Annotated in this window: 54 protein-coding genes, 3 tRNA genes and 1 riboswitch (1 of these 58 running past the window's edge); of the genes, 29 read left to right on the forward strand and 28 right to left on the reverse strand. The window is 57.0% G+C overall.

Going from position 1 to position 54,793, the window contains the following annotated elements:
- The 6 genes from BM395_RS20100 to BM395_RS20125 form a co-directional block, all read left to right on the forward strand.
- Positions 1 to 127, forward strand: partial view of a putative antibiotic biosynthesis monooxygenase gene (locus BM395_RS20100; protein ID WP_090515158.1) — the end only. 452 nt of this gene lie to the left of the window's left edge; the window shows 127 of its 579 coding nt (coding positions 453-579); its start codon lies off the left edge, out of view; its stop codon occupies positions 125 to 127.
- A gap of 504 nt (positions 128 to 631) precedes the next feature.
- Entirely contained in the window at positions 632 to 1,342 is a 711-nt protein-coding gene (gene folM / locus BM395_RS20105; RefSeq protein ID WP_090515229.1) for a dihydromonapterin reductase, read from the forward strand.
- Between the two features lie 23 nt (positions 1,343 to 1,365).
- Entirely contained in the window at positions 1,366 to 1,926 is a 561-nt protein-coding gene (gene folE / locus BM395_RS20110; RefSeq protein WP_069902094.1) for a GTP cyclohydrolase I FolE, read from the forward strand.
- A 2-nt stretch (positions 1,927 to 1,928) separates the two neighbouring features.
- A complete protein-coding gene (gene folX / locus BM395_RS20115; RefSeq protein ID WP_069902093.1) occupies positions 1,929 to 2,300 on the forward strand; it encodes a dihydroneopterin triphosphate 2'-epimerase in 372 nt (123 codons plus the stop codon).
- Between the two features lie 749 nt (positions 2,301 to 3,049).
- Complete coding sequence (locus BM395_RS20120; protein WP_069902092.1) at positions 3,050 to 3,349, forward strand: DUF1244 domain-containing protein; 300 nt, start codon at positions 3,050 to 3,052, stop codon at positions 3,347 to 3,349.
- Between the two features lie 2 nt (positions 3,350 to 3,351).
- The gene (locus BM395_RS20125) at positions 3,352 to 3,693 is read left to right on the forward strand and encodes a HopJ type III effector protein (protein ID WP_069902091.1); all 342 of its coding nucleotides are present in this window, start codon (positions 3,352 to 3,354) and stop codon (positions 3,691 to 3,693) included.
- Positions 3,694 to 3,743: 50 nt separating this feature from the next.
- Here BM395_RS20125 and trxB read toward each other — a convergent pair whose 3' ends face one another.
- A complete protein-coding gene (gene trxB, locus BM395_RS20130) occupies positions 3,744 to 4,691 on the reverse strand; it encodes a thioredoxin-disulfide reductase (RefSeq protein WP_090515160.1) in 948 nt (315 codons plus the stop codon).
- Positions 4,692 to 4,964: 273 nt separating this feature from the next.
- On the opposite strand from trxB, the gene cysZ reads away from it, so the two are divergent.
- Positions 4,965 to 5,720, forward strand: a complete 756-nt coding sequence (gene cysZ, locus BM395_RS20135; RefSeq protein WP_090515163.1) for a sulfate transporter CysZ — start codon at positions 4,965 to 4,967, stop codon at positions 5,718 to 5,720.
- A 15-nt stretch (positions 5,721 to 5,735) separates the two neighbouring features.
- Positions 5,736 to 6,938, forward strand: a complete 1,203-nt coding sequence (locus tag BM395_RS20140) for a glycosyltransferase family 4 protein (RefSeq protein ID WP_090515165.1) — start codon at positions 5,736 to 5,738, stop codon at positions 6,936 to 6,938.
- Positions 6,939 to 6,990: 52 nt separating this feature from the next.
- Here BM395_RS20140 and BM395_RS20145 read toward each other — a convergent pair whose 3' ends face one another.
- The 5 genes from BM395_RS20145 to BM395_RS20165 form a co-directional block, all read right to left on the reverse strand.
- Positions 6,991 to 8,100 (reverse strand): NADH:flavin oxidoreductase, encoded by a 1,110-nt coding sequence (locus tag BM395_RS20145; RefSeq protein WP_090515167.1) that lies wholly within the window; start codon positions 8,098 to 8,100, stop codon positions 6,991 to 6,993.
- A 43-nt stretch (positions 8,101 to 8,143) separates the two neighbouring features.
- Positions 8,144 to 8,737 (reverse strand): TetR/AcrR family transcriptional regulator, encoded by a 594-nt coding sequence (locus BM395_RS20150; protein WP_090515169.1) that lies wholly within the window; start codon positions 8,735 to 8,737, stop codon positions 8,144 to 8,146.
- 115 nt (positions 8,738 to 8,852) lie between these two features.
- A complete protein-coding gene (locus BM395_RS20155) occupies positions 8,853 to 9,578 on the reverse strand; it encodes a nitroreductase family protein (protein ID WP_090515171.1) in 726 nt (241 codons plus the stop codon).
- A 198-nt stretch (positions 9,579 to 9,776) separates the two neighbouring features.
- Complete coding sequence (locus BM395_RS20160) at positions 9,777 to 10,259, reverse strand: glutathione peroxidase (protein WP_069902085.1); 483 nt, start codon at positions 10,257 to 10,259, stop codon at positions 9,777 to 9,779.
- 210 nt (positions 10,260 to 10,469) lie between these two features.
- Entirely contained in the window at positions 10,470 to 10,955 is a 486-nt protein-coding gene (locus tag BM395_RS20165) for an FKBP-type peptidyl-prolyl cis-trans isomerase (protein ID WP_069902084.1), read from the reverse strand.
- Here BM395_RS20165 and BM395_RS20170 point away from each other — a divergent pair.
- The 4 genes from BM395_RS20170 (at position 10,924) to BM395_RS20185 (ending at position 15,733) form a co-directional block, all read left to right on the forward strand.
- Entirely contained in the window at positions 10,924 to 11,256 is a 333-nt protein-coding gene (locus BM395_RS20170) for a DUF3565 domain-containing protein (RefSeq protein WP_075723387.1), read from the forward strand. The two genes, BM395_RS20165 and BM395_RS20170, sit on opposite strands and share 32 nt — an antisense overlap.
- Positions 11,257 to 11,292: 36 nt before the next feature.
- Positions 11,293 to 12,477: an acetate kinase gene (locus BM395_RS20175; protein ID WP_090515173.1), complete on the forward strand. Its 1,185-nt coding sequence runs from the start codon at positions 11,293 to 11,295 to the stop codon at positions 12,475 to 12,477.
- A 61-nt stretch (positions 12,478 to 12,538) separates the two neighbouring features.
- Entirely contained in the window at positions 12,539 to 14,632 is a 2,094-nt protein-coding gene (gene pta, locus BM395_RS20180; protein ID WP_090515175.1) for a phosphate acetyltransferase, read from the forward strand.
- Positions 14,633 to 14,824: 192 nt separating this feature from the next.
- Positions 14,825 to 15,733, forward strand: coding sequence for an acyltransferase (locus BM395_RS20185; protein WP_079235646.1), 909 nt, complete (start codon positions 14,825 to 14,827; stop codon positions 15,731 to 15,733).
- 56 nt (positions 15,734 to 15,789) lie between these two features.
- Here BM395_RS20185 and BM395_RS20190 read toward each other — a convergent pair whose 3' ends face one another.
- From BM395_RS20190 to BM395_RS20225, 8 genes are all read right to left on the reverse strand, one after another.
- A complete protein-coding gene (locus tag BM395_RS20190) occupies positions 15,790 to 17,199 on the reverse strand; it encodes a GGDEF domain-containing response regulator (RefSeq protein WP_170860632.1) in 1,410 nt (469 codons plus the stop codon).
- 195 nt (positions 17,200 to 17,394) lie between these two features.
- Complete coding sequence (locus tag BM395_RS20195; RefSeq protein ID WP_090515181.1) at positions 17,395 to 18,063, reverse strand: YiaD family glycine zipper/OmpA-like lipoprotein; 669 nt, start codon at positions 18,061 to 18,063, stop codon at positions 17,395 to 17,397.
- Positions 18,064 to 18,188: 125 nt separating this feature from the next.
- A complete protein-coding gene (locus BM395_RS20200; RefSeq protein WP_069902079.1) occupies positions 18,189 to 18,833 on the reverse strand; it encodes an MBL fold metallo-hydrolase in 645 nt (214 codons plus the stop codon).
- A gap of 350 nt (positions 18,834 to 19,183) precedes the next feature.
- On the reverse strand, positions 19,184 to 20,125 hold the full coding sequence (locus BM395_RS20205; RefSeq protein WP_090515183.1) for an alpha/beta fold hydrolase: 942 nt from the start codon (positions 20,123 to 20,125) through the stop codon (positions 19,184 to 19,186).
- A gap of 206 nt (positions 20,126 to 20,331) precedes the next feature.
- Positions 20,332 to 23,067 carry a winged helix-turn-helix domain-containing protein gene (locus tag BM395_RS20210; RefSeq protein WP_090515185.1) on the reverse strand — a complete coding sequence of 912 codons (2,736 nt, stop codon included), beginning with the start codon at positions 23,065 to 23,067 and terminating at the stop codon, positions 20,332 to 20,334.
- 331 nt (positions 23,068 to 23,398) lie between these two features.
- A complete protein-coding gene (locus BM395_RS20215) occupies positions 23,399 to 24,772 on the reverse strand; it encodes a DUF1329 domain-containing protein (RefSeq protein WP_090515187.1) in 1,374 nt (457 codons plus the stop codon).
- 29 nt (positions 24,773 to 24,801) lie between these two features.
- Complete coding sequence (locus tag BM395_RS20220) at positions 24,802 to 26,766, reverse strand: DUF1302 domain-containing protein (RefSeq protein ID WP_090515189.1); 1,965 nt, start codon at positions 26,764 to 26,766, stop codon at positions 24,802 to 24,804.
- 232 nt (positions 26,767 to 26,998) lie between these two features.
- Positions 26,999 to 28,681: a fatty acid--CoA ligase gene (locus BM395_RS20225; RefSeq protein ID WP_090515192.1), complete on the reverse strand. Its 1,683-nt coding sequence runs from the start codon at positions 28,679 to 28,681 to the stop codon at positions 26,999 to 27,001.
- A 184-nt stretch (positions 28,682 to 28,865) separates the two neighbouring features.
- Here BM395_RS20225 and BM395_RS20230 point away from each other — a divergent pair, with 184 nt between their 5' ends.
- Entirely contained in the window at positions 28,866 to 30,041 is a 1,176-nt protein-coding gene (locus BM395_RS20230; protein WP_069902073.1) for an acetyl-CoA C-acyltransferase, read from the forward strand.
- Between the two features lie 87 nt (positions 30,042 to 30,128).
- Here BM395_RS20230 and BM395_RS20235 read toward each other — a convergent pair whose 3' ends face one another.
- The gene (locus BM395_RS20235; RefSeq protein WP_069902072.1) at positions 30,129 to 30,758 is read right to left on the reverse strand and encodes a LysE family translocator; all 630 of its coding nucleotides are present in this window, start codon (positions 30,756 to 30,758) and stop codon (positions 30,129 to 30,131) included.
- Between the two features lie 250 nt (positions 30,759 to 31,008).
- Between BM395_RS20235 and BM395_RS20240 the strand changes: the two genes are divergently transcribed.
- The 3 genes from BM395_RS20240 to BM395_RS20250 all read left to right on the forward strand — a co-directional run bounded on the left by BM395_RS20240 (position 31,009) and on the right by BM395_RS20250 (position 33,875).
- Positions 31,009 to 31,974, forward strand: coding sequence for a 2-hydroxyacid dehydrogenase (locus tag BM395_RS20240; RefSeq protein WP_090515194.1), 966 nt, complete (start codon positions 31,009 to 31,011; stop codon positions 31,972 to 31,974).
- Positions 31,975 to 32,001: 27 nt separating this feature from the next.
- Positions 32,002 to 33,000 carry a methyltransferase gene (locus tag BM395_RS20245; RefSeq protein ID WP_090515196.1) on the forward strand — a complete coding sequence of 333 codons (999 nt, stop codon included), beginning with the start codon at positions 32,002 to 32,004 and terminating at the stop codon, positions 32,998 to 33,000.
- 58 nt (positions 33,001 to 33,058) lie between these two features.
- A riboswitch (yybP-ykoY riboswitch) is annotated at positions 33,059 to 33,178 on the forward strand.
- A gap of 112 nt (positions 33,179 to 33,290) precedes the next feature.
- Positions 33,291 to 33,875 (forward strand): TMEM165/GDT1 family protein, encoded by a 585-nt coding sequence (locus tag BM395_RS20250; protein WP_069902069.1) that lies wholly within the window; start codon positions 33,291 to 33,293, stop codon positions 33,873 to 33,875.
- Between the two features lie 66 nt (positions 33,876 to 33,941).
- Here the strand turns inward: BM395_RS20250 and BM395_RS20255 are convergent, their stop codons facing one another.
- The 5 genes from BM395_RS20255 to BM395_RS20275 form a co-directional block, all read right to left on the reverse strand.
- Positions 33,942 to 34,928: an NAD-dependent epimerase/dehydratase family protein gene (locus BM395_RS20255; RefSeq protein WP_069902068.1), complete on the reverse strand. Its 987-nt coding sequence runs from the start codon at positions 34,926 to 34,928 to the stop codon at positions 33,942 to 33,944.
- A gap of 74 nt (positions 34,929 to 35,002) precedes the next feature.
- A complete protein-coding gene (locus tag BM395_RS20260; RefSeq protein WP_069902067.1) occupies positions 35,003 to 35,824 on the reverse strand; it encodes a M48 family metallopeptidase in 822 nt (273 codons plus the stop codon).
- 117 nt (positions 35,825 to 35,941) lie between these two features.
- The gene (locus BM395_RS20265; protein ID WP_090515231.1) at positions 35,942 to 36,559 is read right to left on the reverse strand and encodes an SOS response-associated peptidase; all 618 of its coding nucleotides are present in this window, start codon (positions 36,557 to 36,559) and stop codon (positions 35,942 to 35,944) included.
- A gap of 137 nt (positions 36,560 to 36,696) precedes the next feature.
- Positions 36,697 to 36,957, reverse strand: a complete 261-nt coding sequence (locus tag BM395_RS20270; RefSeq protein ID WP_069902154.1) for a putative signal transducing protein — start codon at positions 36,955 to 36,957, stop codon at positions 36,697 to 36,699.
- A complete protein-coding gene (locus tag BM395_RS20275) occupies positions 36,957 to 37,139 on the reverse strand; it encodes a CPXCG motif-containing cysteine-rich protein (RefSeq protein ID WP_069902065.1) in 183 nt (60 codons plus the stop codon). Before BM395_RS20275 ends, BM395_RS20270 begins: the two co-directional genes overlap by 1 nt.
- Positions 37,140 to 37,254: 115 nt before the next feature.
- On the opposite strand from BM395_RS20275, the gene BM395_RS20280 reads away from it, so the two are divergent.
- Entirely contained in the window at positions 37,255 to 38,418 is a 1,164-nt protein-coding gene (locus BM395_RS20280) for a 1-acyl-sn-glycerol-3-phosphate acyltransferase (RefSeq protein ID WP_090515198.1), read from the forward strand.
- A 126-nt stretch (positions 38,419 to 38,544) separates the two neighbouring features.
- Here BM395_RS20280 and BM395_RS20285 read toward each other — a convergent pair whose 3' ends face one another.
- Positions 38,545 to 38,832 (reverse strand): hypothetical protein, encoded by a 288-nt coding sequence (locus BM395_RS20285; protein ID WP_090515201.1) that lies wholly within the window; start codon positions 38,830 to 38,832, stop codon positions 38,545 to 38,547.
- Between the two features lie 379 nt (positions 38,833 to 39,211).
- On the opposite strand from BM395_RS20285, the gene BM395_RS20290 reads away from it, so the two are divergent.
- Entirely contained in the window at positions 39,212 to 39,418 is a 207-nt protein-coding gene (locus tag BM395_RS20290) for a hypothetical protein (protein ID WP_069902062.1), read from the forward strand.
- A gap of 191 nt (positions 39,419 to 39,609) precedes the next feature.
- Here BM395_RS20290 and BM395_RS20295 read toward each other — a convergent pair whose 3' ends face one another.
- The 6 genes from BM395_RS20295 to hemA all read right to left on the reverse strand — a co-directional run bounded on the left by BM395_RS20295 (position 39,610) and on the right by hemA (position 45,064).
- Complete coding sequence (locus BM395_RS20295) at positions 39,610 to 40,122, reverse strand: acyloxyacyl hydrolase (RefSeq protein ID WP_090515203.1); 513 nt, start codon at positions 40,120 to 40,122, stop codon at positions 39,610 to 39,612.
- Between the two features lie 119 nt (positions 40,123 to 40,241).
- Positions 40,242 to 41,030: a glutamate racemase gene (gene murI / locus BM395_RS20300; protein ID WP_090515205.1), complete on the reverse strand. Its 789-nt coding sequence runs from the start codon at positions 41,028 to 41,030 to the stop codon at positions 40,242 to 40,244.
- Positions 41,023 to 41,778, reverse strand: coding sequence for a molybdopterin-synthase adenylyltransferase MoeB (locus BM395_RS20305; protein WP_090515233.1), 756 nt, complete (start codon positions 41,776 to 41,778; stop codon positions 41,023 to 41,025). Before BM395_RS20305 ends, murI begins: the two co-directional genes overlap by 8 nt.
- A gap of 7 nt (positions 41,779 to 41,785) precedes the next feature.
- The gene (gene prmC / locus BM395_RS20310; protein WP_090515206.1) at positions 41,786 to 42,619 is read right to left on the reverse strand and encodes a peptide chain release factor N(5)-glutamine methyltransferase; all 834 of its coding nucleotides are present in this window, start codon (positions 42,617 to 42,619) and stop codon (positions 41,786 to 41,788) included.
- A gap of 85 nt (positions 42,620 to 42,704) precedes the next feature.
- The gene (gene prfA / locus BM395_RS20315; protein ID WP_090515208.1) at positions 42,705 to 43,787 is read right to left on the reverse strand and encodes a peptide chain release factor 1; all 1,083 of its coding nucleotides are present in this window, start codon (positions 43,785 to 43,787) and stop codon (positions 42,705 to 42,707) included.
- Positions 43,787 to 45,064, reverse strand: coding sequence for a glutamyl-tRNA reductase (gene hemA / locus BM395_RS20320; protein WP_069902057.1), 1,278 nt, complete (start codon positions 45,062 to 45,064; stop codon positions 43,787 to 43,789). The genes prfA and hemA overlap by 1 nt, the downstream gene beginning before the upstream one ends.
- 348 nt (positions 45,065 to 45,412) lie before the next feature.
- Here hemA and BM395_RS20325 point away from each other — a divergent pair, with 348 nt between their 5' ends.
- From BM395_RS20325 to ychF, 9 genes are all read left to right on the forward strand, one after another.
- Positions 45,413 to 47,143 carry a tetratricopeptide repeat protein gene (locus BM395_RS20325; RefSeq protein WP_090515211.1) on the forward strand — a complete coding sequence of 577 codons (1,731 nt, stop codon included), beginning with the start codon at positions 45,413 to 45,415 and terminating at the stop codon, positions 47,141 to 47,143.
- A complete protein-coding gene (lolB, locus tag BM395_RS20330; protein WP_090515213.1) occupies positions 47,143 to 47,763 on the forward strand; it encodes a lipoprotein insertase outer membrane protein LolB in 621 nt (206 codons plus the stop codon). Before BM395_RS20325 ends, lolB begins: the two co-directional genes overlap by 1 nt.
- Positions 47,760 to 48,617, forward strand: a complete 858-nt coding sequence (gene ispE / locus BM395_RS20335; RefSeq protein WP_090515215.1) for a 4-(cytidine 5'-diphospho)-2-C-methyl-D-erythritol kinase — start codon at positions 47,760 to 47,762, stop codon at positions 48,615 to 48,617. The genes lolB and ispE overlap by 4 nt, the downstream gene beginning before the upstream one ends.
- A gap of 26 nt (positions 48,618 to 48,643) precedes the next feature.
- A tRNA-Gln gene (locus BM395_RS20340) sits at positions 48,644 to 48,718 on the forward strand.
- Between the two features lie 56 nt (positions 48,719 to 48,774).
- Positions 48,775 to 48,849: transfer RNA gene (locus BM395_RS20345), tRNA-Gln, on the forward strand.
- 46 nt (positions 48,850 to 48,895) lie between these two features.
- Positions 48,896 to 49,837 carry a ribose-phosphate pyrophosphokinase gene (locus BM395_RS20350; RefSeq protein ID WP_069902053.1) on the forward strand — a complete coding sequence of 314 codons (942 nt, stop codon included), beginning with the start codon at positions 48,896 to 48,898 and terminating at the stop codon, positions 49,835 to 49,837.
- Between the two features lie 167 nt (positions 49,838 to 50,004).
- Positions 50,005 to 50,631, forward strand: a complete 627-nt coding sequence (locus BM395_RS20355) for a 50S ribosomal protein L25/general stress protein Ctc (RefSeq protein WP_069902052.1) — start codon at positions 50,005 to 50,007, stop codon at positions 50,629 to 50,631.
- Positions 50,632 to 50,841: 210 nt separating this feature from the next.
- Complete coding sequence (pth, locus tag BM395_RS20360; protein ID WP_090515217.1) at positions 50,842 to 51,438, forward strand: aminoacyl-tRNA hydrolase; 597 nt, start codon at positions 50,842 to 50,844, stop codon at positions 51,436 to 51,438.
- A 30-nt stretch (positions 51,439 to 51,468) separates the two neighbouring features.
- The gene (gene ychF / locus BM395_RS20365) at positions 51,469 to 52,569 is read left to right on the forward strand and encodes a redox-regulated ATPase YchF (protein ID WP_069902050.1); all 1,101 of its coding nucleotides are present in this window, start codon (positions 51,469 to 51,471) and stop codon (positions 52,567 to 52,569) included.
- Between the two features lie 71 nt (positions 52,570 to 52,640).
- Here the strand turns inward: ychF and BM395_RS20370 are convergent, their stop codons facing one another.
- Positions 52,641 to 53,852: a CynX/NimT family MFS transporter gene (locus BM395_RS20370; protein WP_090515219.1), complete on the reverse strand. Its 1,212-nt coding sequence runs from the start codon at positions 53,850 to 53,852 to the stop codon at positions 52,641 to 52,643.
- Between the two features lie 401 nt (positions 53,853 to 54,253).
- Between BM395_RS20370 and BM395_RS20375 the strand changes: the two genes are divergently transcribed.
- Together BM395_RS20375 and BM395_RS20380 are read left to right on the forward strand one after the other, a co-directional pair.
- Positions 54,254 to 54,330, forward strand: a tRNA-Met gene (locus BM395_RS20375).
- Between the two features lie 175 nt (positions 54,331 to 54,505).
- Positions 54,506 to 54,793: transposase (locus tag BM395_RS20380; RefSeq protein ID WP_141124114.1), on the forward strand; the 288-nt coding region annotated here is incomplete at its 3' end.

The following is a 54,793-nucleotide window of genomic DNA, read 5'->3' on the forward strand; positions in this document are numbered from 1 at the left end:
GCTGACGCCGCTGATGACCTATTTGTTCATTCCGCTGTCGACGCGCCTGCTCGCGCCCTGGCTGCAGGCGCATACAGTAACCCGTCCGCAAGCGGGCATTGCGTCGAGCGCTGCAAAATTGCGCTGAAATAATCGCCGCCCTACTGTCGCGAGGTATTTGCCGCCCTGGCAAATACCTCGCACAGAGCTGCTGAAACGTATGTCTGCCCAAGCGGCCGCGCCGATGTCATCGCGGCCGACAGCGCCTCTTAAATCGCTCGCAACTTCCGACAGACACGGTTCAGCAGGCAACTGTTGCCAATTAAACGGTTGAGCCGTTCGACGCTCACTGGCATGAGAACATCGAAAGACACCAAGCCCGGCTATTCAGCGCAGCTGCAATCTTCGACAGCAAACGATGCGAAACCTATACATAAAAAAACCATGTACAAATAATGAGAGTGGCGAATGTAAGCCATTAAGGCCTAACAGCGCTGCATACACCTGAAATTTAGGCAAAATAGACCCTAGCTCAAAACTATCCCGCCACAAATCCTTGTACAACTGTTGCAGTTGGTATAACTTTAATCACAGCTTTCCGAGCGCCATAGCATCAGCAGCGTGCCACGCCACTTTAACAATCGAGTAGATGATGACTGCTAACCGTGCCCCCATCCTGATCACCGGCGCTACTCAGCGAGTCGGCCTGTACTGCGCTGAGCGTCTGCTCGATGAAGGGCAACCCGTGATCATCACTTACCGCTCCGGGCATGAAAGCCTCGCGCGACTACGCGAGCGTGGCGCCATCGCTTTGCACGCCGACTTCAACTCGGAATCGTCGATTCTTGAGTTCATTGCGACACTCAAGCAACACACTGACTCTCTGCGGGCGATTGTCCATAACGCCTCGATGTGGCGCAAAGAAGAACCCGGCAATGAGGCCGAGGCGTTCAGCCAGATGTTCACCGTGCACATGCTTGCGCCCTACCTGATCAACCTGCACTGCGCCGACTTGCTGCGCAAATCTACGCCTGCCGACATTATTCACATCAGTGACGATGTCACCCGCAAAGGCAGCGCCAATCGTCCGGCCTACTGCGCCAGCAAGGCGGGGTTGGAGAATCTGACGTTGTCATTTGCCGCAAGCCTGGCGCCGGACATCAAGGTCAACTGCATTGCCCCCGCACTCATCATGTTCAATCCCGGGGACAGTGAGGAATATCGCAAGAAAACCCTGAACAAATCCGTAATGGCCATCGAGCCCGGCCCGCAGGTGATCTACCAGAGCCTGCGCTATCTGCTCGACAGCCCTTATACAACCGGCACAACCCTCACTGTAAACGGCGGCCGCCACCTTAAATAAGGCGCTCCGCGAGGACTCTTGAAATGACTGACCTGTTAACCGGCAACTACCGCGAAATTTTGCTCGGCGTCGGCGAAAACCCTGAACGTGAGGGCTTGCTCGACACCCCAAAACGCGCCGCCAAAGCCATGCAGTATTTGTGTCACGGCTACCAGCAGAGCCTGGAGGAAGTTGTGAACGGCGCACTGTTCGCGTCGGACAACGACGAGATGGTGATCGTCAAGGATGTCGAGTTGTATTCACTCTGCGAGCATCACCTGCTGCCCTTTATCGGCAAAGCCCATGTGGCTTATATTCCGACCGGCAAGGTGCTGGGTTTGTCAAAAATTGCGCGCATAGTCGATATGTACGCAAGACGTCTGCAGATTCAGGAAAACCTCACACGCCAGATTGCCGAGGCAATTCAGCAGGTCACCAACGCCGCCGGTGTAGCGGTGGTGATTGAAGCGAAGCACATGTGCATGATGATGCGCGGCGTCGAGAAGCAGAACTCAGTGATGAATACCTCAGTGATGCTCGGCGCCTTCCGCGAATCGTGCAACACTCGTCACGAATTTCTGCAATTGATTGGACGGAGCAACTAAGCATGCCGCGACTGGAACCCGGGATGGCCCGCATCCGCGTCAAGGATCTGCGCCTGCGCACTTTCATTGGTATCAAGGAAGAGGAGATCAACAACAAGCAGGACGTGTTGATCAACCTGACCATTCTGTATCCGGCGGTCGAGGCGGTGCGTGACAACGATATTGACCACGCCCTCAACTACCGCACCATTACCAAAGCGATCATCCAGCACGTGGAAGGCAATCGCTTTGCGCTGCTCGAACGCCTGACTCAGGAAGTTCTCGATCTGGTGATGGCCAATCAGGCAGTGCGTTACGCCGAGGTTGAAGTGGACAAGCCGCATGCGCTGCGCTTCGCCGAATCGGTGTCGATAACCCTGGCCGCCCATCGCTAAAAAAAATCACAGAGAAACTGCTGCGCTTGGGATTACTGCGTTGGAACCCGACTAAAAATGCTCATTTACTCGATGTAAATTGCGCTTTTGAATCGCGTTCCGCCTTGTACTCCCTACGCTCGCGACGTTTCTCTGCGATTTTTCCTCCGCAGGAGGAACAGGGCGCGGCTGGGTTAGAAGCGTTAGATCACAAGATATCTCGCTTGCTCGATGTAAATTGCGCTTTTGAGTCGCTTTCCGCCTTGTACTCCCTGCGCTCGCGACGTTTCTCTGTGATTTTTCCTCCACAGGAGGAACAGGGCGCGACTGGGTTAAAAGCACTGGAGCAGAACTAAAAACACTTATTGACTCGATGTAAATTGCGCTTTTGAGTCGCGTTCCGCCTTGTACTCCCTGCTCTCGCGACGTTTCTCTGCGATTTTTCCTCCGCAGGAGGAACAGGGCGCGACTGCGTTAAAAGCGTTAGATCAGAAGATATCTCGCTTGCTCGATGTAAATTGCGCTTTTGAGTCGCGCTGCGCCTTGTACTCCCTGCGCTCGCGACGTTTCTCTGCGATTTTTCCTCCACAGGAGGAACAGGGCGCGACTGGGTTAAAAGCGCTAGATCAGAAGATATCTCACAACTCGGATATGGACTGCGTAACCGTTTACTTGCTTCTTCTTGGTTAGCTGATGCAAGGCATTGCTGTCTGCCGAGGAGGCTTTTATCATCGCCTCAGCACATCCCGCTGTTTTTTGAGAGCCTGCATATGACCGAGCAAGAACGCCTCGAACTCGAAGCTGCTGCCTTCCGTAGCCTGGTACAACACCTGCGCAGTCGCCCGGATGTACAAAATATCGACCTGATGAACATGGCCGGTTTCTGTCGTAATTGCCTGTCTAAGTGGTACAAGGCGGCGGGTGATGACCTTGGACTGGATGTGACGCCGGATCAGGCACGTGAAGAGATTTACGGCATGCCGTACGCGGTGTGGAAAGAGAAGTATCAGAAGGAAGCGTCTGCCGATCAGAAGGCCGCTTTCAAACAGCAAACCGGTAAAAGCGAGTAACAATGACCGCGTTGAATGATTTTCGTGCACGCCTGCAAAGCGATGACTTCATGTTTGCAGACACCCTGCAATTCATTGCTGAGCATTACACCTATCAACCCAGCGCCTTTACCAACGGCGCGGTTGAAAATGCTGCCGGGCAAAATGAAGGCTCGTGCAAAACCCTCGGCATGGCTGTGCTTGAAAAGTTTTCTGATGAAGAAGCGCTCAAGTGCTTTGGCGAGCATTATCGCAGCGTGGTTGCCACTCCAGATGGCAGCGACCACGGCAATATCCGTGCATTGATGGCCACAGGCTTGGCCGGCGTATCGTTCAGCCAGCAATCGATCACGCGCAACGCCTGATCGCCGAGTGCAAGCGCAAGCCCGACAACGCCGGGGCTTGCGCATCTGCCTCAGATGCTATCGAGATAACGCTCGACATCCAGCGCCGCCATACAGCCGGCACCTGCCGAGGTAATCGCCTGACGGTAAACGTGATCGGCAACATCACCAGCGGCAAACACGCCCGCGACGCTGGTTGCTGTTGCATTGCCATCGCGTCCGCCATTGACCACCAGATAACCATCTTTCAGCGCCAACTGGCCCTCGAACAATGAGGTGTTGGGCGTGTGCCCGATGGCCACAAACAGGCCGTCCACTTTCAGCTCGCCATGGCTGCCATCGTTGTTGAGCAAGCGCACGCCTGTTACGCCCATGTCATCACCCAGCACCTGATCCACCTGTGCGTTGAGGCGTAACTCGATCTTGCCCTCGGCGATTCGCGCCTGCAGTTTGTCCTGGAGGATTTTTTCGGCGCGGAAGGTTTCGCGGCGATGCACCAGCGTCACCTTGCTGGCGATATTAGCCAGATACAACGCCTCTTCGACCGCCGTGTTGCCGCCACCAACTACAGCGACCTCGCGGTTGCGGTAGAAGAATCCATCGCAGGTGGCGCAGGCAGAAACCCCTTTGCCCATGAACAACTCTTCACTCGGCAAACCCAGATAGCGAGCACTCGCGCCGGTCGCGATAATCAGCGAGTCGCAACTGTAGGTAGCGCTGTCGCCAACCAGGGTAAACGGTGCACCAGCCAGATCGACGGCGTTGATATGGTCGAAAACAATTTCGGTCTCGAACCGTTCGGCGTGTTCTTGCATGCGCTGCATCAAGGCCGGGCCGGTCAAGCCGTGCACGTCACCGGGCCAGTTGTCGACCTCGGTAGTGGTGGTCAATTGGCCGCCAGCCTGCATGCCGGTAATCAGCAAGGGCTTGAGATTGGCCCGGGCGGCGTAGACAGCAGCGCTATAACCGGCAGGGCCGGAGCCGAGGATAATCACACGGGCATGACGTTGTACGGACATTGCTAGCTCCTGCCGACGCATTGTCGGCGCGATAAAAGCGGATTTACCCAATACCCGGGACAAGGTAGCCACGGTAAATCCGAAACGGTTGGAATGCTGCGCAGACTACGCAGGCAATCACAGGCGGGGAAATACCGATTACCAATGCGTCAGATAGGCATTGGCTATCAGGTAATTTGTGACGAAAATTCAGCGCCAACCCTTCACGGCGGCCCTTTCCACCCGCCACTAAAGCCGGTAAGGTCGCGCCTGTAAGTACCCTTGGAGAATGCTATGCCCGCCCCCGTGCTTTCTGGCCCGCAATACCTGAGCGAAGGTTTCAGGCTGATCATGCGCCCCGGCTTGCGCCTGTTCGTGCTGCTGCCACTGACCATCAACGTGATTCTGTTTATCGCGCTGGTCGGTTTTGCTATTCAGCAATTCAGTGGCTGGGTAGAAACATTCATCCCCAACCTGCCGAGCTGGCTGAGCTTTCTTGAGTATGTGCTCTGGCCCCTGTTTGGCGCCCTGGTTGTGCTGATGGTGTTCTTCACCTTCACCATGCTCGCCAATATGATTGCCGCGCCGTTTAACGGTTTTCTCTCGGAGAAAGTCGAAATCGTGGTGCGCGGAGAAGACAACTTCCCGCCTTTCAGCTGGACCGAGTTCATGGCAATGGTGCCGCGCACTATTGGCCGCGAGTTGCGCAAGCTGGGCTATTTTCTGCCGCGCGCGATCGGCCTGTTCATCCTTTCATTCATTCCGGTAATCAACCTGGTTGCTGCGCCACTGTGGCTGCTGTTCGGTATCTGGATGATGGCCATCCAATACATCGACTACCCGGCGGACAACAACAAAATGAGCTGGCAGGACATGCTCGCCTGGCTGCGTGAAAAGCGTTGGCAGTCCCTTGGGTTTGGCGGCATCACTTATGTGGCCTTGCTGGTACCGGTGGTCAATCTGGTGATGATGCCGGCAGCGGTTGCCGGAGCAACGCTGTTCTGGGTGCGCGAACGCGGCGATGCCGTTGTCACGGTAAAGCAACCATAACGTCATATCGGCTACATGGCAGCAGCCGACACTGCTGTCATGAGCACACCCTCCCTGTACATCTCACTGATCAGCGAAACCTTTGCACCGGAAACCAACGGCGTCGCCAATACGCTTGGCCATTTGGTTGAGGGGCTGCGCCTGCGCGGGCACCGGGTACAACTTGTACGCCCAAGGCAGGCAACCGATGAAGGCGCTTCGCAAGATGAACAACTGGTGCTGACCCGTGGCTGGCCGCTGCCGGGTTATCCCGGCTTGCAGTGGGGCCAGTCGGCGTTGCACAAGTTGCTCAATCGCTGGCGCAAACAACGCCCCGATGTGCTTTACATCGCCACCGAGGGCTTGCTGGGTTTGTCCGCCTTGCGTGCTGCCCGGCGTTTGCAGATCCCGGTTGTCAGCGGCTTTCACACCAACTTCCATCACTACGCGGCGCACTATGGCGCAGGCTTGCTGACTCAGGCGTTGATCCTTTATCTGCGCTGGTTTCATAACCGTTCGCAGCTGACGTTGGTGCCTTGCAATGGCCAAAAAACCGAGTTGCTGCGGCACAGTTTCGAGCGCATCGAGTTAATGGCGCGTGGGGTCGACGGGCAGTTGTTCAATCCCGCCAGACGCTGCGCCTTGTTACGCCAATCCTGGGGCGTGGATGAAGACTCGATTGCGGTGATGTACGTGGGCAGAATGGCCCCCGAGAAAAACCTCGGACTGCTGGAGACGGCGTTCACTCAACTCCAAACACGCTTTGCCCATTTACGTTTGAAACTGGTGATAGTCGGCGATGGCCCGCTCCGCCCTGCCCTGCAGCAACAACTGCCCGATGCAATGTTTTGCGGTATGCAACAGGGCGAAGCGTTAGCCAGTCACTACGCCAGTGCAGATCTGTTTCTGTTTCCCAGCGTGTCGGAAACCTTCGGCAATGTAGTGCTCGAAGCGCTGGCGTCAGGCTTGGGTGTGGTCGCGTTTGATCGTGCGGGCGCCGCGCAGCACATTCGCCACGGTTACAACGGCGCGCTGGCCATACCTGGCGATGAACAGAGCTTTATCGACGCGGCGTGCTGGCTGCTGGAAGCCCCGGAAAATTTGCGCAAAACTCGCCTCAACGCGCGCAAACATGCCGCGCGTCAGGGCTGGGAGACTATTACCGGGCAGTTCGAGTCGCACCTGCGCAGCGCCATGCAGGCGGCTGATCCAGTACCCGCTGGCCAAACCCAGCGCTGAAACGACAAGCCCCGAATAATCGGGGCTTGTGGATACGTGCTAACGAGCGGGTTTAAACCAGACTCATCAACGCATCGCGGCTGAAGGGCAGAATATCCTGATTGCGGCCTTCGCGGACCTTGATCAGCCAATCCGGATCAACCAGCAGCGCGCGGCCGACGGCGACCAGATCAAACTCCTGATTATTCAGGCGGGTCAGCAGGTCATCCAGGCTGGCCGGCTGGGCTACCTTGTCGGTCTTGACCATGAACTGCATAAACTCGCCATCGAGCCCGACGCTGCCGACGGTGATCGTAGGCTTGCCGGTCAACTGACGGGTCCAGCCGGCGAGATTGAGGTCTGAGCCTTCGAACTCCGGCTCCCAGAAACGGCGAGTCGAGCAATGGAAAATGTCCACACCGGCATCCGCCAGCGGCTTGAGGAATGCGCCCAATTCTTCTGGGGTCTGCACCAGACGCGCGGTGTAATCCTGCTGCTTCCACTGCGAAAAACGCAGAATGATCGGGAAGCCCGGCCCTACGGCGGCACGCATCGACTTGATCAACTCGATAGCAAAACGCGAGCGCTGAGCCAGATCACCACCGTAACCATCGGTGCGCTGGTTGCTGGTTTCCCAGAAGAACTGGTCGATCAGATAACCGTGCGCGCCATGGATTTCCACGCCATCCATGCCGATACGCTGCGCATCGACAGCGGCCTGAGTGAAGGCCTGAATGACATCATCAATGTCTTCCTGAGTCATGCCGTGAACCACGACATTGCCGTCTTTGACCTTCTCGCTCGGGCCGTAACCCGGAACGCTGGCGTCCGGCTCGGTACCGGCGCGACGGATGCTGCCGACGTGCCAGAGTTGCGGGACAATCTTGCCGCCTTCAGCGTGCACAGCCTCGACCACTTTCTGCCAGCCTGCCAGTGCATCTTCGCCAAAGAAGCGCGGCACATTGGGATAACCGTTGGCGGCTTTGTGGCCGACGGTTGTGCCTTCGGTGATGATCAGGCCAACACCCGAAGCAGCGCGGCGACGGTAGTATTCGATGACTTTGCTGTTGGGCACGCCGCCCGGTGAAAACGAGCGTGTCATTGGCGCCATGACCACGCGGCTCGGCAGCTCCAGAGCGCCGAGCGAGAAAGGTTGAAACAGTGCATTTACCGGGGCGTTCATAATTACTCCTGCAGCCATTGTGGCTCGTTCAAGGTCTATAAATTCAGGATTGCAGCAACAGCCGCAAGCGATGAGTGAAGGCCGCTAGTGCCTCTGTACTGGCAGAAACTTTGAGCCGGGTTAACGCCCCTTGCCAGGCGTTGGTGATAAACATGGCCAGGTTGGCGCAGTCTTCATCCGCGCCGATTTCGCCCATCTGCTGCGCCTCTTCAAGGCAGGCTTGGAGAATCTCGGCGGAGCGTTGAAAAATCTGCTCAACCTGCTGGCCGATCGAGGGCGCAAGCTCGGCCATCTCAAAGCCGAGACTGGCGATGAAGCAGTGATACTCAAGCTTCTCCTGCGCAGCGAAATGCTCAACCAGGTCTTGGTAATAATCGAGAATGCGGGTGCGCGGGGTCTGTTCGGCATTGGCCAGCGCCAATGCATAGCGCTGCAAGCGCGGCGCGTACAGGTATTCCAACGCCTGCTGGGCGAAGTCTTCCTTGCTGGCGAAATAGTGATAGAAGGAGCCTTTGGGCACCCCCGCAGCCTGGACGATTTCCTGCACGCCGGCACCGTGATAACCCCGGCGGGTCATCACCTCAGTACCTTTGGCGAGGATAAGGTCGCGCTTGTCGAGACGTATTGAGCGATTCATGTCGCGCACAATATGACCGGTCGTCTCGGTTTCCCAGCACTATTGATTATAGTGATTAACTATCCAACAGCAGACGCCCAGTGCAGCCACGCGGGAGTAGCAGAAAGCGTCGTCGCTACAGCCAGGTCACGTGCTGCTCAAGCGGGAAACGCAGGCGCGGGTTATACACGCCCTTCTCGCCTTGCTTACCGACTGCCAGCAGCATTATCGGCAGCGCTTCACGCGGGATATCCAGCGTTTTGCGCAGGCGCACCTCGTCAAAGCCTTCCATGGGACACGTTGCATAGCCATGACTTTGAAAGGCCAGCATCAGGTTCTGCGCCGCGAGCGCCGTCGACTTGACCGCCCAGATGCGCATCTGTGCCTTGCTGTTCGGGGTTCTCATCAACGGTTTGCGCAAAGCGGCAATGCGCAGCATCTGCCGCTTGCAGAAACCGAGTATCCCCAACGCACCCTGGTTGTATTGAAACGGTGCGGTCTTGCGATAGAAGTGACGAATACGTCCCGGTACTTCTGGCTCTGGCCAGTACTCAATAATATTTTCACACGCCTGGCGCCATGTATCCGGTCGCGCCAACACGGCAATGATCAATGGCGCCTTGGCAGCGTTCTGGCTCATGCAAACCGGATGCAGACGCGCGAGCAATTGCGGGTCGCGAATGACCTGAAAGCTCCACGGTTGCAGATTGCAGGAATTGGGCGCCAGCACGGCCATTTGCAGACAGTCCCGGATCAACTCATCGGGAACCGGCTCGGAGTTGAAACGACGGACCGAGCGGCGACTTTCAATCAGCGCACGCAGCGCCTCGGGCGATGCTGATGTTACGGGTTCTTCGCTCATCACAAGCTCCTCGGCGATTGCACCGATTAAGCCGTGATCATGGCGTTCGGACAAGCCATGTCGCCGTTGTGCCCGCTGAGTTGGCATAACTGGCGCATTGATGCAGGTGAGTTAAGCGAGGTGGATTGATTGCCTGCCCGCTAACGAGCCGGCAATCGTTTATCCGCTGGGCGATTTAGCCTGTTGCCAGCTTGCAAGCTAGCCGAGAGACTTCTCGATGGCGGCAATCAGAGCCGGATCATCAGGTGTTGTGCGCGGCGAGAAACGCGCCAGAACGCGGCCATCCTGACCGACCAGAAACTTCTCGAAATTCCAGGTGATATCGCCAGGAAACTCGGCGCCCTCGCCCGCCAGCAGGCGGTACAACGGATGGCGACCCGCCCCGTTAACATCCATCTTGCTGCCCAATGGAAACGTCACGCCGTATTGCGTGGTGCAGAACTCGCGAATCTGTTCTTCGCTGTCCGGCTCCTGCCCGGCAAATTGATTGCACGGCAAACCCAACACCGTAAAGCCTTGCTCGCGGTAGGTTTGATACAGCTGCTCAAGCCCGCTGTATTGCGGGGTAAGCCCGCATTTCGAGGCGACGTTAACAACCAGCACGACTTGGCCTTTAAAAGGGGCCAGCGGTAAATCCTGACCGTCCAGTGCTCGCAAATTAATGTCGTGGAAGGCACTCATTCATCAACTCCAGGAGAGCGTTTGCGGGGTACGGCAGAGGGCAAAAAGGCGCCATAAGGCGCCTTTGGTTTACTCATATTAGCAGTGCTGGGCGCAGATGACAGAACCATAAGTCGCCTTGAGAACGTCGGTCATTATCGCGTCCTGTCGAGCCACGCATTCAAGCGTCGCGCAACTGCGATAAACACACGCCCAGCCTGCTTTGAGTAATTAGTGCTGGTGACCACCTTCGCCGTGGATGTGGCCGTGAGCCACTTCTTCTTCACTGGCGTCACGCACGTTTACAACTTTAACTTTGAAGTTCAGACGCTGGCCAGCCAATGGGTGGTTGCCGTCGACGATTACGTCGTCGCCATCCAGCTCACGGATAGTCACGATCTGCATGCCGCCATCAGGACCCGAGGCGTGAAACTGCATGCCGACTTCCAGCTCGTCGACGCCTTCGAACATCGAACGGTTGAGAGTAGCGACCAATTCAGCGCTATATTCACCGTAAGCATCTTCTGGCTCAACGGAGACATCCAGCTCGTCGCCAGCTTGTTTGCCCAGCAGGGCTTTTTCCAGACCAGCAATGATGTTACCGGCACCGTGCAGGTAGGCAAGCGGAGCACCGCCAGCCGAGCTGTCGATAACCTCACCGGCATCATTGGTCAGGGTATAGTCGATAGAGACAGCTTTATTGGCAGCGATCAGCATGGGGCGAGACCTTTTGCAGAAGTTTAAAGAACGGACAAGTTTAACCAAGCCAACGCCCGAAAGCGAACCCACCGCTGACAGACGGAAAGATAGTACAAGCTCTCACGTGCTTGACTTTCGTCAGGACGAGCACGGTGATTGGGTGGCAGTCTTGTCATGTGGCCACACTCAGCACTTGCGTCATCAACCGCCATGGCAGAACCGGGCATGGGTACTGGATGCGCAATTGCGGCAACGCCATATTGGCCAACCATTTGCCTGTGGCTGGTGTGCAAGCGAGACTGCTGCTGAAAAGCGATAGTCATTTACCCGGTGGCTTTAAGCCAAGGACTATTCAATGTCGGCACGTAACATTCTGGTAATCAATTGCGGCAGCTCATCGATCAAGTTTGCTCTGGTCAATGAGGCACAGCAGTCCTTTGCCATCAGTGGCATCGCCGAGCGACTCGGCAGCCCGGATGCCGTGCTGCATTGGCAGTCAGGCGACAAAAAGCACAGCGCGATGATGGCTTTCGGCGATCATCAGGCTGCACTCGCCGAGCTGATGCCAAAAGTGCAGGCCGCCGCCAATGGCAAGCTCCACGGCATTGGCCACCGCGTGGTACACGGCGGAGAAAAATTCACCACGGCGAGCCGGCTTAATCAGGCAACCCTCAACGCCGTCAAAGCCACCTCCCCGCTCGCGCCGCTGCACAACCCGGCGAACTTGCTGGGCATTGACGTGGCAATGAAGCTCTTCCCCAATTTGCCGCAAGTGGCCGTGTTCGATACAGCGTTCCATCAAACGCTGCCCCAGCATGCTTATCGTTATGCACTGCCCGAGTCGCTGTATCGCGAGCACGGCGTGCGCCGTTACGGTTTTCATGGCACCAGCCACCGCTTTGTCAGCCGCCACGCCGCCGAGCTATGCGAGCTTTCAGTGGGTGATAGCAGTTGGTTGGTCGCACACCTTGGTAACGGTTGCTCTACCTGCGCCATCGTCAATGGCCAAAGCCGCGACACCAGCATGGGTTTGACGCCCTTGGAGGGCTTGGTGATGGGTACACGCAGCGGCGATGTCGACCCCAATCTGCACAGCCACTTGGCGCGCACACTGGGCTGGGATCTGGAACAAATCGATCATATGCTCAACCGCGAAAGCGGCTTGCTTGGGTTGTCTGGCTTGTCGAACGACATGCGCACGCTTGAGCAGGCTCGCGAGCAAGGCCATGCCGGTGCCACGCTGGCTATCGAGGTGTTTTGTTACCGGTTGGCCAAGTCTCTGGCTGCTTTGAGTTGCGCACTGCCGCAATTCGACGGGTTGATTTTCACCGGCGGCATTGGTGAAAACTCACCGCTGATTCGCACGATGACAGTCGCCCACCTGAAACTATTTGGCCTGGTCCTGGATAAGGAAGCCAACGCCCGAATGATCCGCGGTGTCAGCGGGCCGATTAACGCTAAAGATCATCCACGCGTGCTGGTTGTGGCGACCAACGAAGAACGCCAGATCGCCCTCGACACGCTGGCTCTGCTTAACTGACGTAAGCAGTCTTGCAGTCATTCACTGACCACGCGCTACCGCGCACTCGACAGGAAACCGCATGCACACCTTTTTTGTAGCCCCAACCGGATTTGGTGTCGGCCTGACCTCGATCAGCCTCGGACTGGTCGGTGCGCTGGAGCGCGCTGGCCTCAAGGTCGGCTTCTTCAAGCCAATCGCGCAACCGCATCAGGGCGACGCCGGCCCCGAACGCTCGAGTGAGTTGATTGCCCGCACCCACGGCCTCAACTCGCCAAAACCGCTGGGCCTTGCTCATGTCGAAAGAATTCTCGGTGACGGTCAACTGGATGAGCTGCTGGAAGAGATCATCAGCCTCTATCAGCAAGCGGCCGAAGGCAAGGATGTGGTCATTGTCGAAGGCATGGTCCCCACTCGTCAGGCCAGTTACGCCGCACGTATCAATTTTCATCTGGCCAAAAGCCTCGATGCCGATGTGATTCTGGTCTCCGCACCGGATCAGGAAAGCCTGCATGAACTGTGCGACCGGGTGGAGATTCAGGCGCAGTTATTTGGTGGCCCGAAAGACCCGAAAGTGCTCGGGGTAATCCTCAACAAGGTGCGCCACGATGCGGGTATGGATGCCTTTGTCGAACGCTTGCAGGAAATCTCCCCGCTGTTTCGCCGCGATGATTTTCGCCTGCTCGGCTGCATCCCTTGGGAACCGGAATTGAACGCACCGCGCACGCGCGACATTGCCGACTTGCTCGGCGCCAGAATTCTCAATGCTGGTGATTACGAGCAACGGCGCATGCTCAAGATAGTTCTGTGCGCACGCGCGGTGGCCAACACCGTGCAGCTGCTAACGCCCGGCACGTTGGTAGTAACGCCAGGCGACCGCGACGACATTATTCTCGCCGCCAGCCTGGCCGCCATGAATGGTGTTCCGCTGGCAGGTTTGCTGCTGTGCAGCGACTTCAGCCCGGACCCGCGAATCATCGAGTTGTGCCACACCGCGTTGCAAAGCGGCCTGCCGGTAATGGCCGTGAGCACCGGCTCATACGATACCGCGACCAACCTCAATCGACTCAACCGCGAAATCCCGGTAGACGATAAAGAACGCGCCGAAAAAGTCGCCGACTTCGTGGCCAACCATATTAATCACGACTGGTTGAGTACCCGCTGCGGCACGCCCCGTGAGTTGCGTTTGTCGCCGCCGGCGTTTCGCTATCAGCTGGTACAGCGCGCCAAAGCTGCGAATAAACGCATTGTGCTGCCGGAAGGCAACGAGCCACGCACGATTCAGGCAGCGGCTATTTGTCAGGCACGCGGCATTGCCCGCTGCGTGTTGCTGGCTAAGCCCGAAGAGGTCTACAGCGTTGCCAAGGCGCAAGGCATCGAGCTGCCGGACGATCTGGAAATTCTCGACCCGGACCTGATTCGCGAGCGTTATGTCGAGCCCATGGTTGAACTGCGCAAAGGCAAGGGGCTGAACGCACCCATGGCCAGCGCTCAACTGGAAGACACGGTCGTGCTGGGCACCATGATGCTGGCTCTGGATGAGGTAGACGGCCTGGTGTCTGGCGCCGTTCACACCACTGCAAACACCATTCGCCCGGCGCTGCAATTGATCAAGACGGCGCCTGGCTACAAGCTGGTTTCCTCGGTGTTCTTCATGCTGCTGCCCGATCAGGTCGTGGTGTATGGCGACTGCGCAGTCAACCCGGACCCGAGCGCGCCGGATCTGGCCGAGATTGCCCTGCAGAGCGCGAACTCGGCTCTGGCCTTCGGGATTCCGCCACGGGTGGCAATGCTTAGTTACTCGACCGGCGACTCGGGCACGGGTGAGGAAGTCGAAAAGGTGCGCGAAGCCACTCGGCTGGCCAAACTGGCGGACCCTGCATTACTTGTCGATGGCCCGCTGCAATACGACGCAGCAGCCATCGAAAGTGTTGGCCGGCAGAAAGCGCCGAACAGTCCTGTCGCAGGCCGGGCGACGGTGTTTATCTTCCCCGACTTGAACACCGGTAATACCACCTACAAAGCTGTGCAACGCAGCGCTGACTGCATCAGTGTCGGGCCGATGCTGCAGGGTTTGCGCAAGCCTGTGAATGACTTGTCGCGCGGGGCATTGGTCGATGACATCGTCTACACCATCGCCCTCACCGCCATCCAGGCCGCCAACCTGCCCCAGTAGCCGTCTGGCCTGAGTCTTTCAGGCCAAACAGCGGCAAACATGGCGGTATTGTCAGCCAATTAAGCAAAAATTCAGCGAAGTTCGATATTTTAAGTCTGCAGGCTTCAAGGTAATCTGCGCACCCCAAGAGCCGCACCTGATTGCGGCAATAAATAAACCGGGAACGCCCTTTCCATGGAGGCACCTACCCGCATGCTGCACTTTCTCCCTGCCCCTTTGCGCGGCGTACTCAGCGCCAGCCTGTTGGCTATTAACACCCTGTTCTGGTGTATTCCGCTGTTCACTGTAACCCTGCTGAAAATTTGCCTGCCTTTCAAAGGCGCACGGCGCGCTTGCAACTGGGCGATGAATTTCATTCAGGAAGGCTGGATTAGCTGCAATAAAGCCTGGATGAAACTGCTGTGTAATATTCGCTGGAACGTGGATGGCTTGCAGGCACTCGACTATCAGCACACGTATCTGGTCACCAGTAACCACCAGAGCTGGGTCGACATTCTGGTGTTGCAATACCTGCTTAATCGCCACGTCCGCCCGCTCAAGTTCTTCCTCAAACAGGAGCTGATCTGGGTGCCGGTGATTGGCTTGTGCTGGTGGGCGCTGGAGTTTCCGTTCATGAAGCGCTACTCCAAAGCCTATCTGGCCAAGCACCCGGAAAAACAGGGCAAGGACCTGGAGACAACCCGCAAAACCTGCGACAAGTTTCGCGGCAGCCCTGTGGCCATTTTCAACTTTCTCGAAGGCACACGCTTCAATCCGAGCAAGCATGCGCAGCAGCAATCTCCGTTCAACAATTTGCTCAAACCCAAGGCTGGCGGCGTCGCGTTTGTATTGGATGCGATGGGCGAGCAGATGCACAAGATCGTCAACTCGACCATATACTATCCGCAGGGCAACCCCGGTTTCTGGGACTTGCTGACCGGCAAGGTGAATGATGTGGTTGTGCGCTTTGAGGCGTTGCCGATTCCGCAGGAATTTCTCGGCAAGAGCTACGATCAGGACGAAAGCTATCGCCTGGCGTTTCAACAGTGGGTGAATGCCTTGTGGGAGAAAAAAGACGCCGAGTTGAGCGCACTCAAACAAGGTCATTACACCGGCCAATAACCCCGCTCCACTACTCAACAGCCAGCACCATAACCGGTGAGCTGGCCGTTGCGTGGTTAGCTCAACGTGGAGCGCAGCGCCTCGCTAAAACCAAGTGCCGGCTGCTTGTCACACGGTGAAAGCAAAATATCGCGCGCCTGCATGGCACTGCAGAAATACTTGAATTGCCGGCGACCGCTACGCTTGGCTTCATACATCGCAATGTCAGCGGCGCGCAGCAACTCCTCCACTGTTTGCCCGCACTCAGGCATCGAGGCAACACCGATGCTTACGCCCAGACTGAACTCGACGCCGTCTATGCTCTGCGGAGTTGAAACCACATCTATCAGTTTTTGCGCCACGCGCCCGGCATCTTCGGGCGTATTAAGGCTATCGAGCAATACGGTGAATTCATCCCCGCCCAGGCGCGCCAGCGTATCGTAAGGGCGCAGGCAGCCCTGCAACATCTCACTCACGCGGCGCAGTAAAAGATCACCGGCGTCGTGGCCCAAGGTATCGTTGATTTTCTTGAAACCATCCAGGTCGAGAAACAGCAACGACATCGACTTTTGAGTGCGCTCGATGCGCGCCAGCGCCAACTCCATCGACTGGTAAAAACCGCGGCGATTAAGCAGCCCTGTCAACGCATCTGTAATTGTCAGCGACTCCAGTTGGCTGCGCAGATGGCGCTCCACTGTCATATCAAGCGCCATCAACACCAACGCGCCGCGCGGCCCCGGTAACGGTGCGCAGGACAATATTACCGGCACGCTTTCACCCATGCGTGAGCGCAGCATGAAGTCGGTCAGGCGAAAATTCTTATTGGTTTGCCATTGGCTGTAAATAACCGATTGCAACCAGCCAGTCGGCTGTTCGGGTTGTTTGATGTAGCCCATGAAGTGAGCGCCTTGCAAAGCCTCAACCGAGGTCTTGAGCATGGCGGCAATGGTTGGGTTGGCGAAGCGGATCACGCCGTCAGCCTCGATTACCATGATGCCTTCAGCGGCACTGGTCAAAATAGAGGCATTGAAGGCGCGCTCGCTCTCCAGTTGCTGGCTCAACGCCAACAGTTCACGGCGGTGCCTCGCATGCTCAAGCAACGACTCGACCTTATGGCGCAGCACCACGGGATCGAAGGGCTTTTTGATGAAATCGATTGCGCCCTGAGAGTAACCTTTGGCCAGAAAGGAATGGCTTTGCTCCAGACCGGAAAGAAAAATGATTGGGGTGTATCGACTGCGCGGATCTTCGCGCATAAGCCGGGCGACTTCGAAACCGTCCATCCCCGGCATTTGCACATCCAGCAACACCAGACTGACATCCTGCGTTTGCAGGATTCGTAAAGCCCCAGCGCCGGAATTGGCGCAGACAATCCGCCAGGGACCGTCGTCCAGCAACTCGCTCACGCCATCAAGGTTATCCTGCTGGTCATCCACAACCAGAATCAATTGACTACCAGACCCAGCTTCCAAACGCGTGATATGCATGCCTCCCCCAAACCGATTTGTCGCGCTCACTGCAAAAAATGATCGGCTATTTTCGTCTATCGGCATCAGCGCGCAGACCTTGAACGCCAGTCCCAACTTCAACTGGCTCTGTCAGAAAATAGCACAATGCCACTATCAAAGAATCAAGGCCAAAAAAAAGCTCCCAACGGGAGCTTTTCTTCTGCGCCAATACGCTTATTGCATTTGTTGCATTTGTTGCAGGGTAATTTCCACGCGACGATTTTGCGCACGACCTTGTTCAGTCGCGTTGCTCGCGATCGGCTGATTAGGGCCGGCACCGTAGGCAGAAATGCGGTTACCCGCCACGCCATTGGAAGACAGGTACGAGGCAACACTCTGCGCACGCGCATTGGAGAGGTTCTGGTTCAACGCCAGCGAGCCGGTGCTGTCGGTGTGGCCGACAATGTTGATGCCGCTCTTATCGAACTCTTTGAAAACCGTAACCAGTGAGTTCAGCGTTGGATAGAAGCTGCTGGAGATGTCTGAAGAGTTGGTCGCAAAGGTAATGTTACCCGGCATGATCAACGTCAGCTGGTCGCCATTACGCTGCACCTGAACACTAGTGCCTACCAGGCGCTGACGCAGTTGAGCTTCTTGCTTGTCCACGTAGTAGCCATAACCACCACCCGCAGCGCCACCGACAGCCGCGCCGATCAATGCGCCTTTGCCGCGGTCTTTCTTGCTTGAGGTCGCCGCGCCAATAACAGCCCCTGTCACAGCGCCAATGCCGCCGTAGATACCGGATTTCCCGGCTTCGCTTTCGCCTGTGTAAGGGTTGTTGGTGCACGCCGCCAGCATAGTAACTCCGGCTGTTAAGATCGCCAGATTTCGCCACTTGTTCATCGGTAGTTCCTTTGTTTACGTGTTATTTCAGGTCTAAGACCTGAACATGTCGATTCCAAAACGCCATTAAAGTTCTGACGCCGAGCCTATCAGAAAGCCTTCAAACAAACTGTGAAGCGCTAACCTCATGCACGCACAAAGGGGTTTTCACGCATCTCATCGCCCAGGCGGGTATCCGGCCCGTGACCGGTTACAACGGTTGCCTCTTCATCCAGGGTATAAAGCCGCTGCTTGATCGAGCGCTCAATAGTCGCCGAATCTCCGCCCCACAAATCGGTCCGGCCAATGCCGCGACGAAACAGGGTATCTCCGGCAATCAACAGCTTGGCCTCGGGAAACCAGAAGCTCATCGAGCCTGGCGTATGGCCTGGCGTGTGCAGCGCCACACCACAGCCGCAGTCGAGCGCCTGATCATCCGTCAGCCATTGATCCGGCGCTGGAACTGGCCGGTAAGGCACACCGAACATCGAACACTGCATCTCCAGATTGTCCCAGAGAAACTGATCTTCCTTGTGCAGGTGCAGCGTTGCGCCGGTCAGCTCTTTCATCTGCCCGGATGCTAAAAAATGATCGAGATGGGCGTGAGTGTGAATAATGCTCACCACCTTCAAACCGTGCGCATCAAGCCGCGCCATGATCGCGTCAGGGTTGCCGCCCGGATCAACCACGATGGCCTTCTTGCTCACGGGGTCACCGATAATCGTGCAGTTGCACTGCAAAGGCCCGACGGGGAAGGTTTCGCGGATAAGCGCAGGTTTCGCGGTTTGCATGAGGGGTTCCTGTATAAGTGACGGCCTATTTTACACAGTGTCACCAACAGCGCATGGGCTGGCAACCACACTCAACCAACACTCTGCGCCAGCTTTTACGCCTTGAGCTTAGACACAAGCGCGTGGACTCAAGCAATAAACTCCCTGTGCAGCGGTACGGAATTCGCGTGCTGGGCTGCGCTGAAAAGGAGCCGCAGTCGACACACGCAAACCGTTACGGATTCGCTGCTTAGTTACTCTCAAAAGGCTATTCAGGGGGCTTTCAAGGCAAAGCACGATCACCTGTTGCCGACTGTCCGGGCGCAAGGCCTGTCAGTAAAATGTGATCGTACTAAACAGCGGTATACGAATTATTCGCTGAGAAATCGCTGCGCATCGGCAGCGCTTTGTTGCGGAATTTCTTCCATGGCCACATGCCCGACTCCGGCATAGATAATCACCTGAATATCCGGCAAGTCTTTCTGCCAGCGCGACACATGATTGGCTGACACCCAGCGATCCTGTGCACCCCAAATCAGCAGGACTGGCGCCTTGATCGTGCGGATACGTTCAGAGACGTCGAGAAACTCCACGCGATTGGCGTGAATGAACAACCTGAATACATCAATCATTGCACGCCGATTGCCGGGGCGCCGAGAGAGGTTGTAGACGCGCTCGAGGGTGCCTGGCTTGATCTTTTCCGGCTCGCCGTAAAGCTCGCGAACCCCCTGCACAATCAGTGCTTTTGGCATCCATACCGGCATCAGCAAGGGAGAACCGGGAATGTTGGCAGCAGCCATGAGGCGCGGGACTTTGTCGATGTGATACCCGACCGGATCGATCAGGATCAACTTGTGGACTCGCTCGGGGTGCTGCACAGCAAAGGTCCAGGCGATGTACCCGCCCAATGAACTGCCGGCAATCGAGGCGCGCTCGACATTCAGGTAATCGAGCAGCAGCCCAAGCATGTGATGCACCCGCTCAGCCGAATACTCACCATCCTTGGCCGGGCCGGTAAGGCCAAAGCCCGGCAGGTCAAAGCGAATAACCCGATAGTCGCTGGCCAACTCAGTCAGCCAGTCATTCCATGCATGCAGTGATGAAGCAACACCGTGGATCAATACCAACGGCGGCTTTTGCGGATCGCCCTGATCACGAAAATGCACATTGAAGCCATCCAGTTCAACGTATTGCGAGCCGTCTTCTGCGCTGCCGTAACACCGTATGAGTTCATCCAGCGACAAGGCGCCAAAGCCCAAACGGGTTATGCCAGTCGCCAAAGGTGACACCGGCGAGAGACTGGAAGCGGACATGCAAGCACCTCTGAATGATCGTCAGCGTAATCAATCGCTGCACATCGACTAATCAGAGCATTGCGCCATGCCAAGTTGAACCTAACCTAGGTTCAGACCAGCGACTGCACGGCAATAGAAATGCCAACCGGTAATCATTACGGTATACGGCACGACTTTCAGATGGCTGAGTTGAAGGGATTACTGGGCTGTCTGCATGTGTTCAACTAGTCGAGCAAGCCGAGACTTTTCGCGCACGCCACCGCCTGTGTGCGCCGCTCAACCCCCAGCTTGCTGTTGATATGCCGGGCATGCGTTTTGACTGTGTGCACTGAAATAAACAGACGCTCACTAATTTCCTGATTTGAGCAACCCTGAGCAATCAATTGCAGCACCGCTTGCTCGCGCGAGCTTAATGTCTCGACAGAACCCTGCTCTTGATTCACCCGCTCCTCGCCTTGGGGAATTCGCGCCAACAGCGCATCGCGCACCGGGCACTCTGCAAGCTGCAGCAATTGCTTACGCAGCCAGTTCGGCTGATGCACGAGTAACTCGCTGAAAGCCAGCAAGCCACCACCCGAGGACTGCTCCACACATTCACGTAGCTGCGCCTGCGCCTCAAGCTCCTGACCAGACATACGCAGCAGCAGCGTCAACTGGCCCTGGGCAAACAGACTGAGCAAATGCCCCCCCATCTCTGGAGCGGTGACGATCAGTTGGCGCAAGCGTTTCTGCGCAGCATCGACCTTGCCTTGAATACGCTCAAGAGACGCCAGATGAAACTCGACATGCATCGGTAATTGCGGATGGTATTCAGGCGGTGTGGCACCGCCTTCGCGGCTGTAGGTTTGCGCCATACGCAGCAACCAGGACTCAGCAAGCTCAGTCTGACCCTGCTTTAACCACAACTCACACTTGATCAGCGTGATCATGGCCAGATAATAAATTGGCGGAATATCCCAGATGTGCATCAAGCGCTCGGCTTCAGCCAGCAGTGCAAAGGCCTCGGTTACTTTGTTCTGACGTCCGTACAAATTGGCCAGCGCGCAATAACCAATCAAAACACCCATGTCCCGGCAGGCACTGGCCTCGGCAATGCCTTCGCGTATACAGCTCACGCCTTTCTCACATTCAAGCCTGAGCAGCAGCAAGAAACCTTCGAATATTTTCAAACGGCCACGCACGGCATAACGGCGCTTGGCAGGCATGCGCGTGAGCAATTGCAAGCCATCGTGCGCCTCATCAAGGGCTCGCAATATTTCGCCGCGCGCTTGCAACATGCGCACCCGGTCGTATCGGATAAGCGCTTCAAACAGGGGCTTATCGACGCGTTGAGCGAGTTCAAGCGCCTCGCGATTGAGTGCCCGCGCCTGCCACAAGTCACCGGTAATAATCAGCAGATTGGCCTGCACCGACTGACACAGCAGACGCTGGCCGTAGCGTTCAGCTTCGAGCGTTTGCAAGGCCTCACCGAGATAGGCCATCGCCACGGGTACTTCGCCGCGACCACGGGCGATGATGCCGTTCAAAGCCAACCATTGTGCCAGCAGACTTTTTTGCTGCTGGGCATTTTCAGCCGGCAAGAACCGGCTCAGTTTATCTGCCAACTCTTGCGCAGCTTCCAGCTGGCAGCCCAACGCCAGCGCCCAGCCATACAACACAATCAATCGCGGCGAGCTGACCAGCAGCGACTCGGGCAAATCCATTTTCCAGCGCAGTAACATGGCAACATTCTGCTCGCCGAGCATTTGTTCCTCAGACAAGCTTTGCACCAGACTCGCGGCAACATCCGGGTTGCCGGCACGTAATGCCTGCTCGATGGCGTCATCCAGCAAGCCTTGGCCGCTAAACCAGCGGCAGGCACGCAAGTGCAGGCTCGACGGGGAAACACCGGGGCTGGTCATCGAACGTGCACGCAGCAAATCCGAGAACAAGTGGTGGTATCGATACCACTGGCCCTGATCATCCAGCGGCACCAGGAACACCTGATGGGCTTTCAGGTAATCAATAATCCGGGCGCTGTCGTGAGCATCGCGCAAGGCATCGCAAAGCGCTGCACTGAAGCGCTCCTGGCTGGCGGTGTCGTACAGGAAAGCCTGAATCTCAGCGGGCTGGCTCTCGATAACCTCTTCAAGCAAGTAATCTCGAATCAGGCCCTGGCCGCCATCGGGCGCGTGCTCATAGGCCTCGTTGCCTGCGTGCTCGCTCGCGGCCAGCAGCCACAGGCGTAAACCAGCCACCCAGCCTTCGCTGCGCTGCACAATCGAATTCATGGTTTCAGGTGGCAGGCATGCGCCATGACTGCCTAACAGCTGACTGATTTCAGCCGGACTCAGGCGCAAGTCCTGCTCATCGAGCTCAAGCATCTGACGCGACAGGCGCAAACGTGCCAAGTGCCAATCCGGACGCTGGCGACTGGTAACCAAAACCACCACGCCACCCGGCATATGACTGAGGAAAAATTGTAAACAGTGATCCAGAACCGCGCCTTGGGCCAGATGGTAATCATCCAGCACGATAAGCAACGGTTGCTCGCTATCGAGCGCACCAGCCAGCTCATCCAACACGCTGTCGAGCCATTCATCGAAAGGAAACGGCTGATGGCGCTGGCGCATTTTCATGACGTTTAGCGCATCGCGACCGATCGACGGATACAACTGACGCAGCCCTTGCAGCAGGCGCTCAAGGAATCGCCCCGGATCAACATCACGGTGACTCAGACCCAGCCAGAGGCTCTGCCATCGCTCAGGCAACGACTCGCAAAACTCGATGGCCAGCGAACTCTTACCAAATCCGGCCGGCGCCGAGACCAACAACAAACGACCCGACAAGCCTTCCTGCAGACGCTCGCAAAGATGCGCGCGCGCAACATGCCCATCTGGCAGCGGCGGCCGATAAAATCGGGCAGCGTCCGTCTTCGAGGGCAGTTGGACAGGGAATAAGGTGTCGGAAAAGTCAGTCATTGGCCGTTTTATTAGGGGCTTTATTAACCAGCGTACACGATGCCAGCACCAGCCTACCTATTTGCCAGGATTAAATGAAGAGCCCGCCGCAGTGATAACCCGTAACCTAAACGCACAATTGCCGGTTATCGACGCAAATAACCACCAGAACGCGGTAAGCTTCGTTCGCCTGAGCCATTGAGTACGGTCCATTAACGGCGGCGCTGCAGATGTAACAAGGCGTAAAAGTCGCCATTTAGCAGACGAAAAAAAACCTGCCTCTTGCAGGCAGGTTTCTTCTTGATCAACAGCGCAAATCAGGCGCTATGCACCTGACCGCGCTGCCTGCAGATTAACGTACGCCAGACTGACGCAGTGCTGCCGGGGTGTAATCGCTTTCCGAGGCTTTGTAGTCGAACTCGTAAGCTTGACGCTCTTCGTTCTTCATACCCAGGGCCAGGTAACGACCAGAAACCAGGTCATACAGGGTTTCCAGGGTGTACCACGGTACCTGGTGATCATAGTAGTACTGCGAGTGAGCCTCAGCTACGCGCCACAGTTGGCCACGGCCATCGTAATGGTCGATGGTCGCTGCTTGCCAGGTGTCTTCATCGATGAAGAAGTCACGCTTGGCGTAGATGTGACGCTCGCCTGACTTCAGGGTCGCCGTTACGTGCCATACGCGGTGCAACTCATAACGCGTCAGGTCCTGATTGATGTGGCCTGCCTTGATGATGTCGTCGTACTTAAGCTTCGGCGAATCAAGTTCGTAGGCGTTGTAAGGAATGTACTTCTCTTCCTTGCCAACCAGCTTCCAGTCATAACGATCGGGAGCACCGTTGAACATATCGAAGTTATCCGAGGTACGCAGACCATCAGACGCAGTACCCGGACCGTCATAAGAAACCTGCGGGGCGCGACGAACGCGACGCTGACCGGCGTTATACAGCCACGCCAGACGCGGCTCTTTTACCTGGTTCAGGGTTTCGTGTACCAGCAGTACGTTACCTGCCAGACGCGAAGGCGCAGTCACACGCTGTTTGAAGTAGAACAGCACGTTGCTCTGCTTGCTTGGATCGTAATCTGCCAGCGAGTCACGGAAGGTAAACTCGTCCTGGAAGTAAACCATGGAGTACGAGCCATTAGCTTGCGGCGTAGCCTGAGTCACCTGGCGCTTCAAGCTACCGCCACGGTAACGGGTGATATGGTTCCAGATAACTTCCAGGCCGTTCTTCGGAATCGGGAACGGGTTGGCGACCTCGAAGTTTTCCAGACCGTTACCGCCTTCAACCATCGTGGTGTTGGTGGCGTTGTTCTTGGTCGCAGCGAGAACACTGGCTGGCAGCGTAGCCGAACGATGCGTGGTGTAAACCGGCATCTTGAACGTGTCTGGGTAACGCTTGAACATCGCCAACTGGCCAGGAGTCAGCTTGGCTTTGTACTGATCCAGGTTCTGGGCAGTGATGGTGAACAACGGCTTTTCACCCGCATATGGGTTGGGCAGAAAACCCTTGTCATCGGCCTTGCCTGCAGTCGTCGGCAGACCACCTGTCCAGGCTGGAATAGTGCCGTCGGCGTTACCCGCCTTTTCGGCGCCCACTGGCGTCAAGGTAGTGCCCAGCTTGGCCGCTTCGTCAGGAGATACGGCAGCCATTACGCCGCTTGCGAGCAAGCTTAGCGTCAGTGCGATCGCACTGTTTTTAAGTAAATTAGTTTTTGTTTTCATGAATAATATTTCCCTCTATTCCTGACTACTTAGAAGTTCATACCGAAGCTGAGCGCAACGAAGTCGCGGTCAGACTGGGTGCTGTACTTGCCGTCAAAGAAACTGGCGTAGGACAGGTCGGCGGTGTAAGTGTTCTGGTACTCAGCGCCCAGCCCCAGGCTGACAGCCTTACGACCTTCTTCAAAGTTACCGCCTGGGCCTGGCGAGTAGCCATCGACGTCATGCGACCAGGCAACGCTTGGCTTGAGGTTTACACCCGCAAATACGTCGTTGTAATCCCAGATGGCTTTGATGCGGTAGCCCCACGAGTCGGTAGTGGTGAAACCGTCGTTTTCGCAGTAGCGCGAACCGTTGTTCGAGCCGGATGTGCCAATAGTGCTGGCGTTAAGCGTCTCGCAAGTGCCGCCTGGCAGAGGCCCAGGACCGAAAGACGGGTCGCGGCCGTAACGCAGTTCACTGGTGCTTTCCAGACCGCCAACGTGGGTCCAGCCTACTTCACCAACAACGGCCAGGCGGCTTGCGCCCATTACCTGACCAAAGAAGTGAGTGAAGGTAGTCTGCAGCTGGCTGACTTCTTTACGCTTGTAGCCCGGAGTTTCCTGGCCTGGTTGGGCCTGGATGAGTGAGAGACTCGGGCTCAGCGGAGTAATACCGCCGTAAAGAATATCGGTAGTGTTGAGCTGTACCGGTGCGTTTGGACGGTAGCTGAATTCACCGCTCCAAGCTGTGCCCGTAGGCAGAGTGGTGGCGAAGCTCAAGCCGTACAGACGGATATCTTCCGGGTATTCAATGAAATAGTTACTGGCGCCAGCAACTGTAGCGAACGCCAAGCCCTGCGAAGCACTTCTGAAGCCCGCCGAGCTCAGTACCTGCTGACGCACTGCAGCCAAACCTGCCGCACTGGTACATGCACCAGTAGCCGCACACGCCTGCTGGATAGAGGCTGAGGCCAAGCTGCCAACTGCACCCTGCGCGGCTGCGAAGGTTTGCGGTGAAGCAGCGCCGCCGCTGAAGATTGGGTTGCGGCTGTGGTAGTTCATGGCATACGCACCGAACTCGGTATCAAGCTCAGGCGCGAAGTAGCGGAATGACAAGCCCCACTGGCCGTCATCACGCGCATCACGGTCACCACCACGTGGAACGATTACACCTTCAGAGGTAGTGGTGTAGCCGCCACCGTTGGCTGCGGAGAAGCCTTGCACACCAGCCAACGCCGGGTTGAGTACTGCCAGGTTGCCGTCGCAGCCATCAGCCACTACGTCTGGCTGGGAGAAGAACGTACCGCAGTTATCAATAACGGTCTGATCCCACTCCAACTGATAGAAGGTTTCCATCGACAGGTTCTCAGTGAGGCTTTGAGCCACATAGAACATGTTGACCGGAATCAGACCTTCCTTGATTTCGGCGCCTGGACGACGGAACGCTGAAACGTCGACCGGGTTGATCGAGTTGATCGAGTTCTGGATGAAAGTACTTTCACCCCAGCTGACCACCTGCTTACCCAAACGCACAGTACCTGGCTGATCGCCAATGGCGTAGTTGTAGTAAGCGAAGGCGTCGAGGATTTGTGCGCCGGCAGATTTGGCAGCTTCTTTGGCGTTGCTGTCGTCGATGTCCTTGAACGGACGGTCACCGTCCTTCAGTTCAAAGTCATACCAGTACTTGCCGCGAACGAACACACCGCCATCGCCATATTTCAGTTCAAGGTCGTGAATACCCTTGAAGATTTTCGAGAAGGTTTCGCCGCTCTTGAAGTTCTGACGACCATCATCTGATGTCTGTGAAAGGCCCATACCGCCATTATTCACACCAATCAGGTTCTCGTCGGCACTCTCAGTCGACCAGCTAGCGCCCACAGAGAGCGAGGAGTCGAACTGACCTTCAATTTCACCAATGTTGAAGTTAATGGCGAAGGCCGGGCTTGCCATAGTAGATGCGAGGCTGACAGCCAATGGCAGTTTTGCCAGGCGCCAGAACATATTTGTTGTTGTCATCGACGCTACTCCATGTACATATTTTTGTTATGAGTGATGTGACTATATCCAGCAGGTACAACGGATTGATCCCCCTAAAGTGTGATTTATGACCCTTTAGAGACTCTGACTCAAGTGTTTCGACGGATAAAAAAGCACATGAGCAACACGAGTGTTACCAGTAAACAGCAATTACCAAGCCAAACGCTTGTTTGAATTGGTAATTGCTCGGTTTATCGACCACAAATGTGATCTAGAGCGTAGAAAGGAAGCTACTTCCAGCTGCCTGCCACTGGACGACATCGGCACGAATGCGCTTTTTGTCGAGTTTGCCGACACTGGTCTTGGGTACTTCGGTAACAAGCGCGATCTGCGTCGGGATCGCCCACTTGTTAATGAGGCCTTGCTCCACAAATGGCTTGAGGTGCTCCTTAAGACCTTTAGCATCCAGCTCACTGCCTGCGCGCAGGACCAGCAAGGCGAACGGGCGCTCACCCCACTGTGGATCTGGGATACCGACCACTGCGACTTCGCTGACTGCCGGGTGGCGACTGATCAGGTCTTCCAGCTCAAGCGACGACAGCCACTCCCCACCCGTTTTGATCACATCCTTGATTCGGTCGCGGATGTCGATGAAGCCCATGCCGTCGATGGTCGCCACATCGCCGGTGTGCATCCAGCCATGCGCCCACAGCTCTTCACCCTTCTCCGGCTCACGGAAGTAACCCTGGGTCAGCCAAGGCGCTCGCAACACCAGCTCGCCTTGGGTCTCACCGTCATGCGGTAACAGGTTACCGTTACCGTCCATAAGCGCCGCCTCGGCCAGCGGCACTGGAACTCCAGCTTTGATGCGATAGGTGATCTGCTCGTCTTCGCTGCCGGAGCGGATTTCACTGTTCAAATAGCTGCACGAAATCAGCGGGCAGGTTTCCGACATGCCGTAAGCAGCCGTCAGTTGAATGCCCTGTGCTTTAGCGGCGTCGTAGACCGAGCGGTTAAGCGCACTGCCGCCGATGATCATTTTCATGCCGCCAAAATCATAATCCTTGGCGCTTGGGGTATTAAGCAGCATTTGCAGAATGGTCGGCACGCTGTGAGAGAACGTGACCTTCTCGTCGCGAATCAGCTTGCATAGCATCTCCGGCTCGTAACGCCCCGGATAAACCTGTTTGACCCCAAGCATGGTCGCCACGTACGGCACGCCCCACGCGTGCACGTGGAACATTGGGGTGATGGGCATATACACATCGTCATTGCCGAGCAGACGAATGCTGTCGAGGCTGGACACTGTACTGGCCATCGACATGGTGTGCAGAACCAGTTGGCGATGGGAGAAAAATACGCCTTTGGGATTACCGGTGGTGCCGGTGGTATAGAACGTGGTTGCAACCGAGTTCTCGTCAAAGTCTTCAAACGGGTAGGTCGGGCTGGCAGCGGCCAACAATTCCTCGTACTCGCCCACCAAGCCCGGCAAGTTGGCGGTTTTGGTGTCGGTATCCGTCAGTAACACGGTCTTTTCGACCGTGGTCAGTTGATCGGCCAGGCCGTTGTAGAGATCGACAAACTCGGTATTGACCAGCACGAACTTATCTTCGGCGTGGTTCATGGTGTAAAGAATCTGTTCGGACGACAAACGAATATTGATCGTATGCAGCACCGCGCCGAGCATGGGAATTGCAAACATGCATTCAAGGTAGCGATGGCTGTCCCAATCCATCACCGCCACGGTATCACCCGCTTTCACGCCTGCCGCTGTGAGCGCACCAGCCAAGCGGGCAACCCGCTCATTGAGGGTCGCGTAGCTGTAGCGCACTTGGTCACGGTAGACGATTTCACGGGTTTTCTCGTAGCGCGCCCCAGACAGAAGCAGGCTCTTGACCAAAAGTGGATTTTGATGGGCATTAGCCACTGCCGGAATTATTTTTGTTTGTAGCATTGCTGGCACCTGTAGGAATGAATGTCGTCAGTTCATCATTAATCGACTTTAGTCAGCGGGCGTAGCGAACAAATCAGCCAAAAGAATGATTTGAACGTGACCCTATGGCCACTTCCAGTCACGATGTAGAATTACTCGATCACCTTATTCACAAACCTAGAATAAACAGCAAGAGGTTAGCGACATGTCCGAGATCGTTATTGTCAGCGGCGCCCGTACTCCAATGGGCGGTTTTCAGGGCAGCCTTTCAACCGTTTCTGCCGTAGACCTGGGAGCGGCTGCCATTCGCGAAGCCATCACGCGTGCCGGTATTGAAGCCGCCGATGTCGAAGAAGTGGTAATGGGTTGCGTGCTGCCAGCGGGTCTTAAACAAGGCCCTGCGCGTCAGGCGGCGCTGAACGCTGGCCTGCCGGCGTCTTCGGGCTGCACCACTATCAACAAGCTGTGTGGTTCCGGCATGAAAGCCGTAATGTTTGCGCATGACCAGCTCAAAGCCGGCAGCAACGCGGTGATGATTGCAGGTGGCATGGAGAGTATGTCCAACGCCCCTTACGTGATTGAAAAAGCCCGTACTGGCCTGCGTATGGGCCACGGAGAAATCAAGGATCACATGTTCCTTGATGGTTTGGAAGACGCCCGTACCGGCCGTTTGATGGGCTCTTTCGCGCAAGACACAGCCGACAAATACGGCATCAGCCGCGAAGAAATGGACGCCTATGCCATCGAGTCTCTGAAGCGTGCGCAAACGGCAATCGAGAACGGTTCACTGAATGCCGAGATCGTGCCGATCACCGTCAGCTCGCGTAAAGGCGACGTGGTGGTTAAGGATGACGAGCAACCGCACAACGCCAACATCGACAAGATTCCAGGCTTGCGCCCTGCTTTCAAGAAAGACGGCACCATCACCGCAGCCAACGCCAGCTCGATCTCAGACGGCGCTTCGGCACTGGTCATGATGACCGCTGAGGAAGCGGCCAAGCGTGGCCTCAAGCCGCTGGCGAAAGTGGTTGCCCACGCAACGCAGAGCCAGGACCCGAGCGAATTCACCTTGGCGCCGATTGGCGCGATGACAAATCTGCTGAAGAAAACCGGCTGGAACAAAGATGAAGTTGATCTGTTCGAGATCAACGAAGCCTTCGCCATGGTAACCATGCTGGCCATGCGTGAACACGGTCTGGATCACGCCAAGGTCAACATCTATGGCGGCGCTTGCGCTCAGGGCCATCCCGTTGGTTCGACAGGTTCGCGCATTATCATCACGCTGATCAACGCGCTGAAAAACACCGGTGGCAAGCGCGGTATTGCCTCGTTGTGCATCGGCGGCGGCGAAGCCACTGCAGTGGCCATCGAGCTGATCTAAGCCGACTCAAGACCACCGCGCAGCCTTGCTTGCGAGCGCGGTGGCTTTTGACTGGAAGGCTGCAATCAGCCTTCCAACAATCATGCCTCAATGCATTTCAGTCAGTGCCAGCTTGATTCCCAACCCTACCAGCACCACACCCATCGCCCGGTCAAACCAGTGACCCAAACGGGCGAAGCCGGCGCGCACTCGCTGCTGACTGAACAACATGGCCACCAGACAAAACCACACTGATGTAGCGGCCGCCAGATAGACACCATAACCCGCCTGAACCAGCAACGGCGTGTGCGGATTGATCACCACAGTAAACAACGACAGGAAGAACAAAGTGGCCTTGGGATTCAAGCCATTGGTCACGAAACCGGTCATGAACGCAGCCCGGGGCGAACGTTCAAGACGCGGCTGTTCGCTCTCGCCCGTATTTGCCGCAGCCGGTTTGGCGCGCAGGGCCTTGAAGCCGATATACAACAGGTAGGCCGCGGCCAGCCATTTCAGCGCGTTGAACAAAACAATCGACTGCGACACGATCAGGCCGATACCCAACAACGAATAGGTGACGTGTACGAAGATGCCGCAGCCTACACCCAGGGCTGTAAAAATGCCTGCACGACGCCCTGCTCCGACACTCTCACGCACGACAATTGCGAAGTCCGGCCCCGGGCTTGCCACCGCCAGCAGGTGAATCAGCGCCACCGTAAAAAACTCTGCCCAATACATTGTCGCCTCCGTGAAAACCTGATGATTCTGTTAGGCTTTGCCAACCCCGTGGTTGCAGCACCCAGAAATAATGCGCCTGTGACACCTCGCAATCAGCACCGTTTGTAAGAGAGTCGCTGTTCTCATCTTGCTCAATGCATGAGCCGGTTGATAGCGCAGCTCTTTTACAGGCCTGTTTATGAGAGGTTGCCAGTCGCAAATTTCGCTCGCCACAATAAGCCAACTGCCCAGTGGATTAAAGGTACAGATAATGAGTAACAGTAATCGCGCGGTTTTCCTCGATCACCACTCGCTCGACCTCGGCGATCTCGACATGCAGCCGCTGAAGCAGGTTTTTGACGAGCTCGAACTCTATCCGGCCAGCACCCCCGAGCAAGTTGCCGAGCGCCTGCAGGGCGCCCGTGTTGCCATCACCAACAAAACGCCTATCACCGCAGCCACGCTGGCGGCCTGCCCGGACTTGAAACTGGTGCTGGTAGCCGCCACGGGCACCAACAATATCGACCTCAAGGCCGCTCGCGAGCATGGCGTTACCGTCAGCAACTGCCAGGGTTATGGCACGCCGTCGGTGGCGCAGCACACACTGATGTTGCTACTCGCGCTGGCGACACGCTTACCGGACTATCATCGCGATGTTGCTGCTGGGAAGTGGCAAACCGCCAAACAGTTCTGCCTGCTCGATTACCCGATTGTCGAACTCGAAGGCAAAACCCTGGGCATGTTGGGACACGGTGAGCTCGGCGGCGCTGTTGCAAAACTGGCCGAAGCCTTTGGCATGCGCGTATTGCTGGGACAAATCCCCGGCCGCCCTGCCCGCCCGGACCGCCTGCCGTTGGATGAGTTGCTGCCGCAAGTCGACGCGCTGACCCTGCATTGCCCGCTCAATGAGCACACTGAAAACATGCTCGGCGAACGCGAACTCAATCTGATGAAGCCCGGCGCTTACATCATCAACACCGCGCGCGGTGGCTTGATCAACGAGCAGGCACTGGCCGACACCTTACGTCGCGGCCATCTGGGCGGCGCTGCAACCGACGTTCTGGTGCAAGAACCGCCGGTGAACGGCAACCCGCTGCTCAGCGCAGACATCCCACGTCTGATCATCACGCCGCACAGCGCCTGGGGCAGTAAAGAAGCTCGCCAGCGCATTGTCGGCCAGATGACCGAGAATGCTCAGGGATTTTTCAACGGTGCAGCGATTCGCGTAGTCAGCTAAGCTGCGCGACTTTTTTGAGGAGCGATGATGGACCCGCGAAGCGAAGTACTCCTGCGTCAAGCCGAGCTATTCAAAGGGCCACTGCTCCTCGCAGGCTTACCCGCCGACGACTTGCTCGGGCAACTGCCCAATGCACAAGGCTGGAGCTGGCATGCCGGCGACCAGCACCTGCTTGAGCAACGCTTCCCTGACCGCACCTATTTAGGGGTCAGTCCAGCCGCAGGCGACTATTCGTCTGCGGTACTGTTTCTGCCTAAGTCCCGCGAGCTGACGGCGTATCTGCTGCACGCACTCGCTGCCAACCTGCAAGGTGGCGAGCTGTTCTTAGTCGGTGAAAAACGTGCCGGAGTCGAGCGCGCAGCCAAGCAACTAGCTGAGTTCGGCAAGGCGCGCAAAATCGACAGTGCACGGCATTGCCAGCTCTGGCAGATCCACGTCGAGCAGGCACCAGCGCAACCGCAACTCGAAGAACTGGCTCAGCATTACTCGCTGGAACTAGCCGACGGACCACTCAAGGTCGTTACCTTGCCCGGCGTATTCAGCCACGGGCGCCTGGATGTTGGCAGCGCCTTGCTGCTTGAACACCTGGACGACTTGCCGAATGGCCATATTCTGGATTTTGGCTGCGGTGCTGGCGTCATCGGTGCGAGCATCAAGCGCCGCTATCCGCAAAGCCGCCTGACCCTGCTCGATGTCGATGCCTTTGCAGTCACCAGCAGCCGGCTCACGCTTGCGGCCAACAATCTGCAGGCAGACGTCATCATCGGTGACGGGATTGATGCCGCCCCCGACAATCTCGCCGCGATTATCAGCAACCCGCCGTTCCATCAGGGTGTGCATACGCATTATCAGGCCACCGAGCATTTATTGCGCCAGGCCGCGCAGCATTTGCAACGCAGTGGTCAGCTGCGCCTCGTGGCCAACAGTTTTCTGAAATACCCGCCGCTGATCGAACAGCATCTGGGCCCCTGCCAGACACTCGCAGACGCCAACGGATTCAGGATCTATCGCGCCGACAAAGCCTGAGTCCGCCAGCCACACTCAAAACCTTTAATGCAGATTTGCCGAACTCGAAAAAATTCGGCAAAATGCGCGCGTCCTAGGGGAGTAGTCTCCCGTGAATGCCCGCATTCACCCGGCACGCGTCAACATACTTGGTCAACAGACCATGGCGCGTGCGACCCGAAGCCCAATCATTGGGCTCGCTGAGCGCAAGCCGCCAGCAGGGTTTGACAAGACCTATGACACGTACACCTCACCCGGGGCGGGAAGGTTGTTCGTGTCATAGCCATGTCGACCCGCCCCGAGGAACCTCAATGCTTGAATCCCTGACAGTCCCGACCCTGATCGTTGCGCTTGCAGAAATTGGCGACAAGACCCAATTGCTGGCGTTGCTCCTGGCAGCTCGCTTTCGCAAACCCTGGCCAATCATTGCAGGCATTATCGTCGCCACACTGGCCAACCACTTTGCCGCTGGCGCGGTGGGCAACTACGTCGCCGGTTTCTTCTCCCCTGCCACGCTCAGCTGGGTGCTGGCCGCCTCGTTCATGGCCGTGGCGTTGTGGACACTGGTGCCCGACAAACTCGATGACGACGAAGCCTCAAGCCTCAAGCGTTACGGGCCGTTTCTGACCACGCTCATTGCCTTCTTTCTGGCCGAGATGGGCGACAAAACGCAGGTCGCCACGGTGATGCTGGCGGCGCAATACCCGAGCCTGACACTGGTGGTGATTGGCACCACACTGGGCATGCTGATCGCCAACGTGCCGGTGGTATTGGCGGGCAACTTTGCCGCCGAGCGCTTGCCGCTGGACTTGATTCGCCGCATTGCCGCGGCTTCGTTCGCCGTGCTGGGCATTTATGCTGCCTACAAGGCACTGCAACTGAGCGGCTTCATTTAAGCCAATCAGCTGAGTCGGCTGGGCTTGCGATAGACCGGCGCTCAGCCGAGCGCCGGTCTATCGCGGCTACTGGATATAACCGTTGTCGCGGAACCAGCTGATGGTGCGGCGCAACGTGTCATCCAGTGACTGTTCGCTGACGAAACCCAGCTCCTCGCGCGCTTTGCTGCCATCGAGAAACTGACCGCCACTCATCACCGCAATGCTGGTGTCATTCAGTAATGGTTGTTGGCCGGTCAGGCGGTAACGCATGCGCCCGATTACGGCCAGCCCCTTCACGACCTTGAGCGAAACCGGCGTGGGTGCCGGCTTACCCAGCAAACTGGCGATTTGCGCCGTCAATTCAGCCAGCTGAATATTCTCGCCAGTCAGCAGATAACGCTCGCCCTGACGCCCCTTTTCCAGCACCCGCAGCAAGCCACGGCCAGCCTCGGCAGCGTCGATCACGTTACGGGCGCCAGGCACATAGCGACTCATCTGCCCGGAAGCGATCGCGGTAATTATCCGTCCGGTACTTGGGCCGACATCAAGCTCGCCGATCGACATCCCGGGAATGCCAATCATCACCGGCAAACCGTTGCGCGCCTGTTCGCGCGCCTGTTCATCCAGCGCCCACTTGCACAACAGATACGGATTACGCCAGTTCGGCATCCCTTCGTAGAACAACCCTTCGTGGCCCAGCTTGCCTTCTGGATGCTTGGGCAGCGCGATAGCCGCCCCGACATAAACAATGCGCGCGACCTTGGCCGCAACGCACGCTGCGTAGAAGTGATTGGTCTGATTGAGGGCGTTGGAAACGTCATCCTGCCAACGCCGCGGTTTGCTTGGGTAATAACCCGCACAGAACACCACGCCATCGACATCGCGCATGGCCTTGGTCATCTGGCTGACGTCGAGTATCTCGGCGGCACGGGTTTCGGCGCCCAGATAGGCCAGCCGTTGAATCCGCGATGAAGGGCGATGAATAAGAATCAGCTCATGACCCGCCGCCTTGATGGCCCGGGCCGTGTGATGGCCAAGCAAACCAGTGGCGCCAAATACAGCAATTTTCACAGCGTCTCCTTGCTGACAAAACAACAGGGCAACGTGCATTTACTCAGCATGAGCAACCGCACGCCGGGGCGACATCATCGCGAAGCTTTGGCTTGCTCGTAGAGCGGCATGACTTTTGGAATAGCAGCCTGCAGAGAGGCGATCCGGCTGCTTGAGGCCGGGTGAGTGCTCATGAACTCAGGCGGTGCGCCTTCACTGGCCTTGGCCATTTTGGTCCACAGGCTGATCGCAGCATTCGGGTCGAAACCCGCACGGGCCGACAACTCCAGACCAATCAGATCGGCCTCGTTTTCGTTGCTGCGACTATTAGGCAGAGTCATACCGTACTGCACGGCATAGTCGGCCAACGCCATGGTGTCCTGGCCGACGCCAAGCAGCGCGCCTGCGCCTTGCTTGGCCAATTCGATCCCATAGGCTTTGGACATGGCTTCACGGCCGTGCTCGCGCAGGGCATGCGCGATCTCGTGGCCCATGACCGCGGCAATTTCATCGTCGGTCAGTTTCAGTTCGTCGATCAAACCGGTATAGAAAATGATCTTGCCGCCGGGGCCGCAGTTGGCGTTCAGCTCGGGGCTGTCGATAAGGTTAACTTCCCACGCCCATTGTGCGGAGTCTGGACGGAATACCGGCGCCTGCTTGATCAGACGATCGGCAACGGCTTGCAGGCGTTTGGCTTGCGGAGTGCTTTTTTCCAGCTTGCCTTTGCTCGAGGCCGCCGAGACGGTCTCCTGATAAGACTGCGCATAGGACTGATTGACCTGATCGGTCGACAGCATGCTGAACATGTATTGCTTGCGATCAATGCCGACGGCACCGCCGCTGGTGGTGTTGACAGCCTGACATCCCGCCAGAACCAACGCTGCAGCCAACGCAGACAAAGACAACAACTTACTCATGTTCAAACTCCATATCGTTAGGCTGGCTATGCTAGGCCGACACTGCAAGTTGAGCAACTTGATTGCGTATCAATCAGCCGACGAAGTCACATTGAGCGCGGCTAATTTGCATGCGACTTACGCTGGCGTCAGGCACTCGGGGGCGTCCAGTTTGGGATCGTTGACCAGATTGGCCAGCACTCGCTCGCGCAGTTGCGGCTGCGGCGCAATCAGCAACTCGCGCAATTGTTCGACAGGGGTTTGCGGGTCCAGCCAAAGTACCTGGCCTTGCTCATCAAGAATCAACGGCCGGCGTTGGTTGCTGGCAGCCTGGGTCACCACGGCAGCGCTCAGGTAAACATGCCCTTCAACCGGATACGCTTCCCAGATCGCGGCAAAATACAGCGGCGATGCATCTGCAGTCAGCCAGTAGGGGCGCTTGCGCGCCGAGCCGCGCCACTCGTAAAAGCCATTGGCCGGGAGCAGACCGCGACGCAGGCGAAACGCATCACGAAACATTGGCTGATCGGCCAGCGTTTCCGCGCGCGCTTGTGCGGGGGTTTTCGATAAGTCCTTGAGCCACGGCGGAGTGAGCCCCCAACGCACTCGGCTGAGTTGGCGCTGACCTTCTATCTCGCGCAGCAGTAGCACTTGCGCATGCGGCGAAATACTCCAATGCGGCTGCTGGTCATCGGGGAAACCCGGTAAACCAGCGAATGCTGCATTCCAGCGGAAAAAGGCAAAACGTCCACACATGGGTAACTCGATAAACAGATAAATTGGCCACCAATACGCGGCAGCGCGATTCACCGCCCGGCTTAAACGGCGCAATCCGCCATCTGCCTGCACGCGGCAAAGCAGTGCTTTTTCAGCGCGGCATATTCAATGCGGCACTAGCAGAGCAACTCGCCTTGATAACTCTCAGGCTCATCGCCCGGCAAGGGTTGGGCGGCATTGTACTCGCCGATCAATTGGTGTGCCCGCGCCGCCTGTTGATTATTTACCATCAGTCCAAGCAGACCGCTGGTCGGCAATTCCCCGACGGCACCGGCCAAATGTTGCCCGGTCAGGTGCGCTTCGATGCCTTCACTATTGAGCATACTCAAGAGCAATTCGGCTTCCATCAAGTCTCGCGGCTCGTAGATCCTTTGCATCATTCATCCTCCGCTCGCACGTCAAGCGTCCACTCTTCGCCGTTTGTAGCCAGATCGAAGACAATCGGCCGGCAGCAAACCTGGCAGTCTTCGATGTATTGTTGATCGCCCGCAGAGAGATCAACCAGAACCTCAATCGGTTCACCACAATAGGGGCAATGAATCATCTGGTTTTCGAGCATTTAAGACTCCGTGTGACTTACGCGTATAATCGCCGGTCTATTGCTAGCCTCTATCGGGGCTAAAACTTTTTACCCAGCCGGTTAGCTCCTTGCCGGCCAAAACCAAGAGATCATGATGGGCGAATTTGATGCCATCCGACCCTATTCCGACGCCGAAGTGCCAGCCGTGCTGTCACGCTTGCTGGCTGACGATATGTTTCTCGACGTACTTACCCAGTTTCGCTTCCCGAAATTGGCCAAAGCATTTGGCTGGTTGCTTAAACCACTTATAGCCCATCGGCTGCGTAAAGAGTTTAAAGACGTCACTTGCGTCTCGACCCTGCAAGACAAAGTCGAGCTTTATGTTGACCATAGCATCGAGCAGGCAACCGACGGTGTTACCTACACCGGTGTCGAGCACCTGAAGAACGGCAGCGCCTATTTGTTGCTGGCCAACCACCGCGACATCGTGATGGACCCGGCGTTCGTCAATTACGCGGTTTACCACGCGGGCCTTCCCACACCGCGCATTGCCATTGGCGACAACCTGCTGCAGAAACCTTTTGTCAGCGATCTGATGCGCCTGAACAAAAGCTTCATCGTGCACCGCTCGCTTACCGGCCGCCGTGAACGCCTGGCGGCTTATCAGCTGCTTTCGGCGTACATCAATCACTCGATCCGCAACGATTGCCAGTCCATCTGGATCGCTCAGGCCGAAGGCCGGGCAAAAGACGGTGATGATCGTACTGACTCGGCGATCCTGAAAATGTTTCATATGAGCCGCAAGGATGAGCCGTTTGCGGACGTGATTCGCTCGCTCAATCTGACCCCGGTCTCGATCAGCTATGAATACGATCCCTGCGATCAGGCCAAGGCACGCGAGCTTTATATCCGCGCCACCACCGGCACATACGAGAAAGCCAAAGGTGAAGATGACCAGAGCATTGGCCTGGGCATTACCGGATACAAAGGTCGCGTGCATGTGCACTTCGGCACGCCGATCACTGAGAATCTGGACGACAGCAAGCAACTGGCGACTGAGGTCGACAAGCATATCCTCACGGGCTACCGCCTGTTCCCCGTGCACTATCTGGCTTACGCCATGTGGAACGAGCGTGAACCGGAACTGAATGTGCCAGAGGCTGACTTGTTGTTCACCGGCGCAGAGCTGGCCGTGGCCAAAGTCGAATGGCAGCGTCGGCTCGAGTTATGCCCGCAAGAGCAACGTCCTTACCTGATCGTGCAGTACGCCAACCCGGTGCGTAACCAGTACCGGGTCAAAGCGGGCCTGCCGCTTTAATCCGGCCTACATCCGCCAGCAATTGGCTGCCCAAGCGGGCGGCCATGCCTGTGCAGCGGCGCACGCATGAGATGAATCAGCGATTAATCAGATGAGCTGTGTAGCCGCCCTGCTTCGGCTGCACGCTCAGAACTGAGTGCTGGCCCAGGAGACGGCCAACGCCAGTGCCAGACTGGCGAAGCCAAAACAATAGAAGAAGCGATTGATCCGCTGTGTAGGTGTCTCTGCAAATCCAGCAGTCACCTTGCCCTCAACGCACTCTGACTGCACCAGCAAGCGCGCCAGCGCACGTTGCTGACGATAGCGCGTGGCAACCAACAACCAGCCTCCTGCGGCGGCAAAAAACAACGCCAGCGCGTTCAAAGACTGCGAGGGATAGCTGTACACGAGGGACCAAAACGCTTGCAGACTCATCCGCAACCTCCACTACAAGTTGGTGCATGTGCGGACGCCGTGCACCATGAAAGGGAAAAAACCGTGCATTGCCAGCGCGAAAAAAGATCGAAAAATACCGCCTGAGCGGGCTAGAAAAGCCAAATTTTGCGGGGACAAGCAGAGAAAAAAGCCGATTCGCCAGCGCCCCAAAAGAGGCGGCGTGAGTGAAACGCGCTGAATAGAGCGGTTATTTTACTGCGAGAAAAGCCATATGCGTTTCCAATCCGACGAGCGACGATTTGATCAAAAAAACTTCTTAAGATCGTCATATTGTTGGCCTAATGTTTGATACCTCTCTTATCAGGCACCCGGCAATTGTCGCCGGGAGTGCTCTATTCCATACGTAGAGGACACCATCATGCTGAACCCACAAGCTGCAGATCACGATTATCAAATCGACTCGCTGGACGAAGTGGACGCTGTGATTGACGAGCTCTCCTTCAACGTTCAGGACTATCACTGGCTGATCTATTGCACGATGGGCGGCCACGAGCATTACGACCTCCCGGACATCGACTCGACCACGGGCTTCAGCCTGCCTGAGCTCTACGCAGAAGCGGCCTGAACGGCCAGCCCCAGAAACGCAAAACCGGCGCTGTTTGCACAGACGCCGGTTTTTTATGCGCGTTAAATAAGAGAAGCCGCGGCTCTGGCCTCACCCGCTCCCGGCTTGCCCTGCTGTAAGCGCAGCAAGCGACAAGCGTGCGAGTGACCGCGACCGAGAAAGCCGCAAGCGCTATAGCAACGCCTGAACCATCAGAAGCTCAAGCGATAATGCAGCGCGTAGTTCTCAACGCCATCGTTTGGCTGTTTGATGCTGGCGTTGGAATAGTGGTACGCCCGCACGCCAATCTCCTGCCCGCTGAAACGAATGCCGGCGCCGATGTGGCTCTCGAACTGAAAAGAGGTCGACATTGCGCTGTCGTCAATTTCGGTCTGCGAGAAGAACGCCCCGCCGATACCGGCTTCAGCGTAAGGGCGGATCGTGTCGCCATTGAACTCATAGACCAGCACAGGCGCCAGCGAGATGCTGTTATTGCCACTGGTGTCATCCGCGTCCCAATAGGTGTAAGCCGCATCCCAGTAACCGCCGAGATGGCCCACATCACTTTCCAGCCAGCGCTTGTTGAAATCGAATTGCATACCTAGTCGGTAGGTCTGCGCGGAATCTCCGGTCTGTCCGACCGAAAGGCTTATATTCGCGGCCTGAGTCGTGCTCGCTGCCCCCAGTGCAGCCACACTCAAAACTGCCGCAACCAACTTGTGCATACCACTTCCTTATTTTTAATTCACAGCCGTGCATTCCCACAAATGCACCCGAGGCTTGATTATATTTTCTAGCGGCAAAACGCCATCCAACCAAAGCAGGGGGCCAATCAACCGCCTTGTCAGAACTGCAAGACTTCCTGGGTTTCACCCCATAAGGTTGGCAATACCGCCTGCAATTTCTGCGCCTCGCCGCTGCTCCAGAACTGCGCAGCTCGGGCAGGCCCAGACGCCAGCAGATCACGCTCACGCAGCAAGCGCTGCAGTTGTCTGGCCACTGCGGCGCCGGTGTCGATTAAACTGACATTGGCCGGTACCAAGTCGTTCAATAACGGCTTAATGAACGGGTAATGGGTGCAGCCCAGAATCAGCGTATCGCAACCCTGCGCCAGCAATGGCTGCACGAAACCGTCGAGCAATTCGCGGGTGCGTGACGACTGCAATTTACCGGCTTCGATCTGCTCGACCAAACCGGGACACGGCTGGGTAATTACTTTCACGTCGCTGGCGACACGATCCAGCAGGGCTGCGAATTTGGCACTTTTCAGGGTGCCGGTAGTCGCCAGCACACCGACCACACCACTGCGCGTTGCGGCAACCGCAGGCTTTACCGCAGGCTCCATGCCCACAATCGGCAATTGCGGGTAAAGCTCGCGCAGCTCGGCAACCGCCGCCACGGTTGCGGTATTGCAGGCCAGCACCAGCGCCTTGGCGCCCTGTTCCAGCAGAAACGCGGCAATCAGCCGGCAGCGCTCGCGAATGTATTCGGGAGATTTCTCGCCATACGGCACATGGGCGCTGTCGGCTATGTACAGCAGAGACTCTTGCGGCAACAGCGTGCGAATCTCGCGCAATACCGAGACGCCGCCCACACCGGAGTCGAATACACCGATGGCCTGGCTGTTAGTCATGTGTGGTTCCGCACACACTGCACGCCGGATCGCGCTTTACTCGCAGCTCGCGAAACTTGCTGCTTAACGCGTCGATCAACAGCAACCGGCCTACCAGCGGCTCACCGAACTCGGCCAGCAGTTTAAGCGCCTCGAGTGCTTGCAGGCTGCCGACCATACCGACTAACGGCCCGACGACACCGGCCTCACTGCAGGTCAGTTCAGCCTCACTGCCGTGCCCGTAAAGGCAGTGGTAGCAAGGGCTGCTTGGTAAGCGCGGATCGAACACCGAGAGCTGGCCTTCCAGGCGAATCGCCGCGCCACTCACCAACGGTTTTACTGCTGCGACGCAGGAGGCGTTGACCGACTCACGGGTCGAGAAGTTGTCTGAGCAATCCAGCACCACATCAACCGCCGCCACCGCAGCGGCCAAAGAGTCAGCATCCAGCCCTTGCGGGTAAGTGCGGATGTTCAAATGCGGATTGATCGCCTTGAGCCGGGCCGCCGCCGAATCGACCTTGGCCACGCCGATGCTGGTGGTGTCGTGGGCAATCTGGCGTTGCAAGTTGGTCAGATCGACCGTATCAAAATCGGCCAGATGCAGAGTGCCGACTCCGGCTGCAGCCAGATACAGCGCCACCGGCGAGCCCAAGCCGCCGAGCCCGATTATCAGCGCGCTGCGCTGCTTGAGCCGGAGCTGGCCGTCGACATCAATTTGTTGCAACAGGATCTGCCGGCTATAGCGCAGCAGCTCTTCATCACTGAGCATGTTTGCGTCACTCATGCGTGCATTGTCCAAAACTGATGCGCTCATGACCGCCAAGGTCACGGCGACTTTCTACTGCGCTAAACCCATTGGCCGCCAACAGATCACGCACGGCCTGCGCCTGATCATAGCCGTGCTCAAGCAATAACCAGCCGCCCGCCTGCAAATAGTCCCCGGCATTGGCGATGATCAGACGGATATCATCCAGCCCGTCGGCACCCGCGACCAGCGCACTGCTGGGTTCGAAACGTACATCGCCCTCACCCAGATGGCGGTCATCGCTGGCGATATACGGCGGGTTACTGACAATCAGCTGAAAGCGCTGCCCGGCCAACTGGCTGAACCAGTGGCTTGCATGAAAACGCACATTGGCAAGTTTCAGGCGCTGCTGATTACGCGTAGCCAGCGCCACAGCCTCATCGACCCGGTCAACGCCAACAACCTGCCAGGCGGGACGCTCTGAAGCCAACGCCAACGCAATCGCACCGGTGCCCGTACCAAGATCAAGCACAGCAGCAGGGGTTGCAGGGATTGTCGCCAGCGCGGTTTCGACCAGTAATTCGGTGTCTGGACGGGGAATCAGGGTGTGCGGCGCCACTTCAAGGTCGAGGCTCCAGAAGCCCTGATGCCCCAGAATGTAGGCAACCGGCTCACCCTGCTGACGCCGCGCCAGATTAGCGAGAAAGCGCTCGGCCATCGGCGCTTCGACTTCTCGCTCGGGCCAGGTCCGCAGATAACTGCGCGACTTGCCAAGCACCGCCGCAAGGAGCAGTTCGGCGTCGAGTTGCGGGCTGGGCGAGTCGGCCAGAGCAGCGCCATTGAGCAGCGATTCGATGGTTGCCATTGGGGCACACTACCTATTCAGAGGTTCCTCAGCATCAATCCACATCACATCAGCAACTGTCGCCCGCAGCTAGCCACGCTGCGTATCAGTCGCCCAGCGATGCCAACTGGTCAGCTTGATACTCGGCCAACAATGGCTCGATAACCGCCTCAACACCGCCCGCCATCACCTCGTTAAGTGAATACAGGGTCAGGTTGATACGGTGATCGGTGACCCGGCCTTGCGGGAAGTTGTAGGTGCGGATGCGCTCGGAGCGATCGCCAGAGCCTACCAGCAAGCGCCGGGTATCGGAGATTTCCTTGTGCGCCGCGGCTTCCTGTTGGTCTTTCAGTTTGGCACCCAGCCAGGCCATCGCCTTGGCGCGGTTCTTGTGCTGCGAACGCTCTTCCTGACACTCAACCACGGTGCCCGTCGGGATGTGGGTAATGCGGATGGCCGAATCGGTGGTGTTTACGTGCTGACCGCCCGCGCCGGATGAGCGATAGGTATCAACCCGCAAATCCGCAGGATTGATCTCGATAGCCGCTTGCTCGTCAGGCTCTGGCAACACCGCCACCGTGCAGGCCGAGGTGTGAATGCGGCCCTGCGACTCGGTCTCTGGCACGCGCTGAACGCGGTGTGCGCCGGACTCGAACTTGAGCTTGCCGAATACGTTATCGCCTTCGATTCGTGCGATGACTTCCTTGAAGCCACCATGCTCGCCTTCGTTGGCCGACAACACCTCGACTCGCCAGCCACGACGCTCGGCGTAGCGCGAATACATGCGGAACAGATCTCCGGAGAAGATGGCCGCCTCGTCACCGCCGGTGCCGGCACGCACTTCCAGAAACACGCTGCGACCGTCGTTCGGGTCTTTTGGCAGGAGCATGCGCTGCAGATTGTCTTCGAGTTCGATCAGGCGGTTTTTCGCCTCGTCGACTTCCTCTTCAGCCATCTCGCGCATCTCGGGGTCGCTGTCTTTAAGCAACGCCTGAGCGCCTTCGAGGTCACCCTGCACTTTTTGCAGTTCGGTAAAGGCCTGATACACCGGCTCTATTTCGGCATATTCCTTTGAAAGAGCGCGGAACTGAGTCTGATCGCTGATCACCTCAGCATCACCCAGCATGGCAGTCAGCTCTTCAAAGCGATCCTGTAGCAACTCAAGTTTTTTCGTAAGCGAAGCTTTCATTACAGGCCTTTGTTGGACGACGCACCCTCATTGAGGGCAAAGAGTTCCTGAGCAACTGTCAGCGCATCGATGCGCCCGTCCGCGGATAGTTTTTTCATTTGCACACTGGGTGCATGCAGCAATTTGTTGGTCAGGCCGCGCGCCAGTTGCGCCATAACGTCTTCAGCGGCAACGCCATTGTTAAGTGCGCGCAATGCCTTGCCAAGCTCCTCGTCACGCAGCCGTTCGGCCTGTTGACGATAAGCCTTGAGTACATCCACCGCGGCCAGCTCACGCAGCCGCGCCATAAAGTCATCGGCGCCATTCGACACTAGGTCTTCGGCGGCCTGCGCAGCGCCTTGGCGGCTCTTAAGATTCTCGGCGATGACTTCATGCAAATCATCGACGGTGTACAGATAAACGTCGTCGAGTTCGCCGACCTCGGGCTCAATATCACGCGGAACGGCGATATCGACCATGAAAATTGGTTTGTGCTTGCGCTGCTTGAGAGCGCTTTCGACCGCACCCTTGCCCAGAATCGGCAACTGGCTGGCAGTCGAACTGATCACGATGTCGCTCTTCGCCAGCTCCGCCGGAATATCCGACAGCAGCACCGCATGCGCGCCAAACTGTTCGGCCAGCGTGCTGGCCCGCTCCAGTGTACGGTTGGCGACCACAATGCGCTTAATACCCTGATCGTGCAGATGACGCGCAACCAGACCGATGGTCTCACCGGCGCCGATCAACAACGCCTGACTGCGGTGCAAGTCACTGAAAATCTGCTTCGCCAGGCTGACGGCGGCAAAGGCAACCGACACCGGGTTCTCGCCAATCGCGGTATCCGTACGCACCTGTTTGGCGGTATTGAAGGTGGCCTGGAACAGGCGACCGAGCAATGGCCCCATCGTGCCGGCTTCACGCGCCACGGCAAACGCCGACTTCATCTGGCCGAGAATCTGCGGCTCGCCCAACACCATCGAGTCGAGCCCGCAGGCGACTCGCATCATGTGGCGCACCGCATCGGCTTCCTGATAAACGTAGGCGCAAGCCCGCAGGTCTTCGATATTCAGCTGGTGATAACCGGCCAGCCAGGCGAGCACTTCATCGACACTCAAGGCGTCCTGCTCGAGATACAGTTCACTGCGATTGCAGGTCGAAAGAATCGCCGCCTCACGGCTCACCGTGGTCTGGCAGAGCAATTGCAGCGCCTCAACCAAACGCTCAGGAGTAAACGCCACGCGCTCGCGTACATCCACCGAAGCAGTTTTATGGTTGATACCGAGGGCAATAAAGGCCATGCAACGTCGCTGACAAGAAAAGGAGCCGGCAATTGTCCTACTTCAACCGACTGAGAACAACCTCCCCTTTATATTGTCGACAACTGACCGGTCACAATCGGCACCGAAACCAGCGCCAACCTTGCTCAAAGCAGCCGATGGAACCTTGCAGAAGCGGCCCTGACTAACCCAGTATGGCTCGCGTGACGGGCTAAGACATTTTGTCGCACAATTGAATCCATTATGCTGCGAGGCATCAGCCCATTTTAATCTCCCACGCCACACGCCTGCGATTAAGCCAAGCCCCATGGGCTTGCTCTGCGGCTTGTGTCATGATGATCAGACCGCAGGTTAGTCGTCTTTTCCCCTATGAATAGAACTTATATCGCATTGGCAGCCGTGGCATTTCTGAGTGGCTGCCAAGCACTCTCCAGCACGTCGACTGACGGCACGCCGCCAGTCGAGGATGTCTCTGTCATCGCGAAAAAGACTGAGCCTGAGCAATACGCATCGTTCAGCCGGGAAACCCTGCTGGCCCTGCTTACGGCTGAACTGGCCGGGCAACGCGACCGCTTCGACATCGCGCTGGGCAATTACGTGCAGCAAGCCAATGCGACCCAGGACGCCGGCGTCGCCGAGCGCGGCTTCCGCATTGCCGAATACCTGGGCGCTGATCAGGCGGCGCTCGACACCGCACTGATCTGGGCCAAAAACGCCCCGGATGACCTCGACGCGCAGCGCTCTGCAGCCATCCAACTGGCCCGCGCCGGTCGCCATGACGAAGCCATGACGTACATGGAGAAAGTCCTGCAGGGTCACGGCAACACCCACTTCGACTTCCTCGCGCTGTCGGCCGCCGAAACTGACGAGCAGACCCGCGCCGGGCTGCTGCAAAGTTTTGACCGCCTGCTGGCAAAGTACCCCGACAACACTCAGTTGGCCTTCGGTAAAGCCCTGCTGTTACAGGAAGACGGCCAGTCGGAAGAAGCCCTGCAGCTGCTCGAAGATTCTCCCAATATCGACAGCGAAGTCATTCCACTGCTGTTGCACGTGCGCCTGCTGCAAAGCCTCAAGCGCGGCGATGAAGCCATGCCCCTGCTCAAACAGGGCATCAAGCTGTACCCGGAAGACAAGCGTCTACGCCTAACCTATGCGCGGATGCTGGTTGAGCAAGGCCGAATCGAAGATGCGCAGAGCGAGTTCTCGGCGCTGGTCCAACAGTACCCAGAAGACGACGACCTGCGTTTCTCGCTGGCACTGGTGTATCTGGAAGGCGAAGCCTGGAAAGAGGCCATCGTCTACCTTGAAGAGCTGGTCGAACGCGGCAGCCATGTCGACGCAGCGCACTATAATCTGGCGCGCGCCTATGAGCACTTGGACGAACCGGAAAGCGCATTGACCGAATACGCGCAAGTCGGCCCCGGCAATGAATACCTGCCGGCACAGGCGGCGCAAACTGAACTGTTGTTCGCCGAAAAGCGCGGCACCGAAGCCACTCAATTACTGGCCAAGGCCCGCGACGAACAGCCGGATTACGCGACCCAACTCTATCTGATCGAGTCCGAGGCGCTGAGCAGCAACCAGCAGCCTGAACACGCCTGGCAAGTCATTCAGCAGGCGGTCAAGGATAATCCCGACGACCTTAACCTGCTCTACGCTCGCGCCATGATGGCCGAGTCACGCGATGATCTGGGCCAGCTCGAAAGCGATTTACGCCAGATCCTTGAGCGCGATCCTGAAAATTCGATGGCGCTGAATGCCCTGGGCTACACACTGGCCGATCGCACCACGCGCTACAGCGAGGCGCGCAAACTGATCGAGCAGGCCTACCGGCTCAACCCCGAAGACCCGGCGATTCTCGACAGCATGGGCTGGATCAACTATCGCCAGAACCGTCTCGACGAAGCCGAGAAGTACCTGCGCAAAGCCTTACGGAAGTTTCCTGACCACGAAGTCGCCGCTCACCTTGGCGAAGTATTGTGGGCACAAGGCAAGCAGCGCGACGCCCGCAAAGTGTGGGCAGAGGCGCTGGAAAACCATCCCGATAGCGAACCCCTGCGCAGCACGATATTGCGCCTGACCGGAGCCGAGAACCTGTAATGCTGTGGCGAAACCTAGTTGTCATCAGCCTGATCACCCTGCTTGCAGGTTGCGCCGGGCTGACCTCACGCGAATCGATCGAGGGCGGCGGCGACCCCGCCCTCTGGAAAGCTCACAAGCAACAGCTCACCGAGCTTGATGGCTGGGAAATCAACGGCAAAGTCGGCATTCGCGCGCCTAAAGACTCAGGCAGCGCCACGCTGTACTGGCTGCAACGTCAGGATTATTTCGACATTCGCCTGTCTGGCCCGCTGGGCCGCGGCGCCGCCCGCCTGACCGGACGACCGGGTGAAGTTAAACTTGAAGCCGCCAGCCGTGGCACCTACACCGCCAGCTCGGCAGAAGAACTGCTGCAGGACCAGCTACGCCTCAACCTTCCGGTTTCGCACCTGCTGTGGTGGATTCGCGGCCTGCCAGCGCCAGACAGCAAAAGCCGGATCAAACTCGATAGCGACAGCTACCTTGCCCAACTGGAACAGGATGGCTGGCAAGTCGACTATTTGCGTTATGTTGACCAGGCCGGCTTTACCCTGCCCGAACGCCTGAAAATCACCGGTTACGATCTCCAGGTCACTGTGGTCATCAAGGACTGGCAACCGCGCCAGCTTGGCCAGCAATGAACGGCGCTACATTAACCCTGCCGGCGCCGGCCAAACTCAACCTGATGCTGCACATCCTTAATCGTCGCCCCGACGGTTATCACGAACTGCAGACGCTTTTTCAATTTCTCGATTACGCCGACGAACTGGGTTTTGCCCTGCGTGAAGATGGCGAAATTCGTTTGCATACAGAAATTGATGGCGTGCCGCACGAAAGCAACCTGATCGTTTGCGCTGCCAAACAGTTGCAGCAATTAACCGGCTGCACACTGGGCGCCGATCTCTGGATCGATAAAAAATTACCGATGGGCGGCGGTATTGGCGGCGGCAGCTCCGATGCGGCTACCACCCTGCTTGGCCTCAATCACTTGTGGCAACTGGGCTTGAGCGCCGATCAGCTCGCCGAACTGGGCCTGAAGCTTGGCGCAGACGTGCCGGTATTCGTGCGCGGCCATGCTGCTTTTGCGGAAGGTGTGGGTGAAAAACTCACCCCAATTGAGCTTGAAGAACCCTGGTTTCTCGTCGTAATTCCGCAAGTACTTGTGTCAACTGCAGAAATTTTCTCTGACCCTGAGTTGACACGCGATTCTCCGCCCATTAAAGTTCGCAGCCTTCTTGAGGGGGGTGGTCGTAATGACTGCCAGCCAGTGGTTCAAAAACGTTATCCAGAAGTACATAACGCTTTGATCTTGCTGAACAAATTTGTTCAAGCAAAACTAACTGGCACTGGAGCTTGTGTATTTGGGAGCTTCCCAAATCGGGCAGATGCTGATAAAGTCGCCCGCCAACTTCCAGTCACTTTGCCAAGCTTTGTGGCTCAAGGTCGTAACATCTCGATGTTGCACCGAAAGCTGGAAACATTGGCCGGGAAGTGAATGCGTAACACCAGTTTGTAATATTTAGGGGCGTCGCCAAGCGGTAAGGCAGCAGGTTTTGATCCTGCCATGCGTTGGTTCGAATCCAGCCGCCCCTGCCATTACACCTATAGGTAGGTGTATTACAAACCGAAGCATTCAGTACAATACACGATACAGGGGCGTCGCCAAGCGGTAAGGCAGCAGGTTTTGATCCTGCCATGCGTTGGTTCGAATCCAGCCGCCCCTGCCATTTTCTATACTCATCCAGGTATACCCTCAGCCGGCAGGTACTGCGCGTGTCCAAGATGATGGTCTTTACGGGGAATGCAAACCCCGACCTGGCGCGACGTATTGTACGTCAGCTGCACATCCCCCTCGGCGATGCTTCAGTCGGAAAATTTTCCGACGGCGAAATTAGCATCGAGATCAATGAAAACGTTCGTGGTAAAGACGTATTCCTGATCCAACCGACGTGCGCGCCAACAAACGATAACCTGATGGAACTGGTCGTGATGGCAGATGCCTTCCGTCGTTCGTCAGCAACCCGAATCACAGCTGTTATCCCCTACTTTGGCTATGCACGCCAGGATCGCCGTCCGCGTTCCGCTCGCGTTGCAATCAGCGCCAAGGTCGTGGCTGACATGCTAACTGTCGTCGGCATTGACCGTGTTCTCACGGTTGATCTGCACGCGGATCAGATCCAGGGCTTCTTCGATATTCCGGTAGATAACATCTACGGCTCCCCAGTATTGGTGGATGACATTGAAGATCAGCGCTTCGAAAACCTGATGATTGTGTCCCCGGATATCGGTGGTGTAGTGCGTGCGCGTGCTGTCGCCAAATCCCTCGGGGTTGATCTGGCAATCATTGATAAGCGTCGCGAAAAAGCCAACCACTCAGAGGTGATGCATATCATCGGTGATGTGGAAGGTCGCACGTGCATCCTGGTTGACGATATGGTCGATACCGCTGGCACACTCTGCCACGGCGCCAAAGCTTTGAAAGAACACGGTGCCGCCAAGGTTTACGCCTACGCGACTCACGCTGTTCTGTCGGGCCGAGCGATCGAGAACATCGAAAACTCGGTACTGGATGAGCTGGTGGTGACTAACACCATCCCGCTTTCTGCCAGCGCCCAATCCTGCCCGCGTATACGCCAGCTGGATATTGGCCCGATTGTCGCTGAAGCGGTTCGCCGCATCAGCAATGAAGAATCGATCAGCGCGATGTTCCGTTAATTCGGAACACTGCCTGACGAAATACGCCCCGCCAAACAGGCGTGATGAAACCCGGTAGCTTCGGCCACTCGGGTTTCATGCTTTCTGTGCTGCGGGGCTTTTTTGCCTAACCGTAGGATCGCTGGTCGCAAGCGTTGATCACGGCATGGCTATCTTGGAGAAATGAAATGACTGAATTTGCCCTGAATGCTGAAGTGCGTTCTGACCTGGGGAAAGGTGCGAGCCGCCGCCTGCGTCGTAACGCCAACCTGGTTCCAGCTGTAATTTACGGTGGCGAAGCTGCCCCGCAATCGATCAGCCTGCTGGCCAACGAACTGGCTAAGCTGCTGAACAACGAAGCTGCTTTCAGCCACGTGCTGACGCTCGACGTTGCTGGCAAGAAAGAATCTGTACTGATCAAGGCTCTGCAGCGCCACCCAGCCAAGGGTTTCGTTCTGCACGCAGACTTCATCCGCGTTGTTGCTGGCCAGAAGCTGGTTGCACACGTACCGCTGCACTTCGTTAACCAGGAAACTTCGGTTGGCGTTAAGCAGCAAGGTGGCGAAGTTTCGCACACCCTGGTTGAAGTAGAAGTTAACTGCTTGCCGAAAGACCTGCCTGAGTTCATCGAAGTCGACATGGCTAAAGTTGAACTGGGTACTACCCTGCACCTGTCCGACCTGACTCTGCCAAAAGGCATTGAACTGGTTGCACTGTCTCACGGTAACGACCTGGCTGTGGCTAACATCCACGCTTCGCGCGTTGCTAAAGAAGACACCAGCGAAGGCGAGAGCGAAGCTCCTGCTGCCGAGTAATTACTCGACTCGCTTGATAACAGCCTAGCCGCATTCGCGTCTGGGCTGTTTCTACGAAAGGGCCTCCGATAAAGAGGCTTTTAAAACGTAGCAAGCGCTGGGCGTGCAAGACAAAAAGCGATGAAAGCGCCGTTTACATCAGTAAGCAGTACCTTGAGACGCTTTTTAACCAAGCAATATCCAGCACTGTAGTTTTAGAGGGCCCCTGATATGACCGCCGTACAACTGATCGTTGGCCTGGGTAATCCCGGCCCTGAATACGACCAGACCCGGCATAATGCAGGGGCTCTTTTCGTTGAAAGACTGGCAGACAGCCAGCGCGTCAGCCTGAGTGCTGATCGCAAGTATTTTGGCTTGGTGGGCAAATTCAACCATCAAGGCCGCGATGTTCGCCTGCTAATACCCACCACGTTTATGAACCGCAGCGGCCAGTCCGTCGCCGCGCTGGCGAATTTTTTCCGAATTCCGCCAGAAGCCATACTCGTGGCACACGACGAACTCGATATGCCACCAGGCGTCGCCAAACTCAAAAAGGGTGGCGGGCACGGCGGGCATAATGGGCTGCGCGACATCATCGCCCAGCTTGGCAACAACAATGAGTTTTACCGCTTGCGCCTGGGTATCGGCCATCCGGGACACAGCAGCATGGTTTCCAATTTTGTACTGGGCCGCGCACCGCGCAGCGAACAGGAGTTACTCGATAGCAGCATCGATTATGCGCTCGAGTCGCTCTCCGACATGCTTGCCGGTAACTGGTCGAAAGCCATGCACGCGCTGCACAGCAAAAAAGCTCAACTCCCCACTTAATTTCTGATTCATCTCCGCGAGGGACACACCATGGGATTTAACTGCGGCATCGTCGGCCTGCCAAACGTCGGCAAGTCCACCTTGTTCAACGCCCTGACCAAATCTGGTATCGCTGCGGAGAACTTCCCTTTCTGCACAATCGAGCCGAACACCGGTATCGTGCCGATGCCCGATCCACGCCTTGAAGCCCTAGCCGAAATCGTCAAGCCCGAGCGCGTGATTCCCACCACCATGGAATTCGTCGACATCGCAGGCCTGGTGGCCGGCGCCTCGAAAGGTGAAGGTCTGGGCAACAAGTTCCTCGCCAACATCCGCGAAACTCACGCGATTGCTCACGTTGTGCGCTGCTTTGAAGATGACAACGTCATCCACGTATCGAACAGCGTCGACCCCAAGCGCGACATCGAGATTATCGACCTTGAGTTGATCTTCGCCGACCTCGACAGCTGCGAGAAGCAACTGCAGAAGACCTCGCGCAACGCCAAAGGCGGTGACAAAGACGCGGTTGCGCAGAAAGCCCTGCTGGAAAAACTGATCCCGCACTTCACCGAAGGCAAGCCAGCCCGCACGCTGATGAAAGACCTCGGCGACGACGAAAAGCAGCTGATTCGCGGCTTCCACCTGCTGACCAGCAAGCCGGTCATGTACATCGCCAACGTCTCTGAAGACGGCTTCGAGAACAACCCGCTGCTCGACATCGTGCAAGGCATTGCTGATGCCGAAGGCGCGATCGTTGTGCCGGTTTGCAACAAGATCGAAGCTGAAATCGCTGAGCTGGAAGACGGCGAAGAAAAGGATATGTTCCTCGAAGCACTGGGCCTTGAAGAGCCGGGCCTGAACCGCGTAATTCGCGCAGGCTACCAGCTGCTCAACTTGCAGACCTACTTCACTGCCGGCGTTAAAGAAGTACGCGCATGGACCGTGCGTGTCGGCGCAACTGCGCCGCAGTCGGCTGCCGCCATCCATACGGACTTCGAAAAAGGCTTCATCCGCGCCGAAGTTATCGCCTATGACGACTTCATCCAATACAAGGGTGAAGCTGGCGCTAAAGAAGCTGGCAAGTGGCGCCTAGAAGGCAAGGAATACATCGTTAAAGACGGCGACGTCATGCACTTCCGCTTTAACGTGTAAGCATCACTGCCTGACCAAAAGCCCCGCAATCAGCCAATGATGCGGGGCTTTTTATTGCCCGAAAACAACGCTCAGCGTTGGCCGCCGTGCGCTGTCGAGGGCGCAGTGAACGCGCCAATACGCGAATAACTTGCCGGGCTGAAACGCAGGGTCATCAGCAGCATCGCCAGTAAACTCAACACGGTAAATTGCCAGGTACTGTGAAAGCTGCCTGTGACCTCACGCAACAAGCCGCCAAGCGATGGCGCCAGCGCATTGATCAGAAAGCCAAAGCCCTGCACGAAGGCCGCCAGCTGCCCAGCCAATCGCGGCTCATGCAAGTGATCCATGCTCAGCAGCAGGCACAGCACAAAACAGGCACCCAACCCAAAGCCGATCAAACCGACCCACACCGCAGGCGCCAGCAGCGGCGCAAACAGTAATCCCGAGAAACCCAACAACTGCGCAAGCAGACTTACGCCCAGCAGCGGCCGGCGATCTTGTATGCGATGCGCCAACACTGGCATCGACAGCGCTGCCGTCACTTGAAAAATAGTCATCCAGGCCAACAACGCCCCGCTTGCCTGTTGCGTCCAACCAAGCTGTTGATAATAAGCCGGCAGCCACGCCACAACCGTCATGAAGCCCCAATTGCAAAAACCAAAGTAAACCGCCAGCGCCCATGCCCGACGATTCCCGATAAAGGTTTTCCACGAGAGCTTTTGCGCCAACGAATGCGGTGTATGCCAAGGCATCTTGAGCCACAGCACAAACGCCAGCAGCGCCGGAATCAGCCAAACCCACAGCCCAACCTGCCAATGGCCAAAAGAATGCGCCAGACGCGGGCTGATCAACGCAGCAAGGCCTCCGCCGCCCATCAACGAAGCCGAGTACACGCCCATCGCCAACGCAACGCCACCCACAAACTGGCGCTTGATCATCCCGGGCACCAAAACCTGAATCAGCGCGATGCCCAACCCACCCAACAGCGCCGACATCAGCAACAAATTGCCATCCGCAATCAACCCTCGCGACAGGCAGGCAAACAGAATGCACAGCAAGCCAAGCGCAATGCCTCTGCCCTCACCCAACCGCGCCTCCACCCACGCCCCGCACAAAGCCACCAGCCCGATGCAAATCACCGGCAAGGTGGTCAGCAGCGCAGCAACTTGAAAGCTCATGGCCGTGTCCACGCGAATGTCGTCAAGCAATGGACTGATCGAAGTCAGAATCGGCCGCAAGTTAAGCCCCAGCGCAACCAGCAACAGCCAACCCACAACGCCAACGCGCTCAACCTTATGCATGACCAACGCCCCTTATGCGCGCAGCAGTCATGCACCCACAACTGCCCAAGCAAGCAACAAACACTTCCCCATGCGCACTCAATGATCGCCAATCAAGCATTAGAACCCCCATAGATACACACCCAGCCAAACTGCGGGCGAACGAACACATCGCCCATGGCCAGAACAGGATAGAGAAAGTCATAAGGAATAAGCATCCCGCCGGCCATTGTGCCATGCCAGCGCAAAAAACCTGATCATTCAATCAGGTAACCCCCCAAAGCCCCCTTGCCCAAGGCAAAGAAACCCGCACCAACCCGCTGTCGCACCACGCCTTGCGCGTAAGCACTTGATCATGCGCAATAATTTTATGAAAACATGCTTGACACAGAAGCCCGAGACTAGAATAATGCGCGCCACTCGGCTACGTAGCTCAGCTGGTTAGAGCATAGCATTCATAATGCTGGGGTCCGGGGTTCAAGTCCCTGCGTAGCCACCAAACAAAACAAGGGTTTACCGAAAGGTAAGCCCTTTTTTGTGTGCGCGAGTGACTACAAAGTGGCTACAGCTTGCCTACCCTAAATGAACATCTTCTTCGGATTGACCTAGGGAAACTCTGAAGAAGACTTCCTTATTTTGGCAAAATGCCCGGACTCCACCCGCCGAGTTTTCCGATGAAGCAGATGACCTTCGCCGACGCCGAGTACGCCGGCAAGCGCAAACAGACCCGCAAAGAGCTGTTCCTGATCGAGATGGATCGGGTGGTGCCGTGGAAGGGTTTGGTTGCCTTGATCGCCCCGCATTATCCCAAGGGCGAAGGCGGTCGTCCGGCGTATCCGCTGATGGCGATGCTGCGGGTTCATCTGATGCAGAACTGGTTTGGCTACAGCGACCCGGCGATGGAGGAAGCGCTGTACGAGACCACCATCCTGCGCCAGTTTGCGGGTTTGAGCCTTGAGCGC

This window comes from Pseudomonas marincola (assembly GCF_900116605.1).
In the GTDB taxonomy this organism is placed as follows: domain Bacteria; phylum Pseudomonadota; class Gammaproteobacteria; order Pseudomonadales; family Pseudomonadaceae; genus Aquipseudomonas; species Aquipseudomonas marincola.

Coding starts and splice junctions, on each gene's coding strand:
- folM (WP_090515229.1), top strand. CDS start 632: ATGACTGCTAACCGTGCCCCCATCCTGATCACCGGCGCTACTCAGCGA.
- folE (WP_069902094.1), top strand. CDS start 1,366: ATGACTGACCTGTTAACCGGCAACTACCGCGAAATTTTGCTCGGCGTC.
- folX (WP_069902093.1), top strand. CDS start 1,929: ATGCCGCGACTGGAACCCGGGATGGCCCGCATCCGCGTCAAGGATCTG.
- BM395_RS20120 (WP_069902092.1), top strand. CDS start 3,050: ATGACCGAGCAAGAACGCCTCGAACTCGAAGCTGCTGCCTTCCGTAGC.
- BM395_RS20125 (WP_069902091.1), top strand. CDS start 3,352: ATGACCGCGTTGAATGATTTTCGTGCACGCCTGCAAAGCGATGACTTC.
- trxB (WP_090515160.1), bottom strand. CDS start 4,691: ATGTCCGTACAACGTCATGCCCGTGTGATTATCCTCGGCTCCGGCCCT.
- cysZ (WP_090515163.1), top strand. CDS start 4,965: ATGCCCGCCCCCGTGCTTTCTGGCCCGCAATACCTGAGCGAAGGTTTC.
- BM395_RS20140 (WP_090515165.1), top strand. CDS start 5,736: ATGGCAGCAGCCGACACTGCTGTCATGAGCACACCCTCCCTGTACATC.
- BM395_RS20145 (WP_090515167.1), bottom strand. CDS start 8,100: ATGAACGCCCCGGTAAATGCACTGTTTCAACCTTTCTCGCTCGGCGCT.
- BM395_RS20150 (WP_090515169.1), bottom strand. CDS start 8,737: ATGAATCGCTCAATACGTCTCGACAAGCGCGACCTTATCCTCGCCAAA.
- BM395_RS20155 (WP_090515171.1), bottom strand. CDS start 9,578: ATGAGCGAAGAACCCGTAACATCAGCATCGCCCGAGGCGCTGCGTGCG.
- BM395_RS20160 (WP_069902085.1), bottom strand. CDS start 10,259: ATGAGTGCCTTCCACGACATTAATTTGCGAGCACTGGACGGTCAGGAT.
- BM395_RS20165 (WP_069902084.1), bottom strand. CDS start 10,955: ATGCTGATCGCTGCCAATAAAGCTGTCTCTATCGACTATACCCTGACC.
- BM395_RS20175 (WP_090515173.1), top strand. CDS start 11,293: ATGTCGGCACGTAACATTCTGGTAATCAATTGCGGCAGCTCATCGATC.
- pta (WP_090515175.1), top strand. CDS start 12,539: ATGCACACCTTTTTTGTAGCCCCAACCGGATTTGGTGTCGGCCTGACC.
- BM395_RS20185 (WP_079235646.1), top strand. CDS start 14,825: ATGCTGCACTTTCTCCCTGCCCCTTTGCGCGGCGTACTCAGCGCCAGC.
- BM395_RS20190 (WP_170860632.1), bottom strand. CDS start 17,199: ATGCATATCACGCGTTTGGAAGCTGGGTCTGGTAGTCAATTGATTCTG.
- BM395_RS20195 (WP_090515181.1), bottom strand. CDS start 18,063: ATGAACAAGTGGCGAAATCTGGCGATCTTAACAGCCGGAGTTACTATG.
- BM395_RS20200 (WP_069902079.1), bottom strand. CDS start 18,833: ATGCAAACCGCGAAACCTGCGCTTATCCGCGAAACCTTCCCCGTCGGG.
- BM395_RS20205 (WP_090515183.1), bottom strand. CDS start 20,125: ATGTCCGCTTCCAGTCTCTCGCCGGTGTCACCTTTGGCGACTGGCATA.
- BM395_RS20210 (WP_090515185.1), bottom strand. CDS start 23,067: ATGACTGACTTTTCCGACACCTTATTCCCTGTCCAACTGCCCTCGAAG.
- BM395_RS20215 (WP_090515187.1), bottom strand. CDS start 24,772: ATGAAAACAAAAACTAATTTACTTAAAAACAGTGCGATCGCACTGACG.
- BM395_RS20220 (WP_090515189.1), bottom strand. CDS start 26,766: ATGACAACAACAAATATGTTCTGGCGCCTGGCAAAACTGCCATTGGCT.
- BM395_RS20225 (WP_090515192.1), bottom strand. CDS start 28,681: ATGCTACAAACAAAAATAATTCCGGCAGTGGCTAATGCCCATCAAAAT.
- BM395_RS20230 (WP_069902073.1), top strand. CDS start 28,866: ATGTCCGAGATCGTTATTGTCAGCGGCGCCCGTACTCCAATGGGCGGT.
- BM395_RS20235 (WP_069902072.1), bottom strand. CDS start 30,758: ATGTATTGGGCAGAGTTTTTTACGGTGGCGCTGATTCACCTGCTGGCG.
- BM395_RS20240 (WP_090515194.1), top strand. CDS start 31,009: ATGAGTAACAGTAATCGCGCGGTTTTCCTCGATCACCACTCGCTCGAC.
- BM395_RS20245 (WP_090515196.1), top strand. CDS start 32,002: ATGGACCCGCGAAGCGAAGTACTCCTGCGTCAAGCCGAGCTATTCAAA.
- BM395_RS20250 (WP_069902069.1), top strand. CDS start 33,291: ATGCTTGAATCCCTGACAGTCCCGACCCTGATCGTTGCGCTTGCAGAA.
- BM395_RS20260 (WP_069902067.1), bottom strand. CDS start 35,824: ATGAGTAAGTTGTTGTCTTTGTCTGCGTTGGCTGCAGCGTTGGTTCTG.
- BM395_RS20265 (WP_090515231.1), bottom strand. CDS start 36,559: ATGTGTGGACGTTTTGCCTTTTTCCGCTGGAATGCAGCATTCGCTGGT.
- BM395_RS20270 (WP_069902154.1), bottom strand. CDS start 36,957: ATGCAAAGGATCTACGAGCCGCGAGACTTGATGGAAGCCGAATTGCTC.
- BM395_RS20275 (WP_069902065.1), bottom strand. CDS start 37,139: ATGCTCGAAAACCAGATGATTCATTGCCCCTATTGTGGTGAACCGATT.
- BM395_RS20280 (WP_090515198.1), top strand. CDS start 37,255: ATGGGCGAATTTGATGCCATCCGACCCTATTCCGACGCCGAAGTGCCA.
- BM395_RS20285 (WP_090515201.1), bottom strand. CDS start 38,832: ATGAGTCTGCAAGCGTTTTGGTCCCTCGTGTACAGCTATCCCTCGCAG.
- BM395_RS20290 (WP_069902062.1), top strand. CDS start 39,212: ATGCTGAACCCACAAGCTGCAGATCACGATTATCAAATCGACTCGCTG.
- BM395_RS20295 (WP_090515203.1), bottom strand. CDS start 40,122: ATGCACAAGTTGGTTGCGGCAGTTTTGAGTGTGGCTGCACTGGGGGCA.
- murI (WP_090515205.1), bottom strand. CDS start 41,030: ATGACTAACAGCCAGGCCATCGGTGTATTCGACTCCGGTGTGGGCGGC.
- BM395_RS20305 (WP_090515233.1), bottom strand. CDS start 41,778: ATGCTCAGTGATGAAGAGCTGCTGCGCTATAGCCGGCAGATCCTGTTG.
- prmC (WP_090515206.1), bottom strand. CDS start 42,619: ATGGCAACCATCGAATCGCTGCTCAATGGCGCTGCTCTGGCCGACTCG.
- prfA (WP_090515208.1), bottom strand. CDS start 43,787: ATGAAAGCTTCGCTTACGAAAAAACTTGAGTTGCTACAGGATCGCTTT.
- hemA (WP_069902057.1), bottom strand. CDS start 45,064: ATGGCCTTTATTGCCCTCGGTATCAACCATAAAACTGCTTCGGTGGAT.
- BM395_RS20325 (WP_090515211.1), top strand. CDS start 45,413: ATGAATAGAACTTATATCGCATTGGCAGCCGTGGCATTTCTGAGTGGC.
- lolB (WP_090515213.1), top strand. CDS start 47,143: ATGCTGTGGCGAAACCTAGTTGTCATCAGCCTGATCACCCTGCTTGCA.
- ispE (WP_090515215.1), top strand. CDS start 47,760: ATGAACGGCGCTACATTAACCCTGCCGGCGCCGGCCAAACTCAACCTG.
- BM395_RS20355 (WP_069902052.1), top strand. CDS start 50,005: ATGACTGAATTTGCCCTGAATGCTGAAGTGCGTTCTGACCTGGGGAAA.
- pth (WP_090515217.1), top strand. CDS start 50,842: ATGACCGCCGTACAACTGATCGTTGGCCTGGGTAATCCCGGCCCTGAA.
- ychF (WP_069902050.1), top strand. CDS start 51,469: ATGGGATTTAACTGCGGCATCGTCGGCCTGCCAAACGTCGGCAAGTCC.
- BM395_RS20370 (WP_090515219.1), bottom strand. CDS start 53,852: ATGCATAAGGTTGAGCGCGTTGGCGTTGTGGGTTGGCTGTTGCTGGTT.